Source organism: Methylocystis sp. SB2 (genome assembly GCF_049817085.1).
GTDB classification, from domain to species: domain Bacteria; phylum Pseudomonadota; class Alphaproteobacteria; order Rhizobiales; family Beijerinckiaceae; genus Methylocystis; species Methylocystis rosea.
This window is the reverse complement of record NZ_CP187401.1, coordinates 1,060,866-1,117,285: the sequence shown is the minus strand read 5'-3', so window position 1 is coordinate 1,117,285 and position 56,420 is coordinate 1,060,866. Positions and strand designations below refer to the sequence as shown.

51 protein-coding genes and 1 tRNA gene (2 of these 52 cut by a window edge) are annotated in these 56,420 nt (G+C 62.9%); 24 read left to right on the top strand and 28 right to left on the bottom strand.

The genetic code is table 11. The features are described from left to right. Positions 1-1,707, bottom strand: partial view of a circularly permuted type 2 ATP-grasp protein gene (locus tag ACPS74_RS05600; RefSeq protein ID WP_029651398.1) — the 5' portion only. It extends 807 nt beyond the left edge of the window; only the first 1,707 of its 2,514 coding nucleotides appear in the window; the start codon lies at positions 1,705-1,707; its stop codon lies off the left edge, out of view. Beyond that, complete coding sequence (locus ACPS74_RS05595; RefSeq protein ID WP_029651397.1) at positions 1,697-5,005, bottom strand: DUF2126 domain-containing protein; 3,309 nt, start codon at positions 5,003-5,005, stop codon at positions 1,697-1,699. The genes ACPS74_RS05600 and ACPS74_RS05595 overlap by 11 nt, the downstream gene beginning before the upstream one ends. Positions 5,006-5,301: 296 nt before the next feature. On the opposite strand from ACPS74_RS05595, the gene ACPS74_RS05590 reads away from it, so the two are divergent. Further along, on the top strand, positions 5,302-6,384 hold the full coding sequence (locus ACPS74_RS05590; RefSeq protein WP_029651396.1) for a zinc-binding metallopeptidase family protein: 1,083 nt from the start codon (positions 5,302-5,304) through the stop codon (positions 6,382-6,384). A gap of 202 nt (positions 6,385-6,586) precedes the next feature. Then, on the top strand, positions 6,587-7,720 hold the full coding sequence (lldD, locus tag ACPS74_RS05585; protein ID WP_029651395.1) for an FMN-dependent L-lactate dehydrogenase LldD: 1,134 nt from the start codon (positions 6,587-6,589) through the stop codon (positions 7,718-7,720). Between the two features lie 6 nt (positions 7,721-7,726). Here the strand turns inward: lldD and ACPS74_RS05580 are convergent, their stop codons facing one another. After that, positions 7,727-8,494: a carbonic anhydrase gene (locus ACPS74_RS05580; protein ID WP_029651394.1), complete on the bottom strand. Its 768-nt coding sequence runs from the start codon at positions 8,492-8,494 to the stop codon at positions 7,727-7,729. Positions 8,495-8,824: 330 nt separating this feature from the next. Between ACPS74_RS05580 and ACPS74_RS05575 the strand changes: the two genes are divergently transcribed. Beyond that, entirely contained in the window at positions 8,825-9,031 is a 207-nt protein-coding gene (locus ACPS74_RS05575; protein ID WP_029651393.1) for a NepR family anti-sigma factor, read from the top strand. Between the two features lie 25 nt (positions 9,032-9,056). Further along, positions 9,057-9,434 carry a PsiF family protein gene (locus ACPS74_RS05570; RefSeq protein ID WP_425622389.1) on the top strand — a complete coding sequence of 126 codons (378 nt, stop codon included), beginning with the start codon at positions 9,057-9,059 and terminating at the stop codon, positions 9,432-9,434. Positions 9,435-9,467: 33 nt separating this feature from the next. Here ACPS74_RS05570 and aqpZ read toward each other — a convergent pair whose 3' ends face one another. The 5 genes from aqpZ to ACPS74_RS05545 all read right to left on the bottom strand — a co-directional run bounded on the left by aqpZ (position 9,468) and on the right by ACPS74_RS05545 (position 14,425). Further along, a complete protein-coding gene (gene aqpZ, locus ACPS74_RS05565; RefSeq protein ID WP_029651391.1) occupies positions 9,468-10,169 on the bottom strand; it encodes an aquaporin Z in 702 nt (233 codons plus the stop codon). A 175-nt stretch (positions 10,170-10,344) separates the two neighbouring features. Continuing rightward, positions 10,345-11,313, bottom strand: coding sequence for a DUF5996 family protein (locus ACPS74_RS05560; protein WP_083481390.1), 969 nt, complete (start codon positions 11,311-11,313; stop codon positions 10,345-10,347). A gap of 30 nt (positions 11,314-11,343) precedes the next feature. Next, positions 11,344-12,306 carry an L-histidine N(alpha)-methyltransferase gene (gene egtD / locus ACPS74_RS05555; protein WP_029651388.1) on the bottom strand — a complete coding sequence of 321 codons (963 nt, stop codon included), beginning with the start codon at positions 12,304-12,306 and terminating at the stop codon, positions 11,344-11,346. Continuing rightward, positions 12,306-13,607, bottom strand: a complete 1,302-nt coding sequence (gene egtB / locus ACPS74_RS05550) for an ergothioneine biosynthesis protein EgtB (protein WP_029651387.1) — start codon at positions 13,605-13,607, stop codon at positions 12,306-12,308. The genes egtD and egtB overlap by 1 nt, the downstream gene beginning before the upstream one ends. Before the next feature lie 101 nt (positions 13,608-13,708). After that, positions 13,709-14,425: a glutathione S-transferase gene (locus tag ACPS74_RS05545; protein ID WP_029651386.1), complete on the bottom strand. Its 717-nt coding sequence runs from the start codon at positions 14,423-14,425 to the stop codon at positions 13,709-13,711. Positions 14,426-14,610: 185 nt separating this feature from the next. Here ACPS74_RS05545 and ACPS74_RS05540 point away from each other — a divergent pair, with 185 nt between their 5' ends. Further along, entirely contained in the window at positions 14,611-15,039 is a 429-nt protein-coding gene (locus ACPS74_RS05540) for a cupin domain-containing protein (protein ID WP_029651385.1), read from the top strand. A 42-nt stretch (positions 15,040-15,081) separates the two neighbouring features. Here ACPS74_RS05540 and ACPS74_RS05535 read toward each other — a convergent pair whose 3' ends face one another. The 8 genes from ACPS74_RS05535 to ACPS74_RS05500 all read right to left on the bottom strand — a co-directional run bounded on the left by ACPS74_RS05535 (position 15,082) and on the right by ACPS74_RS05500 (position 22,008). Continuing rightward, on the bottom strand, positions 15,082-15,690 hold the full coding sequence (locus tag ACPS74_RS05535; RefSeq protein ID WP_029651384.1) for a nucleotidyltransferase family protein: 609 nt from the start codon (positions 15,688-15,690) through the stop codon (positions 15,082-15,084). Beyond that, entirely contained in the window at positions 15,687-16,703 is a 1,017-nt protein-coding gene (locus ACPS74_RS05530) for an XdhC family protein (protein WP_029651383.1), read from the bottom strand. The genes ACPS74_RS05535 and ACPS74_RS05530 overlap by 4 nt, the downstream gene beginning before the upstream one ends. Continuing rightward, complete coding sequence (locus ACPS74_RS05525; protein WP_029651382.1) at positions 16,704-18,965, bottom strand: xanthine dehydrogenase family protein molybdopterin-binding subunit; 2,262 nt, start codon at positions 18,963-18,965, stop codon at positions 16,704-16,706. Between the two features lie 8 nt (positions 18,966-18,973). Then, a complete protein-coding gene (locus ACPS74_RS05520) occupies positions 18,974-19,990 on the bottom strand; it encodes an FAD binding domain-containing protein (RefSeq protein ID WP_029651381.1) in 1,017 nt (338 codons plus the stop codon). Further along, positions 19,987-20,508, bottom strand: a complete 522-nt coding sequence (locus ACPS74_RS05515) for a (2Fe-2S)-binding protein (protein WP_029651380.1) — start codon at positions 20,506-20,508, stop codon at positions 19,987-19,989. The genes ACPS74_RS05520 and ACPS74_RS05515 overlap by 4 nt, the downstream gene beginning before the upstream one ends. A 119-nt stretch (positions 20,509-20,627) precedes the next feature. Then, positions 20,628-20,984, bottom strand: coding sequence for a hypothetical protein (locus ACPS74_RS05510; RefSeq protein ID WP_029651379.1), 357 nt, complete (start codon positions 20,982-20,984; stop codon positions 20,628-20,630). Between the two features lie 342 nt (positions 20,985-21,326). Next, positions 21,327-21,402, bottom strand: a tRNA-Ala gene (locus ACPS74_RS05505). Between the two features lie 231 nt (positions 21,403-21,633). Further along, positions 21,634-22,008: a response regulator gene (locus ACPS74_RS05500; protein ID WP_029651378.1), complete on the bottom strand. Its 375-nt coding sequence runs from the start codon at positions 22,006-22,008 to the stop codon at positions 21,634-21,636. 240 nt (positions 22,009-22,248) lie between these two features. Here ACPS74_RS05500 and ACPS74_RS05495 point away from each other — a divergent pair, with 240 nt between their 5' ends. Genes ACPS74_RS05495 through glcF form a run of 3 tightly spaced genes read left to right on the top strand, consistent with a single transcriptional unit; the run spans position 22,249 to position 26,280 of the window. Further along, the gene (locus ACPS74_RS05495; RefSeq protein WP_029651377.1) at positions 22,249-23,742 is read left to right on the top strand and encodes an FAD-linked oxidase C-terminal domain-containing protein; all 1,494 of its coding nucleotides are present in this window, start codon (positions 22,249-22,251) and stop codon (positions 23,740-23,742) included. Between the two features lie 2 nt (positions 23,743-23,744). Beyond that, positions 23,745-24,962, top strand: coding sequence for a glycolate oxidase subunit GlcE (gene glcE, locus ACPS74_RS05490; RefSeq protein ID WP_029651376.1), 1,218 nt, complete (start codon positions 23,745-23,747; stop codon positions 24,960-24,962). A gap of 4 nt (positions 24,963-24,966) precedes the next feature. Beyond that, the gene (gene glcF / locus ACPS74_RS05485; RefSeq protein ID WP_029651375.1) at positions 24,967-26,280 is read left to right on the top strand and encodes a glycolate oxidase subunit GlcF; all 1,314 of its coding nucleotides are present in this window, start codon (positions 24,967-24,969) and stop codon (positions 26,278-26,280) included. Positions 26,281-26,442: 162 nt separating this feature from the next. On the opposite strand, the gene trpS is transcribed toward glcF, so the two are convergent. The 4 genes from trpS to ACPS74_RS05465 all read right to left on the bottom strand — a co-directional run bounded on the left by trpS (position 26,443) and on the right by ACPS74_RS05465 (position 30,472). Further along, entirely contained in the window at positions 26,443-27,477 is a 1,035-nt protein-coding gene (gene trpS / locus ACPS74_RS05480; protein ID WP_029651374.1) for a tryptophan--tRNA ligase, read from the bottom strand. Between the two features lie 227 nt (positions 27,478-27,704). Then, on the bottom strand, positions 27,705-29,009 hold the full coding sequence (gene hslU / locus ACPS74_RS05475) for an ATP-dependent protease ATPase subunit HslU (RefSeq protein WP_029651373.1): 1,305 nt from the start codon (positions 29,007-29,009) through the stop codon (positions 27,705-27,707). A 92-nt stretch (positions 29,010-29,101) separates the two neighbouring features. Further along, a complete protein-coding gene (gene hslV / locus ACPS74_RS05470) occupies positions 29,102-29,665 on the bottom strand; it encodes an ATP-dependent protease subunit HslV (protein ID WP_026223084.1) in 564 nt (187 codons plus the stop codon). A gap of 120 nt (positions 29,666-29,785) precedes the next feature. After that, positions 29,786-30,472, bottom strand: a complete 687-nt coding sequence (locus ACPS74_RS05465; RefSeq protein WP_029651372.1) for a hypothetical protein — start codon at positions 30,470-30,472, stop codon at positions 29,786-29,788. A 369-nt stretch (positions 30,473-30,841) separates the two neighbouring features. Here ACPS74_RS05465 and hisB point away from each other — a divergent pair, with 369 nt between their 5' ends. The 8 genes from hisB to ACPS74_RS05425 all read left to right on the top strand — a co-directional run bounded on the left by hisB (position 30,842) and on the right by ACPS74_RS05425 (position 37,245). Next, positions 30,842-31,438 carry an imidazoleglycerol-phosphate dehydratase HisB gene (gene hisB, locus ACPS74_RS05460; RefSeq protein ID WP_029651371.1) on the top strand — a complete coding sequence of 199 codons (597 nt, stop codon included), beginning with the start codon at positions 30,842-30,844 and terminating at the stop codon, positions 31,436-31,438. Between the two features lie 34 nt (positions 31,439-31,472). Continuing rightward, the gene (locus tag ACPS74_RS05455) at positions 31,473-31,898 is read left to right on the top strand and encodes a DUF2628 domain-containing protein (protein WP_029651370.1); all 426 of its coding nucleotides are present in this window, start codon (positions 31,473-31,475) and stop codon (positions 31,896-31,898) included. After that, entirely contained in the window at positions 31,895-32,545 is a 651-nt protein-coding gene (gene hisH / locus ACPS74_RS05450) for an imidazole glycerol phosphate synthase subunit HisH (protein WP_029651369.1), read from the top strand. Before ACPS74_RS05455 ends, hisH begins: the two co-directional genes overlap by 4 nt. Next, a complete protein-coding gene (hisA, locus tag ACPS74_RS05445; protein WP_193392191.1) occupies positions 32,542-33,288 on the top strand; it encodes a 1-(5-phosphoribosyl)-5-[(5-phosphoribosylamino)methylideneamino]imidazole-4-carboxamide isomerase in 747 nt (248 codons plus the stop codon). Before hisH ends, hisA begins: the two co-directional genes overlap by 4 nt. Continuing rightward, positions 33,288-34,064 (top strand): imidazole glycerol phosphate synthase subunit HisF, encoded by a 777-nt coding sequence (gene hisF, locus ACPS74_RS05440; protein WP_029651366.1) that lies wholly within the window; start codon positions 33,288-33,290, stop codon positions 34,062-34,064. The genes hisA and hisF overlap by 1 nt, the downstream gene beginning before the upstream one ends. Before the next feature lie 226 nt (positions 34,065-34,290). After that, positions 34,291-34,614, top strand: a complete 324-nt coding sequence (locus ACPS74_RS05435) for a phosphoribosyl-ATP diphosphatase (RefSeq protein ID WP_029648157.1) — start codon at positions 34,291-34,293, stop codon at positions 34,612-34,614. Further along, positions 34,611-35,573, top strand: coding sequence for a type I pantothenate kinase (coaA, locus tag ACPS74_RS05430; RefSeq protein ID WP_029648158.1), 963 nt, complete (start codon positions 34,611-34,613; stop codon positions 35,571-35,573). Before ACPS74_RS05435 ends, coaA begins: the two co-directional genes overlap by 4 nt. A 61-nt stretch (positions 35,574-35,634) precedes the next feature. After that, positions 35,635-37,245: a Na+/H+ antiporter gene (locus tag ACPS74_RS05425; protein ID WP_029648159.1), complete on the top strand. Its 1,611-nt coding sequence runs from the start codon at positions 35,635-35,637 to the stop codon at positions 37,243-37,245. Positions 37,246-37,474: 229 nt separating this feature from the next. Here ACPS74_RS05425 and clpB read toward each other — a convergent pair whose 3' ends face one another. Together clpB and ACPS74_RS05415 are read right to left on the bottom strand one after the other, a co-directional pair. Further along, entirely contained in the window at positions 37,475-40,099 is a 2,625-nt protein-coding gene (clpB, locus tag ACPS74_RS05420; RefSeq protein ID WP_029651561.1) for an ATP-dependent chaperone ClpB, read from the bottom strand. 177 nt (positions 40,100-40,276) lie between these two features. Continuing rightward, complete coding sequence (locus tag ACPS74_RS05415) at positions 40,277-40,687, bottom strand: hypothetical protein (RefSeq protein ID WP_193392194.1); 411 nt, start codon at positions 40,685-40,687, stop codon at positions 40,277-40,279. Positions 40,688-40,781: 94 nt separating this feature from the next. Between ACPS74_RS05415 and ACPS74_RS05410 the strand changes: the two genes are divergently transcribed. After that, positions 40,782-41,540 (top strand): MOSC domain-containing protein, encoded by a 759-nt coding sequence (locus tag ACPS74_RS05410; RefSeq protein ID WP_029651559.1) that lies wholly within the window; start codon positions 40,782-40,784, stop codon positions 41,538-41,540. A gap of 4 nt (positions 41,541-41,544) precedes the next feature. On the opposite strand, the gene ACPS74_RS05405 is transcribed toward ACPS74_RS05410, so the two are convergent. From ACPS74_RS05405 to htpG, 3 genes are all read right to left on the bottom strand, one after another. Then, complete coding sequence (locus ACPS74_RS05405) at positions 41,545-42,423, bottom strand: DUF4167 domain-containing protein (protein WP_083481402.1); 879 nt, start codon at positions 42,421-42,423, stop codon at positions 41,545-41,547. 519 nt (positions 42,424-42,942) lie between these two features. Then, complete coding sequence (prmC, locus tag ACPS74_RS05400) at positions 42,943-43,842, bottom strand: peptide chain release factor N(5)-glutamine methyltransferase (RefSeq protein WP_029651556.1); 900 nt, start codon at positions 43,840-43,842, stop codon at positions 42,943-42,945. Positions 43,843-43,844: 2 nt separating this feature from the next. Beyond that, a complete protein-coding gene (gene htpG, locus ACPS74_RS05395; RefSeq protein ID WP_051381832.1) occupies positions 43,845-45,755 on the bottom strand; it encodes a molecular chaperone HtpG in 1,911 nt (636 codons plus the stop codon). Positions 45,756-46,229: 474 nt separating this feature from the next. Between htpG and ACPS74_RS05390 the strand changes: the two genes are divergently transcribed. Continuing rightward, complete coding sequence (locus ACPS74_RS05390) at positions 46,230-46,640, top strand: DUF2794 domain-containing protein (protein ID WP_029651554.1); 411 nt, start codon at positions 46,230-46,232, stop codon at positions 46,638-46,640. Positions 46,641-46,661: 21 nt separating this feature from the next. Here the strand turns inward: ACPS74_RS05390 and ACPS74_RS05385 are convergent, their stop codons facing one another. After that, on the bottom strand, positions 46,662-47,906 hold the full coding sequence (locus tag ACPS74_RS05385; protein WP_029651553.1) for an NAD(P)/FAD-dependent oxidoreductase: 1,245 nt from the start codon (positions 47,904-47,906) through the stop codon (positions 46,662-46,664). Positions 47,907-47,998: 92 nt separating this feature from the next. Here ACPS74_RS05385 and purB point away from each other — a divergent pair, with 92 nt between their 5' ends. Further along, on the top strand, positions 47,999-49,342 hold the full coding sequence (purB, locus tag ACPS74_RS05380; RefSeq protein ID WP_029651552.1) for an adenylosuccinate lyase: 1,344 nt from the start codon (positions 47,999-48,001) through the stop codon (positions 49,340-49,342). Here the strand turns inward: purB and ACPS74_RS05375 are convergent. Both ACPS74_RS05375 and ACPS74_RS05370 read right to left on the bottom strand, forming a co-directional pair. Further along, on the bottom strand, positions 49,296-49,769 hold the full coding sequence (locus ACPS74_RS05375) for a DUF2721 domain-containing protein (protein ID WP_029651551.1): 474 nt from the start codon (positions 49,767-49,769) through the stop codon (positions 49,296-49,298). The genes purB and ACPS74_RS05375 overlap by 47 nt on opposite strands. Positions 49,770-49,842: 73 nt before the next feature. Next, the gene (locus tag ACPS74_RS05370; protein WP_029651550.1) at positions 49,843-50,997 is read right to left on the bottom strand and encodes an AAA family ATPase; all 1,155 of its coding nucleotides are present in this window, start codon (positions 50,995-50,997) and stop codon (positions 49,843-49,845) included. Positions 50,998-51,089: 92 nt separating this feature from the next. Here ACPS74_RS05370 and ccmI point away from each other — a divergent pair, with 92 nt between their 5' ends. The 5 genes from ccmI to ACPS74_RS05345 form a co-directional block, all read left to right on the top strand. Next, positions 51,090-52,205, top strand: a complete 1,116-nt coding sequence (gene ccmI / locus ACPS74_RS05365; protein ID WP_029651549.1) for a c-type cytochrome biogenesis protein CcmI — start codon at positions 51,090-51,092, stop codon at positions 52,203-52,205. A 57-nt stretch (positions 52,206-52,262) separates the two neighbouring features. Continuing rightward, a complete protein-coding gene (gene ccmE / locus ACPS74_RS05360; protein ID WP_018408982.1) occupies positions 52,263-52,700 on the top strand; it encodes a cytochrome c maturation protein CcmE in 438 nt (145 codons plus the stop codon). Between the two features lie 220 nt (positions 52,701-52,920). Beyond that, the gene (locus ACPS74_RS05355) at positions 52,921-54,888 is read left to right on the top strand and encodes a heme lyase CcmF/NrfE family subunit (protein WP_029651548.1); all 1,968 of its coding nucleotides are present in this window, start codon (positions 52,921-52,923) and stop codon (positions 54,886-54,888) included. A gap of 128 nt (positions 54,889-55,016) precedes the next feature. Continuing rightward, entirely contained in the window at positions 55,017-55,484 is a 468-nt protein-coding gene (locus ACPS74_RS05350) for a cytochrome c-type biogenesis protein (protein WP_029651547.1), read from the top strand. A gap of 201 nt (positions 55,485-55,685) precedes the next feature. Beyond that, a protein-coding gene (locus ACPS74_RS05345) for a lipase family protein (RefSeq protein WP_157055287.1) crosses the window boundary here: on the top strand, positions 55,686-56,420 show its 5' portion. 357 nt of this gene lie beyond the right edge of the window; only the first 735 of its 1,092 coding nucleotides appear in the window; the start codon lies at positions 55,686-55,688; the stop codon falls past the right edge of the window.

Sequence of the window (56,420 nt, the reverse complement as noted above, 5' to 3'; positions counted from 1 at the left end):
CCGCTCGATCGACTGGCGCCCTTGCAGATCGATGTGCTGGAGTTCGCCCAGCCGCGCCCCGAGCGACCGCACGACGCGCAATGTCGCTTCGGCGCGCTCGAGATAGCGTCCCATCCAGAAAAGATTATCGGCGGCGCGGCTCGGCAGATTGCCGAGCGCGCGCACGATCGGCGGATCCTCGTCGGACGGAAGCAGCGTCGACCATTCGATCGGATGGCTCGTCAATACCCAGACGTCGCTCGATTGCGCGCCGGCGTCCATCGACACAGCGCGCGCATTAAGCCGGTTGGAGACTCGGCAGAATCCGCCGGGCATCACCGTCCAACCGTCAGCCGTCGCGGCGGCGAAAACGCGCAAGGCGAAAGGTCTCGGCGTCAGCCTGCCCTCGGCCCAGGCTGGCGTCGTGGAGAGATTGACAGGTTCCTGAGCGACATAGTCGACGCCGCGCTGATTTATGGCGTCGATCAGACGCGCGCGCTCCTCGCTGGAGAGCGCATGACCGAGCGCCTCACGAAGGTCGCCAAACCCCGGGAGCCTGTCGCTGAACGCCCCGCTGATCGCGTAGTCGCTCAAGGTCTCGACAATTTGATTGCGGGCGCTTTCGCGTCCGCACCACCACGTCGCGACATTGGGAAGTTTGAGGCTCTCGCCGAACAGGCGTTGCGACAGCTCCGGCAGGAAACTCATCAGCGCGCGCGATTCGATGAGACCGGCGCCGGGCATGTTCGCGACGACAACGGCGCCGCGACGGATGGCTTCGAACATCCCGGCGACGCCCAGACGCGACGCGGCGTTCTGCTCCAGCGGGTCGCACCAGTCAGCGTCGACGCGACGCCAAATCGCATCGGCGCGCTTCAAGCCGGCGATGGTGCGCACATGCAGCTTGCCATCGCTCATCACGAGATCTTCGCCTTCGATCAGCGTAAGGCCGAGATAGCGGGCAAGGTTCACCTGTTCGGAATAGGTCTCGCTCCAAGGGCCAGGCGTCAGCAGGCAGATGCGCGGATCAACGCGTTGCGCCGCGCCGGAGATGCTCGCACGAAATTCTCGGAAAAACGGCGCGAGGCGCTCGACGTTCATGTCTCGATAGAGACTTGGCAGAGCGCGCGACAGGATCATCCGATTTTCTAAGGCGTAACCAGCTCCCGAAGGCGCCTGCGCGCGATCGCCGAGCACACGCCAGGCGCCATCGGGCCCGCGTCCGATATCGGCGGCGTAAAAGCGAAGCCAGCGTCCGCCGGGCGGCGCGACTCCGCACATCGGTCGAATGAAGTCAGGCGATCCCGTGATGGCTGCGGCCGGCAGGGCGCCCTCAGCGACAAGCCGCGCCTCGCCGTAAACGTCATGCAGGATCTGATCGAGAAGTTCGGCGCGCTGTGCGACGCCAGTCGCAATATCGCGCCACTCTGATTCCGGGATCAGAAGCGGCAAACGCCCTAACGGCCAACTGCGCTCCTTGGTTTCTCCGTGAACCCGGTAGGAAATTCCCATGTCGTCGATGCGGCGGCCGGCTGCGGCGAAGCGTTGCTCAAGGCCGATATCGCCGAATGCGGCGAGCGATTCGAGGAACTGGAGCCAGTGCGCACGCGGACATCCATCTGGGTCGAGAAGCTCATCCGGCGCGTCGTGCATCGGCGCATATTGAGCGATCCAGGCGGCAACGCGCTGCGACGCCTTGTCTGCTTCAATCGGTCGCTCAGCGGACAATGCTCCTCCGAAGATCCAGCGTCAGCGGAAACTCTTGGCCTGGCTCCTCGCGCGGCGGATCGACAGGTCCGGGCGTGTGCCCATGATCCTCAAATCGCGCCAAGCGCCGCGCTTCGGCTTCGTTACTGTTAACGGGGAAGGCGTCGTAATTACGGCCTCCAGGGTGCGTCGCGTGATACACGCAGCCGCCCAGCGAACGCCTGCTCCAGCAGTCGATGACGTCGAAGGTCAATGGCGCGTGGACCGGCAGCGTCGGATGCAGGCCGGAGGGCGGCTGCCAGGCCTTGAAGCGAACGCCCGCCACCGCCTCGCCGGGGACGCCGGTGCTGGTCATCGGGACACGGCGTCCGTTGCAGGCGATCATGTGCCGGCCGGGAACGAGGCCCTTCGCTTTGACCTGCAGGCGCTCAAGCGACGAATCGACGTAGCGCACCGTGGCGCCATTCGCGCCTTCTTCACCCATCACATGCCAGGGTTCGAGCGCGCCGCGGATCTCCAGATGAACGCCGCCGTGCTCGACGTTTCCAGCGAGCGGAAAGCGGAATTCCCGCTGCGCCTCAAACCATTCCTCTTCGAAGGCGTAGCCGGCGCGGCGCAGATCATCGATAACGCCAAGAAAGTCGTGCCATACGAAATGCGGCAGCATGAATTTGTCGTGCAGCGCCGTTCCCCAGCGCACCAGATCGCCGTGCTGCGGCTCCCGCCAGAACCGGGCGACGAGCGCGCGCAGCAACAGCTGCTGCGCCAGACTCATGCGGGCGTCGGGAGGCATTTCGAAGGCGCGGAATTCGACGAGCCCGAGACGCCCGGTCGGTCCGTCGGGCGAATAGAGCTTGTCGATGCAGATTTCGGCGCGATGGGTGTTGCCGCCGACATCGACCAGCAGATTGCGGAACAACCGATCGACGAGCCACGGCGGCACATAGCCTTCGCCGGGAGACGGCACCTGCGCCAACGCGATCTCCAGCTCATACAGCGAGTCGTGCCGCGCCTCGTCAACCCGGGGCGACTGGCTGGTGGGGCCGATGAAGAGTCCGGAGAACAGATAGGATAATGAGGGATGCCGCTGCCAATAAAGCACAAGGCTCTTCAAAAGGTCGGGGCGGCGCAGGAAGGGCGAGTCGGCGGGCGTTTTGCCCCCAAGCACGACATGATTGCCGCCGCCCGAGCCGATCTGCCGGCCGTCGATCATGAATTTGGCCGTCGTCAACCGCGCCTGTCGCGCGTCCTCATAGAGCGCGGTCGTCGTTTCGACGGCCTCCCGCCATGTGGCGGCCGGGTGAATATTGACTTCGATGACGCCAGGATCAGGCGTCACCTTGATCACTTCGAGGCGCGGGTCGTCGGGCGGCGGATAGCCTTCGATATAGAGCGGCAGCCCGGTCGCTTTGGCGCTCTCTTCCACCGCCTCGAGCAGTTCGAGATAATCCTCGAGCGTTTCGACGGGCGGCATGAACACGCAGAGATTGCCGTCTCGTGGTTCGATGGTGAAGGCGGTGCGCACGGCGCCTTCGACAATGGACTGTTCGTGCACGTCCTGGCGCGCTGGACCCCCGGACGTCGCCCCGCCGCCTAGAATGCGGCGAAAATGTCCGGGCTCGGGCAGCGGCTCGCGGGGCGCGAAGGGATCCTGCGGATAGATGAACGGATATTCGCCTTCGGGAAGCTTGGGCAAGGATGCGACGGGAAGCCGCAGTCCGATAGGCGAATCGCCCGGCGCCAAGAACAGCTTTCCGCGTCGCAGCGTCCACTTCTCCGAGGTCCAGCGCGACTGGGAGTCGGCGCGCGCATTCCAGCGCTGAATCGGCAGGACGAAACCCGTCGGCTTGCTCAGGCCGCGCTCGAACACCCGCATCATGCGCGAGCGTTCCTCCGCATCGTCGATCTTGGGATCGCAGGGATCGACATTGATCGGGAGGACGCTCTCCTTGACCATCCAATGCGCGGGATCTTCGTAGGCCGGCAAAGCGTGTTCGGCGCCCACCCCGAGACGCTCCGCAAGATCCTGCACAAAGACTTCCGCTGCTGCCGTGGTCGCGCCTTTCGGCTCGGCGATATCGGCGATCAGTTGCGGCTGCGACCAAATCGGCTTGCCGTCCCGGCGCCAGTAGAGCCCGAAGGCCCAGCGCGGCAGGCTTTCGCCCGGATACCATTTGCCCTGGCCGTAATGCAGAAACCCGTTTGGCGCAAAGCGCTCGCGCAGCTTGCGGATAAGGTCGTCGGCCCGCTCTCGCTTAGTGGGGCCGGTCGCCGCCGTGTTCCACTCGGAGGACTCGAAGTCGTCGATCGAAACGAATGTCGGCTCTCCGCCCATGGTGAGGCGAACGTCGAGCGCCTTAAGGTCCGCGTCGACCCTTTCGCCCAAGGCGTCAAGTCGGCCCCAGGCGTCGTGGGAAAAGGGCGCGGTGATGCGCGGCGCCTCATTGATGCGATCGACGCGCATCTCGAAACCGAATTCGACCTGGGCGGGCTCTACGAGGCCCGACAGAGGCGCGGCGGAGCGATAGTGCGGCGCGCTGCATAGCGGCAGATGACCTTCGCCGCAAAACAGTCCCGAAGTCGCGTCGAGACCGATCCAACCAGCGCCAGGCAGAAAAACTTCCGCCCAAGCGTGCAGATCGGTGAAGTCGTGATCGGTTCCCTTCGGGCCTTCAATCGGATCGACATCGGCCTTTAGCTGGATGAGGTAGCCGGAGACGAAACGTGCCGCGAGACCGAGCTTGCGCAAGATCTGAACGAGAAGCCAAGCGGAATCGCGGCACGAACCCGATCCCAGCGCGAGAGTCTCTTCCGGCGCCTGCACGCCAGGCTCCATCCGGATGACGTAGCGAATGTCGCGGTGCAGCCGCGCGTTGAGTTCGACGAGAAAATCAATTGTCCGCGTTTTTTGCCGCGGAAGGCTTCGGACGAAGTCTTCCGTCAGGGCGCCCACATCCTCGGGGTCAAGATAGGCGGCAAGCTCAATTTTCTGTTCATCGGGATAAGCGAAAGGGAACTCTTCGGCATAAGGCTCGATGAAGAAATCGAATGGATTATAGACGGCGAGATCCGCCAGCAGATCGACCTCTATCTTGAATTCCCTCGCGCTATCGGGGAACACCAGTCGCGCCAGCCAATTTCCGTGCGGGTCCTGCTGCCAGTTTATGAAATTTTCCGAAGGCGCGATCTTGAGCGAGTAGCTCAAGATTTTCGTGCGGCAATGCGGAGCCGGGCGCAGACGGACGATCTGCGGACCGAGCACGACCGGGCGGTCATATTTGTAGTGGGTGATGTGGTGAAGGGCGATCTGGATCGACACGTTAATCAGCGTCTCGTTTCAGCGTCATTCTCTCAAGAACTGACGCAGGGCCACTGCCGGGACTTTAGCGGGGCCGCGCCGCGCAGTGTCAATCTGAAGAGCCGCCAAAATGGCGGCTTTGTCCGAAATTGCGGCAATAAGCCTATCAGGTGAATACAGGCTGCGCATTCAATTGGCGCCGGTATAGGATGCTCCGGAAGACCGAGGGTCCCGAGCGACCACCCCGCTCTGTCTGACCAGGAACATTCCGCCAGAAGCGCAGTTAAGGCCGCAAGCGCGGTTCGGAAAGATCCTCCATGAAAGCCTTTCGATGCCAGGTTTGCCGCCAGAGCATACTTTTTGAGAACACCAAATGCGAGAGTTGCGGGCACACGCTCGGCTATTTGCCGACGCATGGCGAGATGACCGCCGTCGAACCCGTCGGTAACGGATGGCGCGCGCTCGCTGACGGAACCCGCGAATATCGTTTCTGCAAGAACTGGGAGCTGCACGGATGTAATTGGATGGTCGAGAAGGGCGGTCCCTCTGAGTATTGCCTCGCCTGCCAGCATAATCGAATCGTGCCTGACTTGTCGGACGACAAGCGCCACGCGGCGTGGCGGAAAATCGAAGCCGCCAAACGACGGCTCTTTTACAGCCTGATCAGACTGAATCTTCCTGCGCCAACGGCTTCAGAAAACGACGGCGAACCGCTGGTCTTCGATTTCTTGGCGGAGGAGCCATCGCAACGACCGGTGATGACGGGCCATGACTCCGGCCTGATCACGATCGCTTTGAAGGAAGCCGATGATCCGGTGCGAGAGAAATTGCGCGACAAGATGGGAGAGCCCTATCGTACATTGCTTGGGCATTTCAGGCATGAGATCGGTCATTATTATTGGGATCGCATCGTGCCGCACGCCGAACATCTTTGGCCATTTCGAGAACTCTTTGGAGACGAGCGGGAAGATTATTCCGCCGCCCTCAAGAGACATTATGAAGAAGGGCCGCCAGCCGACTGGCGACAAAAGCACATAAGCGCATACGCCTCTTGTCATGCGTGGGAGGATTTTGCGGAAACCTTCGCGCATTATCTCCATATCGTCGACACGCTCGAAACCGGTCGCAGCGCAGGGCTCGTGGTGCGGCGGGATGACGGTTCTCCGGCGCGGGTCGATTTTGATCCCTACGGCTATCCCGACATCAATGAGATGGTCGATAGTTGGCTGGATATTTCGTTCGCGTTGAACAACATCAACCGATCGATGGGGCAGCCAGATATCTATCCCTTCGTGATCTCGCCGGTCGTGAAAGAGAAACTGGGCTTTGTCCAAAGCCTTCTCATGGATCACGCCCAGCGCCACGCCGCTGTGGCCGCGCCGCGCGCCGCGTGTTGCTAATCCATCCCATTGCGATACAGGCCAATTCGCAGGCGAAGCGCTCTTGAGCTGTGACGAAGCGGCAAGCGTCCAAGGCGATAGATCGGTTTGACGATGCGCCGCGCTCCTGCGATCAAAGCGGAAGGCGTGAGCCCTCGACGCGTGCCTGTGCGTTCAGGGGTAGGCTCGCGCTCCAGCGCCCGACCAGTCTTTGGGGAATCGAATGATTGTTTCGTCGGCTTCGGATTATCGAAAGGTCGCACAGCGCAAGCTGCCGCGCTTCCTCTTTGATTATATCGATGGCGGGGCGAACGCCGAAGACACCTTGCAGGCCAATGTCGCTGATTTGAGAGCCGTGAACCTCAGACAGCGCGTGTTGAAGAACGTCACCGGCCTCAGTCTCGCGACGGAATGGTTCGGTCAGCCTTCCGAGCTTCCCGTGATCCTGGCGCCTGTCGGGCTGAGCGGGATGTTTGCTCGTCGGGGTGAAGTCCAGGCGGCCAATGCTGCGGCGAAGAAGGGCATTCCGTACGTGCTGTCGACGCTGTCGGTCTGTTCGCTCGAAGAAGTCGCGTCGCAATGCAGCGCGGGAACCCTCTGGTTCCAGCTCTACGTGCTCAAAGACCGCGGATTCATGCAGTCGATGCTGGAGCGGGCCCAGCGCGCAGGCATAAACAAACTTGTCTTCACTGTAGACCTTCCTGTGCATGGATCGCGCTACCGCGACGCCCATTCCGGTCTGTCAGGGCCTATCGCCAAACCGCGGCGCCTGCTTCAGGCGATCGCGAAACCGGGCTGGTCCTTTGATGTGGGGATCAGGGGCCGACCGCACGATCTCGGCAACATCTCAAAATATCTCGGCAAGGCGACCGGACTGCAGGATTACATCGGCTGGCTCGGCAAAAACATTGATCCATCGATCAGCTGGTCAGACCTCGAATGGATCCGCGAGTTCTGGAAAGGGCCTTTGATCCTCAAGGGCATATTGGATCCTGAGGACGCACGGGACGCCGTGCGGTTCGGAGCGAATGGGATCATCGTTTCCAATCACGGCGGACGGCAGCTCGACGGCGCGCTCTCGACGGTCAAAGCCTTGCCGCCGATCGTCGACGCCGTCGGAAGCGATCTTGAAGTATTTGTCGATTCAGGCGTGCGGTCCGGACTGGACGTGGTGCGCATGCTGGCGCTCGGCGCCAAGGGCGTCCTGCTCGGGCGGGCCGCGGCCTATGCGCTGGCTGCGGCCGGACAGGGTGGCGTCGAGAATATGCTCGAGATCTTCGCCAAAGAAATGCGCGTGGCGATGACCCTGACGGGCGTCACCTCGATCGCGCAGATCGACAGGCGCATTCTTGCGTGATCAGCCTCACGCAAACAGGTCGACCCGACCGTCTGCAAGGCGATAAATTCCGCTCACGACTTTGACGCGCTTCTCATTGACAGCGGCGCTCAGCAACGGCGTTGCGGTCTCGAGCGTCGTCGCGCACATCCGGGCGTTCTCCACGGTCGCATTCTCCTGAAGATCGCCCTGCCGGCCCCTTACTGCTTCAACCGCGGGAGTTAGAGCGGCGACCAGCGACGGAAGGTGGCCAGGCAAAGTCGTATGATCCTGGATCGACGAAATTGCGGATTTAACAGCGCCGCAGGCTTCGTGACAGAGCACTAAGATGAGAGGTGTCTTCAACACCTCAACAGCATATTCCAAGCTTGCGATATTGTACGGATTGGCGACATTGCCCGCAACACGAACAACGAACAGATCGCCGCGCGAACTGTCAAAGGCGTATTCCGGCGCGATCCGCGAATCCGCGCAGCTGAGAATCGCGGCGTAAGGATTTTGTCCGCCGACGAGGGCCTCGCGCTCGGCGAAGAAGTCGTGGCGTCTTGCTAGGCCCTGCTGATAGCGCTTATTGCCCTCCATCAGGCGCGCCAACGCTTCGTCAGGAGTCAGGACATTTTCAGGCTTTGGCGGCGCGCTCGGCTTCTTAGTCTGTTTAGACTGGGACTTTTGAGCCTTGGCGTTCGCGCTGGGGACCGCTGTCAGCACTCCCGCTGCGGCGGCGCCAAAGACAAAGGCTCTCCGGCGCATTTTGCTTCCATGAATGATATCGGCAAAGCCACACGCCTGACACATACGCGATCCTCCGAGAGAGAAAACAACGCTCTGCGCTGGTGGCGCATACATAACGCCATATCGATCGCTATTGAAAGCGCCTACTCGAGCTCGGCTTTTTCAGCAGAGGTCAGAAATCGCTTTGCCTTCAACGCTCACAAGATGGCATGCGCACGGCCGCCGCTGCCGAAGACGGTAATGGCGGGCTGATTGAGCAGGATGCGTTGTATCTAATTTACCATGAATTTTACAAATCGCCTGTTGCAGGCCCACCGGCGCCGCGTCGCTCACATTCTGGCCGCAACCTAAGTCGACGCTCTCACGTCCGCTGTGGACGAGTGGAGGCGTAACATGCGTCGGTCCCCTATGCATGACCGAAAGGTCGGCGATGACATCGGCGAATTGCTACGGCAAACCTACGACGACGTTCTTCGAGAGCCGCTCCCCGACCGGTTCCGCGATCTGTTGGAGGGGCTGGAAACGGACGGGCCGCTCTTTTTAGCGGAAGCGCGAGCGCGCGAAGACAGCGACGCCGCTGATGCGCTCATAGAGCGCTGACGTTGGTGGCGCCTGGGCGCCTGTCATGGGTTCAGGTCATGTCAGGAGACAGCGTCGCCATCGTGCAAACTTGCTTCGGTCTCTTCGCGGACGCAGCGCGAAATTTCAGGAGGAGAACATGTCGGGAAGAATTTTGACCGCCAGTATATGTGTCGTTGGCGCTTTGATTTCGGTTGCCGCGTTCGCACAAACAACGCCAGCTGGCCCGGACTGCGCCGCCCAAGCGACGGAAAAGAAGCTGCATGGCGCAGCGTTGAAAAGTTTTATGAGAAAATGCGACAGAGACGCCGCTGCGAGCGCCTGCGATGTGGCTGCGACTGAAAAGAAACTATCAGGCGCAGCTCGGACGAGCTTCACGAAGAAGTGTGTCAGGGACGCTGCGGCGAAGCCGAGCGTCCACTGATCGCGTATAAATCAGAAGGTCGCTTCGTGCCGCTCAGTCATCAGCAAGGGCAAAGCGATGAATGAGCCCCCCGATGACGGCGCCGACGAGCGGCGCGACCCAGAACAGCCAAAGTTGTTCGAGGGCCCAGCCGCCGACGAAGAGCGCCTGGCTTGTCGAGCGCGCAGGGTTCACCGAAGCGTTGGTGATTGGGATGTCGACCAGATGGATCAGCGTCAGCGCCAATCCGATCGCGATTGGCGCGAAGGCGACCGGCGCGCGACCTTCCGTCGTTCCCAGAATGACAAGCAGGAAAAACGCCGTCAGCACGATTTCCGCAAGCAGGCCAGACTGCCATGTGTATCCAGCGGGGGAATGTTCGTCATAGCCGTTGGCGGCAAAGCCATTGGCGAGTGAAAAATCGATGTTGCCCTGAGCGATCTTGAGCAGCACGAAAGCCGCAAATGTCGCGCCGAGAAGCTGCACTATCCAGAAGGGTCCGACGTCCTTCCAGGAGAAGCGGCCGGCCGTCGCGACGCCGAGCGTCACCGCTGGGTTGAAATGGCCGCCAGATACGGGGCCGAAGGCGTAAGCGCCCGTCAGCACCGTGAGACCGAAGGCCAGCGCCACGCCGAGAAAGCCAATTCCGAGCTGGGGAAAGCCGGCGGAAATCACCGCGCTGCCGCAGCCGCCGAACACGAGCCAAAAAGTCCCAAGAAATTCAGCGAGAAGCCTGCGTGGAAGAGAATGCCGCATTAAAGATCTCCATCGGTCGGTGGACGAATGAATTCGTGAATCGAAGGAAGCTTAGCGTAAAGCCATGGCTTGATCGAGTGCCGACATGCCGCGGCACGGTCGGGCGAGGACCAGCTCGGGCTCCTAGATCCGAGTGTGAAAGAACAGAAACTCGCACGCGGATCGGTAGAGCGCCTTATCCGCGAATGGGACGCGGGACGCCGACATGTCCTAATGGACATTCGAGCGCCACGCGGTCCCATCCGCCGGCGTCGGCGGCAGCCTCATAAGTGCTCTGCAGAAAGCGCAGCAGTGTCGCATCTGGATGCTCGGCTTTGCGCACGATGTCATAGGGCAGGATGAATTCCTTGAGATCCTGGCTAAAAAATGCGCCCTCAGGTTCAACCTTAGCGCGATCGAATCCAGGCGGCGCGGGATAGGCGTAGGAATAGAAAGCGGGAAAATCGATTGAGCCGCCCCCAGGCCAAAAGCCCGCGCTGCTCACCTCATGCGAGTAAGCTTCGCGCACAACGGCGTCCGCAAGATTTGGAACACCCCCGGGATGGCGCGGCGCACGGCGACCAGAAAACCTCGTCACCGCCAAATCAAAACTGCCCCAGAAAAAGTGCACAGGGCTGACCTTGCCAACGAAGCCCGTGCGAAAGGTTTTGAATACGCGATCGGCCTGCACAAGCAATCTCCAAAAGCAGTTTGCATAAACAGGATTGTAGTCGGCATGAATCCGGTCCGTGGTGAAGGGAAGCGCATCAGGTATCTCGTTGGGATGTTCATTGATGCGCACAAAAATGCTCAACTCCTCGAGCCTGCTGAAAAGATGCGCGTAAAAGTCGGCGACAGTCTGAGATCGGAGCGGCATTTGGCGTTCGTCGCCATCGCTCGTCGTTATGCGAAGCACGTGGTCTATAAAATCGAAATCAATCTGAAAGACGCTTGCGCCATATGGGATCGGCGACGTGGTGAGGCCACGCGTCGTCACATAAAGCGCAACGTGCCAGGAGTGGTTTTGCCAGGGAGTCAGCGACAACCGGATCTTGCCGAGGATCTGAGTCCAGAGATGCAGAGTCGTATAGGTCTCTCGCCATGCGAAGTAAGGGAACGCTGGCCAAGCGTTTCGCTCCGCTTCGCTCACCTTGGTCGCAGTCATTTAGCGCGTCCCGGCTGTGTCGCCCTCCGCTCAAGGCGCGACCAATTCATGTACGCTGAACAGATTTAGGTCATCTTTCCACACGCGCAGAGGGTTCCACCCCGCCGCCTGCGCGATTAGATTGAACTCCTCGATCGTGTATTTGTAAGCGCTTTCGGTGTGGATCGTCTCCGCTTCCCGGAAGCGAATTTTTCTTCCCGCCACCCAGACGTCCTGATCCTTCAAACTGACGAGATGCATTTCAATGCGTCCTTCGAAGGGCTCGTAGGTCGCCGCATGACGAAAAGCTTGAAGATCGAACGTCGCGTCGAGTTCACGATTAATGCGCACAAGGAGATTGAGATTGAATGCGGCGGTGACGCCATTTGCATCATCGTAAGCTGCAACAAGTTGGCGGACGTCCTTTTTCAGATCGACGCCGATGATCAGCTTTCCGCGCGGCGAAAGGGTCTCTCGCATCGCGTGTAGCAACTGCGTCGCCTCCGCAGGGACGAAATTGCCGATCGTCGATCCAGGGAAAAATCCCAGCTTAGGCCGTTCCGCCAGGTCGGGAGGAAGCTCGATCGGGCGCGAAAAATCAGCCAAGAGCACCTGAATGTTGAGCCCGAAAAATCGCGCCGTCAGCCGCTCTCGAGCATCTGTAAGAGCGCTCTCAGAGATATCGATCGGCACATAGGCGTGTAGACGCCGCATATGCCCGAGCAGGATTTCCGTCTTGATGCTCGAACCAGAGCCGAACTCGACGAGAACCGTCTCTGCGACCGCTCCCTCGAGTATCTGCATCGCATTGGCTGTGAGAATCCCAACCTCGACTCTTGTTGGATAGTACTCGGGCTGGCGGGTAATGTCTTCGAAAAGCGCGCTGCCTTTCGCGTCATAAAAGAAGCGACAGGGAAGACTCTTCTTCGGACGGGACAATCCCTCCAGCACGCTAACGGCGAAGTCGTCCGCTTGCCGCACGAGCGGCGCTGAGCGTTCCGTCGCCTTTGACATCAGGCGACCTCCGAAGCGAGGCGTAGGCCCAGAAATTGCCAGCGCTGATGCGGATAAAAAAAGTTGCGATAGCTCGGGCGGATGTGATCTTGCGGCGTTACGCAGGAGCCGCCGCGCAGCACATGCTGACCAACCATGAACTTGCCGTTGTATTCTCCGAGCGCTCCCTCAGGGGCGCGATAGCCCGGATAGGGCAGATAGGCGCTCTGGGTCCATTCCCAGACATCGCCGAACATCTGACGAGGCGATCCGTTGGGTTCGACGTCGACCGGTCGCGGACGCAATGCCGCCGTGCCGAGAAAATTTCCCTGCTTTGGGGCCGTGGCCCCCGCGACCTCCCATTCGAATTCCGTCGGCAATCGCTTGCCAGACCAGCGCGCAAAAGCGTCGGCTTCGTAGTAGCTCACATGCGCAACCGGCGCATCGAGGTTCAGCGGCTGTAGTCCTTCGAGCGACATCTCAAACCACTCTCCGTCGCGAGACTCCCAGTAGAGTGGCGCATGCCAGTCGCGCATGATCGCGGCCCAACCGTCGGACAGCCATAGGGTCGCCGTTTCGTAGCCGCCGTCGGCGACGAACGCTAACCACTCACGGTTCGTGACCAGGCGGTCAGCAAGCCGGAACGGGCGGAGGAGCACATCATGGCGGGGCCCCTCATTGTCCCAAGCGAAACCCTTTCCCCCGTGACCGATCGAATAGACGCCGCCGGCAAAATCGATCCAGCGGAGCGGTTCACATGGCGCGGGAATGGAGCGCGGCTGGGGCGGGCGGTAGGCTGGCTTTAGGGGATTTGCAGCGAAAAGGGCGAGGAGGTCTGTGAGCATCAGCTCCTGATGTTGCTGCTCGTGATTAGTCCCGACCTCCAGCGTATGGATCAACGCCGGCGACGCCTCGGTTTGCTCAGCAAGAAGCTGCGCCAATGCTAGGTCAACATGCTGCCGATAGGCAAGAACGCGATCGAGCGACGGCCTGGTGAGAAGTCCGCGCTTCGGCCTTGGCTGCCGAGCGCCAAGGTGCTCGTAATACGAGTTGAAGCAATAATTGAACGCCTCATCGAATAGCTGATAGCCGTTCAGATAGGGCGTCAAGACGAAGGTTTCGAAAAACCAAGTTGTGTGAGCGAGATGCCATTTGGTGGGGCTGGCGTCCTCCATCGCTTGGACGACCATGTCTTCGGCGCTGAGTGGAGCTGCAAGTTCGATGGAAAGTCTGCGGGTTTCGAAAAGACGCTCGCTCATGGCGCTGTGGGCGCTCGCCGAAAGCTGCGTATCGAGGATCAAGGCTAATCCACCCATCAACATCTCTCCAAGAAGCAAGCCGAATCCGAGCTGCGACACCCGACAAGGTGAGCATATAGGGCGATCCGCCAGTCTAAGGTCCGTGCAGGGATTGGTCCCGCTGATCAGTCATCGAGTTCAGGATAGTGACGAAATATACCTTGCTCGTTGAATTTCACCCTGCGGTCGCTCTTGAGATATGCGCGAATGCGTGGGCGCTGCGCGACCATCAGTGAAAGGGCGGACACGCGCGGCGACTTGGCCAGGATGGCTTTTGTTGTGTTGGGAAACGCATAGAGCAAGCCTTCGACGATTTGGAACAGGGAGAGGTCGGCGTAGCTTAAGGTATCGCCGACGAGGTGCGCGTCACCGTCGGGATTGCGGGCGAGGATCGTTTCGAACCAATCGAGATATTTTTGTATCCGTTCCTTGCGGAACCACTTCGCTCTGCGTGAGGCCTCGGGTTTCTGCTCCTCGTAGTACAACTCCCCGCCCAAAGGATGATGGGTGTCGTGAGCCTCGCCGACCAGGTCAGCGATCGTCAATTGAATTTGATGAACCCAAAGTCTGCGCGCCGCGTCGCTCGGCGCGAGATGGTGACGATCGCCGAGATAAAGCAGTATCGCGGCGGTCTGTCCGACGATCACCTGTCCGTCTTTCAAGAACGGCGGTGCGAATGACGGATGGGCGAGGTCGGTTCGTTCGAGAAAAGCCACAAGCGACGCCTCGGCGTTTGGCTCACGCGCCATGTCAATATAGCTGGCGCCGGCTTCTTCCAGCACCAGCCTCACGAACTCTCCACGTCCCTGGATGCCGGGCCAATAATAGAACTCATAGGGCATGACTGAGCCTGCAGTTTCGGCTGCGCCGGAAGTATCCAGCGCGGAAGGTCGTCGCGAACGTCAATCGCTTGATGGCTGCTTATGCTGCAACATATTCCCTGAGCCGCACACATCAAGGTCGCGCAGCTCTTGAGGTGCATGGAGCCCGGACGCAGTCGCGTTGCTCCTCGCGGCCGGAGGGTGCGATGTTTCGAAGCCACCAGCCAGGTCAAGCCGATTTCAGAACGATTCTGCCGGAAGATATCGACTGGAAACCTTTTCCCGCTTTTCCTCCAGAGGCGCGGCTGGCCGTTCTCGTCGGAGATCCCACACGAGCAGGACCGTACTTGATAAGGGTAAGGGTGCCTTCGGGCGTGAAACTCATGCCGCATAGACATCCTGAAGACCGAGTCTACACGGTCATATCAGGCGTTTTTTATATCGGCCTCGGCGATCAATTTGACGGCGAAAAGGTCAACGCCTATCCACCAGGCAGCGTCATCATTCTGCCCGGCGATACGGCGCATTTTCATTGGGCAAAGTCTGGCGAGTATGTCACGCAGGTGACGGCCATGGGTCCATTGGGACTCGAGTATATGGATGCGAACGACGATCCAAGAAGCAAACTTCGCTAAACGCCTTCGGGACCCAGTAGCGCCAGCGGGCCCAAAAGCCCTTTAAGGACTCGCGATTTTCCATCGCAAACGCGCAGCTTCCAAATCAGTGGGCACATCAATGTCGATATGGGCGCCTTCATCAAGGACGAGCGCCTGCTTTTGAGAATTCTCGCAGTTCTGCAGCAAATGCTTGGCGCCCAGCGACCCAGAGAGCGCCGCCAACGAGGGGAAGAATCGTCGGGGCCACAAAACTGGGTTTCGCTGCTCACCCTTTGACGTCGTTGGATAGGTGATCAAAGCGCCCCGGCTTTCCATAAAGGCGGCCGTCAGGTCTTTGATCAGATCCGATGTCAAAAAGGGTAGATCGCCCGGGACGACAAACGCCCCTTCAACTTGCTGGCCGAGCGCCATTACGCCAACGGCGATCGACGATCCCATGCCGCTTTCCCAGTTCAAATTGTGTGCAAATCGCAGCGGCAAGCCTTCGAGAGCTTTTTCGATCTGCGGGCGATCGCAGCCGGTAACGACGACAACTTCAGCGCCGCTGCAGACGATTGCTTGGGCCACCCTGCGGATGAGCGGCTTCCCGCCAAGGTCAGAAAGAAGTTTGTTGTTCTCTCCGAAACGCTTTGAGGCGCCAGCAGCCAAGAGCACAGCCGCAATATTCACGCTTGCCTCGTTTCGCGCGCGACTTTGACGATTTCCGCAAGAATGGAGACGGCGATCTCGGCGGGTCCCTTCGCGCCAATCGGCAGTCCGACCGGAGCGCTGATGCGCGCGAGTTCCGTATCGTTGAAGCCTGCGGCGGCGAGACGATGCAAACGCTTGGCGTGTGTTCGCGTCGAGCCCAAGGCGCCAATATACAGGCAGTTCGAGCGCAGCGCCTCGGTGAGCGCTTCATCGTCAATCGCGGCGGCGTGGGTTAGAGCGACCACCGCGGTCCTAGGGTCCAGTCCCAGGAACTTCAGCGAGATTTCAGGCCAATCGGTGAGGCTTTTGAAATCGCCGAGGCGCTCGGCGCTTGCAAATGCGGCGCGCGGGTCGATGACGACGACGTCGTAACCAATGCGGTTCGTGAGATCAGCGAGGACTTGGCCAACATGCGTCGCGCCGACAATGACCACGCGAACTGGCGGGGTGAGCGCGTGCAAGAAGACCGGCGCATCGCCGAGCGAGAGAAGCCGGCTTTCACCCGAAACCAGGCATTGGGCGATCTCACATGGCGTCGGCTCCCCAGCGTCGAACAGGCGCCGCTCGCCGGTCGTAAGCGTCGTGAGCACGGCAAGCGACATTCGTGCACGGCGCGCTAGAAACACCCTCTCCAGAAAAGCTGAATCTCTCTCGCGCCGCAGAGGCTCGACATAGATGCTGATAGCGCCGCCGCAGGGTAGGCCCGCCTTCCACGCCAGTTCCTCTCCGACTCCGAACTCCAGCAACTTCGGTCTGTCGCGCGCCAGAACGTCCGCCGCTTCGGCAATCACATCCACTTCGACGCAACCGCCGGAGACAGAGCCCTCGAATTGTCCGTCTGGACCGATGGCCATTTGGCCGCCGACCGGTACGGGCGACGAGCCCCAGGTGGAGACGACGGTCGCCAACGCCGCCTGTCCGAATTCCTCCAGCCACCTGCGGGCGCTCGTGAGAGCGTCTCTCGGCCGACCGGGGTCTGGGACGTAATTCATTTACGCCGCGTGGTTGCTCGTGGGCTGCCTCAGCTCGAGCAGCTTATCGATGGTGATCGGAAGGTCGCGGACGCGCACGCCCGTGGCATGAAAGACGGCATTGGCGATCGCGGCGGCCGCGCCGACGATGCCGATTTCGCCGACGCCCTTCACGCCGAGCGGGTTTAAACGATGCTCCTGCTCGTCGACAAAAATAACGTCGATGGCGTGGACGTCGGCATGCACCGGCACGTGGTATTCGGCGAGACTATGATTCATGAACCGACCGTAGCGATGATCGATCACCGTCTCCTCGTGTAGCGCCATGCCGATGCCGCCGACGACGGCGCCAAGAATCTGACTTCGTGCCGTTTTAGGATTCAAAATGCGGCCCGCGGCGATCGCGCTGACCACGCGCGCGACGCGCAACATGCCAAGCTCCTCATCAAGCCGCACCTCGGCGAACACCGCCGAATGCGCGTAATGCGAATACTCCTGCAAGACCTGCTCGTCTGGCGTCGACGACACTTCCGACGTGATGGGTTCGTTGAGGCCGAGTAGCGCTTCCGACAGCGGCATGGCGCGAGAGGGGTCGCTCGTCATCCGGATTTGACCGTCGACCATCGTCACATCCGCAACGTCGACGCCCTGGAGGGGTGAGTTATCGATCGCGCCTACGCGCTTGAGGAGTTCTTTGCGTATGCCGTCACAGGCCTCCATTACCGCGGAGCCCGCAGAGGCGGCCGTCCAGGATCCGCCCTCGACAGGAGCGCTCGGCAAATCGGAGTCGCCAATTTTGACAATGACTTTGTCGAGCGGAAGGCCAAGCATCTCCGCGCCAATCTGAGCCAAAATCGTATACGTCCCAGTGCCAATGTCGGCCGTCGCACAGGCGATCTCCAGGGTCCCGTCAGGCGCGAGAATCGCTCTCGCGCTCGTCGGCACGCGAAACGCTTCCCAAATCCCCGTCGCCATGCCGTAGCCAATCAGTTCGCGCCCCTCGCGCATCGAACGCGGTGCGGGCTTTCGCTTGGACCAACCGAAGCGCTCGGCGCCCTGAAGGTAGCAGTCCTTCAACGCCTTGCTCGAAATAGGCCTGTCTTTGTTCTGATCCCTCTCAGAATAATTCTTGAGGCGAAGTTCCAGGGGATCGACGCCAACCGCATAGCTGAGTTCGTCCATGGCGCTTTCAAGCGCATACATGCCGACCGCGCCGCCGGGCGCGCGCATGTCACAAGGCGTGACGAGATCGAGCCGCGCAAGCCTCGACGTGACCGTCGAGTGATCGCACGGATACAGCGCGCCAGACCAAACGACGGTGGGCTCCTGGTAGTCTTCAAAGCGGGACGTATTGGCGATCGCATCATGCTTCACGGCCACCAATCGTCCGTCGTTGTCGGCTCCCAGCGTTAGCGTCTGGAGTGTTTGCGGACGATAGCCAAGCGTGAACATCTGCTGGCGCGTCAGCGTGACTCGAACAGATCGCCTCAAGGAAATGGCGGCGAGCGCGGCCATGAACAGCTGATAGTTGGGCCTAAGACCGACGCCGAAGGCGCCGCCCACATAGGGCGACAAAACTCGGACTTTTTCCTTGGCGAGGCCGAACACGTTACATAAATACTCGTGGCAATTCGGCGCGCCCTGGGTTTTATCGTAGACCGTGAGCCGACCGCCGTCCTCCCAAACCGCCGTGCTCGCAAAGGTTTCCATCGGGTTATGGTGCTCGACCGGTGTCCGGTATTCTTTCCGGATAAGGTTTGGCGCTCGCGACAAGGCGCTGTCGACATCTCCCCGAGATGATGGATCCCATCCGGGCATTCGCTTCTCGGGCGGCTCGAAAGCATTGGCGATTTCCGCGTCGAGATCGGTGATCGTCGCTTCGGTTTCATAGTTTATGTCGATGAGACTCGCGGCAAAGCGCGCAATCTCCAACTCCTCCGCGACGACGAGCGCCACGGGCTGTCCCGCAAACAGAATCTCGCCGTCGTAAAGCGGGCGGAAGGGCGAGCCCGGCGCGGCGACTTGGTCTGTGTATTTTTCATGCGCAGAGGGGAGGGAGGGCCTATTGTCGTGGGCGAACACTTCGATCACACCGGGCACAGCGAGCGCCGCGCTTCGGTCTATGCTTTTAATTCGGCCTTTGGCGACCGCGCTTGAGACCACAAAGCCGTATGCGAGGTCGGGCGCGTTGAATTCAGCGGCGTATTTCGCCCGCCCCGTGACCTTTGCCGGACCGTCAATTCGCGAGACCGGCTTTCCGATGCTGTTTGTTCCGACAGACATAGCGCGACCTAAACGATCACTTTCACGGACTGGGACTGCGGCGTTCCGGCGGCCGCCTGCTCAAGGGCGCGGACGATCGCCCGCCGCGCAAGTTCGATTTTGAAGCGATTATGGGCAAAGCCCACAGCCCCCTGCAAGATGATATCGGCTGCTTCGACGAACGCCTTCTGGCCAGGCTGCCCGCCCACGAGTCTCTGCTCGGCGTCAGGAACGCGCCAGGGCTTGTGGGCGACCCCGCCCACTGCGACGCGAGCGCATGTCATCATGCCTGCTTCAATCTTCAGAGCAGCAGCGACGGAAACAAGCGCGAAAGCGTAAGACAACCGATCGCGGATCTTCAGATAACTGTAATGTCGAGGAAATTCCTCGGATGGCAGCTCGATCGCCGTTATGATTTCGTCACGAGCAAGATTTGTGTCGATTTCGGGCGCGTCGCCCGGCAGACGGTGAAAATCGGTGGATTTGATGGCGCGATCGCCTTTCGGGCCGGCGACATGGACAACGGCGTCAAGCGCAGAGAGCGCGACGCACATATCCGATGGGTGAACGGCGATACAGGATTCGCTCCAACCCAATATCGCATTCATGCGGTTAAAGCCTTGCGCTGCCCCGCAGCCCGACCCTGGACTTCGCTTATTGCAGGGAGTCGCGGTGTCGTAAAAATAGAGACAGCGCGTTCGCTGCAATAAATTACCGCCGGTCGACGCCATGTTGCGCAGTTGAGGCGAGGCTCCTGCAAGAATGGCGCTCGAGAGAAGGGGATAGCGCTTTGTGATGCGATCGTCGTAAGCAAGATCGCTGTTGGGCACAAGGGCGCCGATCTTCAGCCCCCCTGTTTGCGCCTCATGAATTTCGTTGAGCGGCAGCCCTGTGATGTCGATTAAGCGCGTCGGTTGTTCGACGTCCTCCTTCATCAGATCGATGAGATTGGTGCCGCCCGCAATGAACTTCGCAGCCTGGTGTTTCGTGATCTGGCTAAGAGCGTCGCCGACGTCGTTCGCCCGGACATAATCAAAATCGATCATGTCTGCGCTCCGTGCATGACCGCCTCGATCGCCGCGAGAATGTTGGGATAGCAGCCGCAGCGACAAATATTGCCGCTCATCAATTCTCTGATTTCATCGCTCGTCTTGGCGCGGCCCTCGGCGATCAGTCCCGCCGCCGAGCAGATCTGTCCGGGCGTGCAGTAGCCGCATTGAAAGCCGTCATGCGCAATGAAGGCGGTCTGAAGCGGATGCAGCTCGCCATTTTGCTCCAATCCTTCAATGGTGGTGATCTCGGCGCCGTCCTTCATGACGGCGAGCGTGAGACATGAAAGCACGCGCCGTCCGTTGATCAGCACCGTGCACGCGCCGCATTGGCCGTGGTCGCAACCCTTCTTGGTTCCGGTGAGGTCTAGATGTTCACGAAGGGCGTCGAGGAGGGTGGTCCAGGGCCGCAGGACTAGGCGGCGTTCCACGCCATTGACGCTAAAGCCCACCTCGAACTCCGCCGGCAAGCTGCGCTGAGGGAGGTGCGATGTCGCCTGCGGTCTTCCTTGCATGGCCCGATCCGAGAACGCGGAACTAGAACCGCCAGCATTAGGATTGGTTCCCTTGCAGCTTCAGGAGAGCATCGCAAATCAGATCGAGCGGAGAGGAGCACGATGGCTCGAAACCTAGGTCACTTCTGTTCGACGCACGCGCCGTTGATGGAGACCGTCATCTCATGGGAAGCGGCGTTTACGGCATATAATTCCACAGCGCCATTGGAACGGTTGATGTTGCCTCCCTGATTCTTATTATTTTTAAAGACGTAATAGGCGTCATTCTTTCGAATGAGAGAAAAATGGCCATCGAGGGCGCTGACGTTGCTCAGCTTCACCGCGGCGCCACTTATCTCGATGGAAAAGGGCCCCGACTGGCTTGAGTCGCTCTGTTGAGCCGAGACCTCGCATTGATATGTCACCGGCCCATCCTCAGCGAAGGCCCAACCCGAGCAGAACAATATGATCGTCGCAATGGATAGTCGTGATTTCATTTCGCATGTCCTTTTCTATGGAAGTGTCGCCCTGCGCGCTGGGCGTCTCCCGTCCTCGTTGGCAGGCAGCGCCGCTGTCGCGAGATCGGCGCCATCCCATGCCAGAGATCGCATTTGGTTTCAGTTCGTGCTGAGCGTCCTTGAACGGGTCTCTCGAGCCAGGGTTTCGTCGGCGGATCGCCCGTTTCGACGCCAAAATAATTTTCGCACGCCGAGACCAACCGCGACGTTCAGAGGCTGCGCGGCTCTCCTGCGATTCGGCTAGGGCCAAATCCGGGATTGGTCGAGAACCATTTCGTTGGTTTATTCGAAAAACCGCTTTAAAACAGCGAGTTAGCGTAGTGGTGGAGCCAGACGGAATCGAACCGACGACCTCTTCAATGCCATTGAAGCGCTCTCCCAACTGAGCTATGGCCCCGTTCTATTCGGACGCCTCTTGGGGGAGGCCGGACGGCTTGACGTCGTCGCGCGCTGTATAGTTCAGCCGCGCGTCGCCTGCAAGCCCGCTCAACGAGGGCCGCCGCTCCGGCGGTCCGGACCATCGACGGGTGATCAAGAGCCGTCACGGTAACGGCTGCACGATGCGCGGGCCCTTCGCGGGCAGATCGTCAATGACGCGAGCGCGCGCGTTTTTGGGAACACAGAACTCTCAGCGCTTCTCTGCGAGAAAGGAATTCACGGTTTCCAAGAATTTCGCCACGGAAATGGGTTTCGACAAATAGGCTTCGCAGCCGCCCTGCAGGATCTTTTCCTCGTCGCCCTTCATCGCGAAGGCGGTGATCGCGATGACGGGAATGGCGCGCAGATCATCATCCTCCTTGAGCATGCGGGTGACTTCCAGACCGCTGATCTCGGGCAGCTGGATGTCCATCAGGATCAGATCCGGCCGATGGCTGCGCGCGAGGGATATCGCCTCGAAGCCGCTCTTTGTTTGCAGCGTCGCATGCCCGTTGGCTTCCAAGAGATCATTAAAGAGCTTCATATTTAGCTCATTATCCTCGACGATGAGGATGGTCTTGGTCATTTCCCTTCGGCCCGTGTTTCCGCCTGCGATCGATCTCACCTAGCATAGGCGGATTAATGAAAAGCGCCAGAAATCCGCGCATTTCTAATGGTTGCGCGACCGGGCCATGCTTGCGGGCAATTCGAGGCTCCTCTAAACGGTTTGGACCATAGGGCGCAGCCCGGAGCAGCGTTCATGCTCCGCTTATGCGAATAGCTGCAGGTTCAGCAGCGCTCTCGCTCGCGTTGGAGGCGCGAGTCCATGACGCTTCTCATGCCGAAGCCCGAGCCGGCGATCATGTCGCGGCGCAATGAACTCATTGCGCGCCTCGCGGCCATACTGCCGCGCGAAAGCCTGATCGTCGACGAGGTCGCGCGTCGCGCTTACGAATGCGACGCCTTCACCATGTATCGGGCGCTGCCGCTCGTTGTCACGCTGCCGGAGTGCGTGGAGCAGGTGCGCGCGATCATGGCGCTCGCCGCCGAAATGAACGTCAAGGTCGTGCCTCGCGGCGCCGGCACGTCGCTGTCCGGCGGTTCGATGCCGCTCGAGGACGGCATTCTTCTCGGCATGTCCAAGTTCAACCGAATCCTCGAAATCGACTACGAAAACCGCTGCGCGCGCGTCCAGCCCGGCGTTCAAAATCTCGCGATCTCCAAAGCCGTTGAAGCGCAGGGCTTCTATTATGCGCCGGATCCGTCGTCGCAGATCGCCTGTTCGATCGGCGGCAATGTCGCCGAGAACGCCGGCGGCGTTCACTGCCTGAAATACGGCCTGACGACCAACAACATCCTCGGGCTCGATGTCGTGCTGATGGGCGGGGACCTCATCCGACTCGGGGGCAAGCATCTCGACAGCGAGGGATATGACCTCATCGGCCTGATGACCGGCTCCGAAGGCTTGCTCGGCGTCGTCACGGAGGTGACGGTGCGTCTGCTCCAAAAGCCGCCCCTGGCGCGGGGACTGCTGCTCGGCTTTGCGAGCGTGGCGGCGGGGGCGCGCTGCGTCGGCGCGATCATCGCGCGCGGCGTCATCCCCGCTGGCCTCGAAATGATGGACAAAGCGACAATCCATGCGGTCGAGCGCTTCCAGCCCTGCGGCTATCCGCTCGACGCCGAGGCGCTCGTCATCGTCGAACTCGATGGGCCGCAGGCCGAAGTCGATCATCTTGTCGGCGTCGTGCAGGATATCGCGCGCGAGGAAGGGGCGACCACGATACGGGCGTCGACAAGCGAGGCCGAGCGGCTGCAGTTCTGGGCCGGACGCAAGAACGCCTTTCCGGCGGTGAGCTGCATTGCGCCCGACTATCTTTGCATGGACGGCACGATCCCGCGGGCGCGGCTGCCGGAAGCGCTTGCCGGCATGGATCGGCTCGCCAAGGCGCAGGGCCTCGGCGTCGCCAATGTGTTTCACGCCGGCGACGGCAATCTCCACCCGCTCATTCTCTATGACGCGTCAAAAGAGGGCGACGTCGAACGTGCGGAAAAGCTCGGCTTCGATATCTTGCGCCTGTGCGTCTCGCTGGGCGGCGTTCTCACTGGCGAGCATGGCGTCGGCGTCGAGAAGCGCGACCTCATGGGCGAGATGTTCACCGAGGTGGATCTCGCGCAGCAGATGCGGCTGAAATGCGCCTTTGACCCGGAGGGCCGGCTCAATCCGGGCAAGGTGTTTCCGACGCTGCATCGCTGCGCGGAACTCGGGATGATGCATGTCTCGGGCGGCAAAATGCCCTTTCCCAACCTGCCGAGATTTTAGCGATGCAGTCCGCTTGCGCGACGCTGGAAATCCGCGACGAGGCGGACGCCGTTGACGCGATTTGCGCGGCGAAGGCGGAAGGCGACTGCTGCGCGATCGTCGGCGGCGGCTCCAAGTCGGGGCTCGGCCGCTACGCGCCGCAAGCGCAGGCGCTCTCCACCGCCGCGCTGACAGGCGTGACGCTCTATGAGCCCAATGAACTCGTGATCTCGGCGCGCGCCGGCGTTCCTCTAAGCGAAATTGAAGCGCTGCTGGACCGGCATGATCAGCAGCTCGCCTTCGAGCCAATGGATTACGGAGTGCTATTTGGTGCAGAAACGGGCGGCGCCACGATCGGGGGCGCCATCGCCGTGAACGCCTCGGGGCCGCGGCGGATCAAGGCGGGCGCGGCGCGCGATCATTTGCTTGGGTTCCGCTGTGTCACCGGTCGCGGCGAACTGGTGAAATCCGGCGGCCGCGTGATGAAGAACGTCACCGGCTACGATCTCTCCAAGCTTGTCTGCGGCTCCTACGGCACGCTGGCGCTTCTGACGGAGCTGACGCTCAAGGTGCTTCCAAAGCCGCAGACCGAATGCACGCTGCTGGCGATCGGCGCGGACGAGACGGAGAGCCTCGCGCTGCTACGCCGCGCCACCGCGACGCCCTGTGAGCCTTCGGCGCTCGCCATGCTGCCGGCTGGCGCCGCGCCCTTGGCGCTGGACGCGGATGCGGCCGCGATACGGCTGGAAGGTCCGGCGATTTCGGTAACGGCGCGCCGCGACGATCTCGTCGGGCGACTGGCGAGCGATGGCGTCCGGTTCGAGACGCTCGATGAACACGACTCCGCGGCGTTGTGGCGAGGTTTGCGCGACGCTGCGCCCGTCGCCGCCAAGGTTGGCCAAATCTGGCGCATTTCCGTTGCGCCGAGCGAAGGTTTCGCGGTCGTCGAGCGCATCCGCCGCGCCGGCGCGCCGGTCCTCGCGCATTTCTACGACTGGGCGGGCGGGCTGATCTGGCTGCGCCTCGAGACTGCGCCGGACGCCTATGCCGGCGTCGTGCGCAGCGCGGTGGACGCCAGCGGCGGCCATGCGACTCTCATCCGGGCGAGCGCGGAGACGCGCGCGACAGTCGACGTCTTTCATCCGCAACCGGCGGCGCTCGCGGCGCTGACGCGCCGCGTCAAGGCAAGCTTCGATCCCGCGCATATTTTGGAGCGCGGACGCATGCGCGCGGAGTTCTAAAGCGATGCAGACGTTTTTCTCGCTGCAGGCGCTCGCCGATCCCGAAATGGCGGAAACGGAGAAGATTCTGCGCGCCTGCGTGCACTGCGGATTCTGCTCGGCGACATGTCCGACCTATCTTCTCACCGGCGACGAACTCGACGGGCCGCGAGGCCGCATCTATCTCATAAAGGAGATGTTCGAGAAGGAGCGGCCGGCCGACGCGCGCACTGCCCTTCATATCGATCGTTGTCTGTCATGCCTCTCCTGCATGACGACCTGTCCTTCGGGCGTGCATTTCATGCATCTCGTCGATCACGCCCGGGCGCATATCGAAAAGACATATGCGCGACCTGTCACGGAGCGCGCCATGCGCGGAGCGCTCGCTTTCGTCTTGCCGCGTCCTTCTCTCGCGCGCCCGCTGTTTCGCGTTGCAGCCGCGATCCGCCCCTTGGCGCGCTGGCTGCCGCGCCGAATCGCGGCGGCGCTCGCGCTGGCGCCGTCGAGCCTTCCGCCAGCTTCCGGCGTTGATGCGCCTCAGGTCTTTGCCGCGCAAGGCGCGCGCAAGATGCGCGTTGCTCTACTCAATGGCTGCGTTCAGACGGTCGTCGACGCGTCAATCAACGAGGCGACGATACGGCTCCTAACGCGCCACGGCGTCGAGGTCGTCGTCGCGAAAGGCGCCGGCTGCTGTGGGGCGCTGCCGCATCACCTCGGAAAGGTCGACGAGTCGCTACGCTATGCGCGCGCGAACATCGACGCTTGGACGCGCGAAATCGACTCTGGCGGACTGGATCATATCATCGTCAACGCCTCAGGCTGCGGCACGAGCGTGAAGGACTATGGCCATATGTTCCGCAACGATCCGACTCTCGCGGACAAAGCCGCGCACATCTCCGCGATGACGAAAGATGTGACGGAGCTGATGACTGAGATTGGCTTTGCGCCGTCGGGCGACGCGCCGAAACTTCGGGTCGCCTACCATTCCGCCTGCTCTTTGCAACACGGTCAGAAGATATCGCAAGAGCCGATCGCGCTGCTGGCCGCAGCCGGCTTTGACGTCGTCCCGGTTCCGGAGGGTCACATCTGCTGCGGTTCGGCAGGAACCTATAATGTGCTGCAGCCGAAACTGGCCGGTGCGTTGCGGTCGCGAAAGGTCGCGAATATCGAGAGCGTCGCGCCGGATATCGTGGCTGCCGGCAACATCGGCTGCATCATTCAGATAAGGTCGGGGATGGGCATCCCGGTGCTGCACACCGTCGAATTGCTCGACTGGGCGAGCGGCGGGCCGGAGCCTGACGCGCTCGCTCGGCGAGAAATTGCAAGCGCTGTCTTCTGACGGGACCGCCCGTGTCATTCCCGACGCGCGCGAAGCGAGCGATCGGGAATCCAGAGCGAGGCCAAAACTCATGGATTTATTCTGGATTCCCGATCGGACCTTCGGTCCGCCGGGAATGACACGTCATGTGAACTGATCTAACGGATTCCGTGTAGCTGGGGACTAACGCAAAAATCCCACGATATCCTTCACTGCGTTCATATTCTCGCGGGCGATGGCGCGGGCGCGTTCGGCGCCGTCGCGCAGCACGCCGTCGACATAGCTCTCATCCTCGCGAATGCGGCGCATTTTGTCGGTGATCGGCGCGAGCTTGGCGACGGCGAGATCGACAAGCGCGCTTTTGAAGCTCGAGAAATTGGCGCCGCCGAATTCGCCGAGCACATCCGCCTTGCTACGCCCCGAAAGCGCCGCGAAGATGCCGACGAGATTGTAGGCCTCCGGGCGCCCATCGAGGCCCTTTTCCTCGGAAGGCAGCGCATCGGGATCGGTCTTGGCCTTCCTCACCTTCTGCGCGATCTGATCGGCGTCATCCGAGAGATTGATGCGCGAATAATCGGAAGCGTCTGACTTCGACATTTTCTTCGTGCCGTCGCGCAGGCTCATCACCCGCGTCGCCGGGCCGGAGATCAGCGGTTCGGGCAGGGGAAAGAAGGCCTCGCCAAAACCGTTGCGCGCGATCGACTCCGAGAAATCATTATTGAACTTCTGGGCGATGTCGCGCGCGAGTTCGAGATGCTGCTTCTGGTCGTCGCCGACCGGCACATGCGTCGCGCGGTAGATCAAAATGTCGGCGGCCATCAGCACTGGATAATCGAGCAGGCCCATCGAGGCGTTCTCGCGATCCTTGCCGGCCTTGTCCTTGAACTGGGTCATGCGATTGAGCCAGCCGATGCGCGCGACGCAATTCAACACCCAGGCGAGTTCGGCGTGCTCCGGCACCTGGCTCTGATTGAAGACGATGTTCTCTTTCGGGTCGATGCCGCAGGCGATAAAGGCGGCGGCGATTTCGCGCGTGTTCGCCTTCAGCGCGATCGGATCCTGCGGCACCGTGATCGCGTGCAGGTCGACGACGCAATACATGCAGTCGAAGCTCTTCTGCAGCTCGACGAATTTGACGATCGCGCCGAGATAGTTGCCGAGATGCAGATTGCCGGTGGACTGCACGCCCGAGAAGACGCGCTGAGGAAATGGGGACATGTGATCGGCCAAGGTTTTTGGGTTTGGCCGGTCTTATGGCGAGAAGCGGGCGATGAGGCAAGCTTGCTGTTGGCGAGACAGAATTTGTTAAATGGCCCAGCCCCTCATCTCACTTCTCCCGGCAAGCGGGGAGAAGAGGCGTTAGGCGTTGCGCTGAAGACCCCTCTCCCCGCTTGCGGGGAGAGGTAAGGTGGGGGGCTTGGGCGATGTGCGCTGGCTAAATCGCGTCACAAAATAAACCGGCTCAAATCTCGGTTCTTCGCCAGATCGCCGATATGCTCCTCGACATAGGCGCCGTCGATCACGACACTGTCGCCCGCGCGGTCCGACGCCGAGAAGCTGATGTCGTCGAGCACGCGCTCCATCACCGTCTGCAGGCGCCGCGCGCCGATGTTCTCGACGGAAGTGTTCACTTGAACGGCGACCTTAGCGATGGCGTCGACGGCGGAAGGCGCAAATTCGAGCGTCATGCCCTCGGTGCCCAGCAGCGCGGAATATTGCTTCGTCAGGCAGGCCTCGGTTTCGGTCAATATGCGGCGGAAGTCGTCTTCGTTGAGCGAAGCGAGTTCGACGCGAATCGGCAGGCGTCCCTGAAGTTCCGGCAGCAGGTCGGAGGGCTTCGCCACATGGAAGGCGCCGGAGGCGATGAACAGCACATGGTCGGTCTTCACCGTTCCATGCTTCGTCGCGACCGTCGTGCCTTCGATCAGCGGCAGCAGGTCGCGCTGCACGCCTTCGCGCGAGACGTCGGCGCCGCCGCGTCCTTCGCGCGCGCAGATCTTGTCCATCTCGTCGATGAAAACGATGCCGTTGTTCTCGACCTCGTGGATCGCCTCGCGGACGCTCGCTTCCTGATCGATCAGCTTGTCGCTCTCTTCGGCGATCAGAGGTCCCTGCGCCTCTTTCACCGAGAGCTTGCGCGGCTTGCCGCGCTGCATCGCCTTGCCGAAAATATCGCCGAGCGAAAAGGCGGAGACGCTGGCGCCGGGCATGTTCGGCAGTTCGAACATCGGCATCGAGGAGCCCGACTGCGTCAGCTCGACTTCGATTTCCTTGTCGTCGAGTTCGCCCGCGCGCAGGCGGCGGCGAAACGTTTCACGCGTGCCGGGCGACGCGGCGGGCCCCACCAGCGCATCGAGCGTGCGCTCTTCGGCGGCTTGCTGCGCGCGCGCCTGCACGTCCTTACGGCGGCGCTCCTTGACCATCAGGATGGCGACCTCGACCAGATCGCGCACAATTTGTTCGACGTCGCGGCCGACATAGCCGACCTCGGTGAATTTCGTCGCTTCGACTTTGATGAAGGGCGCGTTGGCGAGCCGCGCCAGACGCCGCGCGATTTCGGTCTTGCCGCAGCCCGTCGGGCCGATCATCAGGATGTTCTTGGGCAGCACTTCTTCGCGCATCTGGCCTTCGAGCTGCAGCCGCCGCCAGCGGTTGCGCAGCGCGATCGCCACCGCGCGCTTGGCGTCGCTTTGTCCAACGATATAGCGATCAAGTTCGGAAACGATCTCGCGCGGCGAGAAATCGGCCATGGTGAGTTCCTTCGGAACGGCAGTAGGCAGGGCGTTAGCAGTAGACTCGGCTGTGGGATCTTCGTCATTGCCGCCAACGACTGCCGACCGCCTTAGATCTTTTCCACCACCACATTCTGGTTGGTATAGACGCAAATCTCGGAGGCGATCACCATTGCGCGGCGGGCGATGGTTTCGGCGTCGAGGGACGAATCGAGGAGGGCGCGCCCGGCGGCGAGCGCGAAGTTTCCGCCCGAGCCAATCGCAGCCACCGCGCCTTCGCCCGTGCCTTCCGGCTCAAGCACGTCGCCCGAGCCGGTCAGCACGAGGCCGACGCTCTTGTCGGCGACGAGCATCATCGCCTCCAGGCGCCTCAGATAGCGGTCCATGCGCCAGTCCTTGGCGAGTTCCACGCAGGCGCGCATCAATTGTCCGGGATATTGCTCGAGCTTCGATTCAAGCCGTTCGAAGAGCGTGAAGGCGTCGGCGGTCGCGCCGGCGAAACCGGCGATCACGTCGCCCTTGCCAAGACGGCGCACTTTCTTGGCGTTGCCCTTCATGATCGTCTGGCCGAGGCTGACCTGGCCGTCGCCGGCGATCACCGTTTCTCCGGCTTTCTTGACGAGGATGATTGTCGTCGCGTGCATGGCCGCAAAGCGGTGTTGTTCGCTATCCATTCGCCATATCCAGCCTGAGATGTCCAGCCGATGTAAGGTTTGGCGGCGATTTGAGCAAGGGCGGAGCGGCGACGGGGCAGCGGCGCAATTCGCCAGTCGGGCTGGGATTCACTGCAAGACTCACTCGCGCGGCGCGCCGGCGAGCGGCGCGGGAAAATCCAGGACCTCGCGCGTATAGGTCTCATGCACCTCGGAAAGCGGCCGTTGATCGCGCGCATAGACGACGGCCGTGTGCTCGAAGAGGTCGTGCGGAATGGAGAGCGCGCCGCTGGTCTTTTCAGGCGAGGCCGTGGGGACAGCCGAAAGCTCCCAGCCTTCGGGCAGGGGCGACCAGCGCATCTTCATGTCGATGGTGCGACGGAACGGCTGCAGCGGCGCGATGGCCTTGCCGAAGGGCGTTTCCGTCGTCTCCAGCGCGCGGTTCATTTCGTCGGAAAGCCGCCCAGGCACGTACCAATTGTCGGCCTCCGAGAGCACGTGATCGCCGCAGGCGAGCTGCACGCGCCGGTATTTCACCGGCTCCGCGTCGCTGACGTCGAGCCGCCGGCGCGTCTCCGCGCTCGGCTGCTGTTCGATTCCGGCAACGCGGTGGGCGACGATCTTGGGCTCCGCGGACATCTTGTGATCGGCGCACCATTTTTCGAGCGTCGCCGTGGCGCTGCGGCTTGCGAGCAGGGAGGCGTTGAGCGTTTGCATGAGCGCCAGCGCCTCGATGCGCGGCACGAAGCCGTCGCGCCATGGCTCGCCGGCGGCCGGAATCGACATCAAAGACGCTGCGAGAAGCGCGAGAACGAGCCTAAGTCGCATGTTTAAGTCTCCCTGCCGCGCGGCGGATTTTCGCCACGACTTCGCGATCTATCCGCCGGGAATGGCCGAAGTCGCCGCCGGTGCGGCATTTAGCGTCTTCTTGATGCGTTGTCGCGAAGCTACAAGCGCCTATCGGCAAGGGACTAATTGCCGTGGTTGCGCTTGGGTGAGGAATCAGCGCGAACACACAGACCATTCTCTTTTTTGTTTAGGCCGATTTGCCGCCAAGAAGAGTGAGTTGGCGCGCATCTCGCTTCTCCTTGACGCCCAAGCAGTTCGGGTGGCGAATCCAGGGCGGAGTTGCTACAAGCTGGCCACTTGCGGCCAAAGTCGCCGGAAACGCCGGCAGGGCCCAAGAAAAGGCAGGAAATGCGCAGCGCGACGATCGAGCGCAACACCAAGGAAACCAAAATCTCGGTCACCGTCGACCTCGACGGGGACGGCCGCTCGGACATTTCGACCGGCGTGGGGTTTTTCGATCATATGCTTGACCAGATCGCCCGTCATGCGCCGCTGGATCTTGCCGTGCGCGCTGAGGGCGATCTGCACATCGACGGTCATCACACGGTCGAGGACGTCGGCATCGCCGTGGGCCAGGCGGTGGATCGCGCGCTTGGAGACCGTAAGGGCATTTCCCGCTATGGCGACGCGCATGTGCCGCTCGACGAGGCCCTGACCCGCGTCGTCGTGGACGTCTCGGGCCGGCCCTTCCTCGTTTACGACGTCGCGTTTCCGGCGCAGCGGATCGGCGGCTTTGATACCGAGCTGATGCGCGAATTCTTCCAGGCCTTTGCGGTTCACGCCCGTGTCGGGTTGCACATCGAATGCCTGCGCGGCGTCAACAGCCACCATATCGCCGAAAGCGCATTCAAGGGCTTCGCCCGCGCCTTTGGCAAGGCGGTGGCGATCGATCCGCGCCGCACGCAGGGGGAAGCGCCTTCCACCAAGGGAACGCTCACCGCCTGAAAAGAGGCGGGTGACGCCGACGAGGGGACGGCCGATGGCGATATTCACTGTTCATTTTCCGCGCATGGCGCCGGGCCAGCTTCCCGCGCCGGACAAGATCGTCTTCTTGCGCGACGGCTTTTCCTGGCCGGCCTTTATTTTTGGTCCGTTCTGGCTGGCCTGGCGGCGCGCCTGGCTGGTCGCCGTCCTCTGGACGCTTCTTCTCGTCGCCTTGGCGCTTATCGCCTGGCAGCTGCGGGTGTCGCGCGACGCGATGTCCTGGCTGACGCTCGGGCTCGCTGTCTGGATCGGTTTCGAGGGGGAGCGGCTCGTCGGCTGGAATTTGGCGCGTCGCGGCTATGTCGAGCAGGATCTCGTCATTGGCGATGACCTCGACGAGGCGGAGGCGGCGTACTTCCACCGCCATCGCCTTTCTGAGCCGACCGCGAAAGACAATGTCGCCGGGGGGCTTGCTCCTTGACGACCGCGATCATCGACTATGGGTCAGGCAATCTGCATTCCGCCTTGAAAGCCTTTGAGCGCGCCGCCCGCGAGTCGCAGGCGCGAGGCGACATTTGCGTCACCAGCGACCCCGACGTCGTGCGCGCCGCTGAGCGTGTCGTTCTGCCGGGCGTCGGCGCTTTCGCCGATTGCCGCCGCGGCCTGATGGCGATCGACGGTCTTTACGCCGCCCTGCAAGAGGCGGTCATCGACCGCGGCCGGCCGTTTTTGGGGATTTGCGTCGGCATGCAGCTCATGGGCGCGCGCGGCCTTGAACATGGCGAAACGCCGGGCCTCGGCTGGATTTCGGGAGACGTCGCGGCGATCGAGCCTGCGGAGCCTTCGCTGAAAATCCCGCATATGGGCTGGAATACGCTGACGCTGAGCCGGGAGCATCCGCTCTTTGCCGGCGTGCCGACGGGAGAGCGTGGATTGCACGCCTATTTCGTCCACTCGTTTCAGCTGACGCCGGCGTCGCCGGCGCACGTCCTGGCGACGACCGATTATGGCGCGCCGCTCACGGCGGCCGTGGCGCGCGACAATCTCGTCGGCGTGCAGTTTCATCCCGAAAAAAGCCAGAGGCTGGGCCTAGCGTTGATCGGCAATTTCCTGAGGTGGCGTCCGTGATTCTGTTTCCCGCAATCGATTTGAAGGAAGGGCAGTGCGTGCGCCTCGCGCAGGGCGATATGGACCGCGCGACCGTGTTCAATGACGATCCCGCCGAGCAGGCGCGCGCTTTCCAGCGAGTCGGTTTCGAATATCTGCATGTCGTCGATCTCGACGGCGCCTTCGCCGGCGCGCCGCGCAACGCCCGGGCTGTCGAATCCATTCTCGCCGCGCTGACGATTCCCGTGCAGCTCGGCGGCGGCATTCGCGACATGCGCACGTTGTCCAGCTGGTTGGACAAGGGTGTCGCGCGCGTCATCATCGGTACGGCGGCCGTCAAAGACCCGTCTTTCGTGCGGGAGGCGGCGCGCCTTCACCCGGGCCGCGTCGCCGTAGGGGTCGACGCCAAGAATGGTTTTGTCGCCGTCGACGGCTGGGCCCGCGCCACGCGCATGTCGGCGCTCGATCTCGGCAAGAGCTTCGAAGACGCGGGGGTGAGCGCCATCATCTACACCGACATCTCGCGCGACGGCGTTTTGACCGGGCTTAACATCGAGGCGACCCTGGCGCTCGCCGACGCCTTGACGATACCCGTCATCGCCTCCGGCGGCCTCGCGTCGCTCGCCGACGTGGAGCGGCTGCTGCAGCCGGACTGCCGCAAGCTCGCCGGCGCCATTACCGGACGGGCGCTTTACGACGGGCGTCTCGATCCGGGGCAGGCGCTGGCGATGATCCGCGCGCGCGCGGCGACCGAGAACGCGTGATGCTGAAAGCGCGCGTCATTCCCTGCCTGGACGTGAAAGGAGGACGCGTCGTTAAAGGCGTCAATTTCGTCGATTTGCGTGACGCCGGCGATCCGGTCGAATGCGCCATCGCCTATGACGCCGCCGGCGCCGACGAACTCTGCTTTCTCGACATCACCGCAAGCCATGAAGACCGCGGCATACTGCTCGACGTCGTGCAGCGCACGGCGGAAGCCTGCTTCATGCCGCTGACCGTCGGCGGCGGCGTGCGCACGCTTGACGACATCCGCAATCTGCTGCTCGCGGGCGCTGACAAGGTCTCGATCAATTCCGCCGCCGTGGCCAATCCGGGCTTCGTTCGCGAAGCTTCGGAAAAATTTGGCGCGCAATGCATCGTCGTCGCCATTGACGCCAAGCGCGCAGCCGAGGGACGCTGGGAAATCTTCACCCACGGCGGGCGCCGCGCAACGGGGATCGACGCAGTGCAATTTGCGCGCGACGTCAGCGACCTCGGCGCAGGCGAAATCCTGCTGACCTCGATGGATCGCGACGGCACGAAGAGCGGCTTCGACATCGCGCTGACGCGGGCCGTCGCCGACGCGGTGCAGGTGCCGGTCATCGCTTCGGGCGGGGTCGGAAGGCTCGACCATCTCGTCGCCGGCGTCAAGGAAGGCCATGCCAGCGCCGTGCTCGCCGCTTCGATTTTCCATTTCGGCGAATATTCGATCCCGCAGGCGAAGCTTCACATGGCGGCGGCCGGGCTGCCGATGCGCCTCGATGGCCTGGAGGCGATGTGATGATGGCTGTTGAACGGATCGGATGTCATTCCCGACGCGCGCAACGCGCGCGATCGGGAATCCAGAGCAAGACCAGTGGTCTTGCATTGGCCCTGGATTCCCGGTCAGGCCTTCGGCCTGCCGGGAATGACACGGCCCAAGCGATCGGCGTTTGCGGTTTTTCTGTCGTGCGCCGAGACTGCTCCCTCTCCCGCGTAGCGGGGGAGGGTTGGGGAGGGCGGCTGTCATGAGTTTCACGCTCGACGACCTCGCCGCGCTCATCAAAGCACGGCGCAACGACAGCGCCTCGACCTCCTATACGAAAACCCTGCTCGACTCCGGAATGCCGCGCATCGCCAAGAAATTCGGCGAAGAGGCGGTCGAAACGGTGATCGCGGGAATCGAGGGCGACCGAAGCGCGCTCGTCAATGAAGCCGCCGATACGCTCTATCATCTTCTCGTCATGCTCGAAGCGCGGGATATTTCGCTGGACGACGTGTTGCACGAACTGGAGCGGCGCACGAAACAGTCCGGGCTCGCAGAGAAAGCCGCGCGCGGAGCAAAGGAATGACGGTGGCGGAGCTCGTCCCCAACAACGAGGCTCTTTCTCCCTACCGGCATTTTACGCGCGCCGAATGGGCGTCGCTGCGCGCTGACACGCCGCTGACGCTGACGCTCGACGATCTCGTCCGACTGAAATCCCTCAACGATCCGATCTCGCTCGAAGAGGTGATTGAGATCTATCTGCCGCTCTCGCGCCTGCTCGCGCTTTACGTCGCGGCGACGCAGGGCCTCTTCAAGGCGACGCAGCGCTTTCTCGGCGCCGAAGACGGCAAGGTTCCTTACATTATCGGCGTCGCGGGCTCCGTCGCCGTGGGGAAATCCACGACGGCGCGCGTATTGCGCGCGCTCCTGTCGCGATGGCCGAATACGCCAAAAGTGGAGCTCATCACCACCGACGGATTTCTTTTGCCCAACAGAATCCTTGAAGCCGAAAAGCTGATGGACAAGAAGGGCTTTCCGGAGAGCTACGACAACAAGTCGCTGCTGCGATTCCTTTCCGACGTGAAGGCGGGACGGCGCAACGTCTGCGCGCCGGTCTATTCGCATATGACCTATGACGTCGTCGAGGGCGAAGCGAGCTGCGTCGATCGGCCCGACATTCTCATCGTCGAGGGCGTCAATGTTCTGCTTGCGCCGCGCATGCGCGACGGCCGCGAAATTCCCTTCGTCTCCGACTTCTTCGATTTCTCGGTCTATCTCGATGCGCCCGAAGGCGTGCTGGAGCGATGGTATGTGGAGCGCTTTCGGCGCCTTCAGCAGACCGCGTTCCGCGATCCGAAATCCTACTTCCGCGTCTATGCCGATCTCGATGAAGCGGAGACGACGCGCGTCGCGAAAGACATATGGACGCGCATCAACCTCGAGAATCTGCGCCAGAACATCGCCCCGACCCGCCCGCGCGCGAGTTTGATCCTCACCAAGGACGCCGATCACAGGATCGAGGAAGTGTCGCTGCGCAAATTATAAGCTTCGCTTCGACCACGATGCGGAGTTCGCTTGCGCGAGACGCGGCTTATAGGGTGGGCGCATGATCGCGGGTCTGCAAACGCTTGTCTTTCTTCTCGCGGCGGTGGCGTTCGTCGCCTTCATCGCGTCGCGCTCCGGCGCCGCCGCGCCAATCCTGCTCGTCGCGGCCGGCGTGCTGATCGCCGTTGCCCCAGGCGTGCCCGCCCTTGTGCTCGAGCCACAGTTCGTGCTGCTGCTCGTGCTGCCGCCGGTGATCTACATCTCCGCGGTCAATATGAGCTGGCGGGAGTTCAAATTTAATCTGCGGCCGATCCTTCTGCTCGCCGTTGGCTGCGTCGTCTTCACCACCATTTCCGTTTCACTCGCGACGAAATGGCTGCTCGGCTGGCCACTGGCCGTCGGTTTCGTGCTCGGCGCGATCGTGTCGCCGCCCGACGCCGTCGCGCCGCTCGCCATTGCAAGGCGCATGCAGTTGCCGCGGCGCATCTCGGTCATCTTGGAGGGAGAGGGTCTCGCCAACGACGCCACCGCGCTTGTCCTTTATCGCTTCGCGGTGGCGGCGGTCAGCGTCGGCTCCTTTTCGCTGGCGCAAGCAGGCGAGACCTTCACGGCGATTATCGCCGGCGAAATCGTGTGGGGCATCGGCGTCGGCTGGACGATGCTGCGGCTGCGTCGCTTCATGCGCGATCCGCGCATTGAAATCACTCTCTCGCTGATCACCCCGTTCTTGGCCTATTGGCCGCCTGAACATCTCGGCGGCTCGGGCGTCATCGCGACGGTCGCCACCGGCCTCTATATCAGCTGGAACGGCCCCAGACTGATCAGCGCCGCGACGCGTCTGCAAGGCGTGTTCTTCTGGGATTTCTTCCTTTTTCTGATCGAAGGCCTGGTTTTTCTCTTCACCGGTCTACAGGCGCAGGCGCTTTTTGAGCGAATCCAAGACCATTCGCTGTACGAACTGACGACGTCCGCCGCGATCGTTTCGCTTGTCGTGATCGCCGCGCGATTCGTGTGGACGTTTCCGATCACCTACCTGCCGCGCTGGCTCATTCCGCCGCTGGCGCGACGCGATCCTCCGCCGCCGTGGCAGTGGCCGTTCGTCATTTCCTTCACTGGCGTGCGCGGGATCGTCTCGCTCGCCGCGGCGCTGGCGATCCCGCTCGCCACCGCGGACGGCGCGCCGTTTCCCTATCGCGACGCGATCTTTTTTCTCACCTTCTGCGTCGTGATGGTGACGCTCGTCTTCCAGGGGTCGGCGTTGCCCTGGATCATTCGTAAACTTGGCCTCGTCAAAACCGGCATGAGGGAACGCGTCCTCGACCGCGCTGAAGAGCTGCGCGCCCGCCACGCCGCGATCGAGGCGTCGAGCGCGAAACTCGCGCGTTTTGGCGCGGAGAATGAGGTCCCGGAAGAAGCGATGACGTCGCTTCTCGCGCAACAGGACTATTTTCTGTCGCGCGTCCGCATGAAATGCGAGGCGAGTGAAGAACGCCGTGCGCTGACGGCGCTGCACGAGGAGATCGACCTGCAGCTCATCGCCGAGGAGCGTAATCTGATCAACGGCATGCTGCGCGAAGGCGAACTTACCGACGAAGCGCGCCGCCGCATCGAGCGGGAGCTCGATCTGCGTGAAGCGGATGTGCTGAACCGGAGGAAAGAGCGGCTGGGGTAGAGCGACGCGGCGCGTCAAGAACGCGGCGCTCGGGAAACGTCAAGAGCCCCCTCCCTGTCCCTCCCCCGCTTCGCGGGAGAGGGGACGCTAACGATCGGCGTTAGCGAAATCCCGACGAAGCGCGGAATCTGCTCCCTCTCCCATCCGAAGTCGGCTATTGCCGACTTCGGCGTCGATGCGCAAACCGGGAACACCCGGTTTGCGCAGCGGGGGAGGGTTGGGGAGGGGGTTACGCGTTCCCCACCGTTCTCAGCAGCGGCGGCGCGACATTTCGATGCGCCGACTTGCCGTCGATGATGAGGCCCGTCGCGTCCGCCGAAACTTCGACGCTCGCGCCGTCGACGATCTCGCCCGCGAGCAGCCGCTCGGCGAACGTGTCCTGCAACTCTTTCTGCATGACGCGCTTCAAGGGCCGCGCGCCATAGGTCGGATCGTAGCCCTTGGCGGCCAGCCAGTCGCGCGCCTTGGCGTCGAGGCGCAGCGTGATCTTGCGATCTTCGAGCAGCTTCTGCAGCCGCTTGACCTGGATGTCGACGATCGCGCCCATGTCCTCGCGCCGCAGGCGGTTGAACAGGATGATTTCGTCGACGCGGTTCAGGAACTCCGGCCTGAAATGCGCCCGCACGACCTGCATGACTTCGCTGTGCACGGCGGAGGAATCTTCGCCCTCTTTCTGCATGACGAGGAATTCCGAGCCGAGATTCGACGTCATGATGATCAGCGTGTTTTTGAAGTCGACCGTGCGGCCCTGGCCGTCGGTCAGGCGGCCGTCGTCGAGCACCTGCAGGAGCACGTTGAAGACGTCCGGATGCGCCTTCTCGATCTCGTCGAAGAGCACGACCTGATACGGCCTGCGGCGGACGGCTTCGGTCAACGCGCCGCCTTCCTCATAGCCGACATAGCCGGGCGGCGCGCCGATGAGCCGCGCGACCGAGTGCTTTTCCATATATTCCGACATGTCGAGCCGCACCATCGCCGTCTCGTCGTCGAACAGAAAGGCCGCGAGCGCCTTCGTCAGCTCGGTCTTGCCGACGCCCGTGGGGCCAAGGAAGATGAAGCTGCCGATCGGACGGTTCGGGTCCTGCAGTCCGGCGCGCGCGCGGCGCACCGCGGTCGACACGGCGACAACCGCGTCATGCTGGCCGACGACCCGCTTTGCGAGTTCGTCCTCCATGTGCAGCAGCTTCTCGCGTTCGCCTTCGAGCATTTTGTCGACAGGCACGCCGGTCCAGCGCGAGACGACCTGCGCCACGTCATTGGCGGTCACCTCCTCGTCGACGAGCGTGTCGGCTTCGCCTTCCGTCTCGCCCAGTTTCTTTTCGAGATCGGGAATGACGCCATAGGTGAGTTCGCCCGCACGCTGATATTCGCCGCGCCGCTGCGCCTGCGCGAGTTCGTTACGCGCCGCTTCAAGCTGCTCCTTGAGCTTCTGCGCCGCGCCGAGCTTGTCCTTCTCGGCGCGCCAGCGCGCGGTCAGTGCCCCTGATTTCTCTTCGAGGTCGGCAAGCTCGCCTTCGAGCTTCGCCAGGCGATCCTTTGACGCCGTGTCCGTTTCCTTCTTGAGCGCTTCCTGTTCGATCTTCAGCTGGATGATGCGCCGATCGAGTTCGTCGAGCTCCTCGGGCTTCGAATCGATCTGCATGCGCAGGCGCGACGACGCCTCGTCGATGAGGTCGATCGCCTTGTCCGGCAGGAAGCGGTCGGAGATGTAGCGGTTCGACAAAGTCGCCGCGGCGACGATCGCGCTATCGGTGATGCGCACGCCATGATGAAGTTCGTATTTCTCCTTCAGGCCGCGCAGGATCGAGATCGTATCCTCGACGGTCGGCTCGTCGACGAAGACCGGCTGGAAGCGCCGGGCGAGCGCCGCGTCCTTTTCGACATGTTTGCGGTATTCATTGAGGGTCGTCGCGCCGACGCAATGCAGTTCGCCGCGCGCCAGCGCGGGTTTCAGCAGATTGGAGGCGTCCATCGCCCCATCCGCCTTGCCGGCGCCGACGAGCGTGTGCATCTCGTCGATGAACAGGATGATATTGCCTTCGGCGGCGGTGACTTCGTTCAGCACCGCCTTCAGCCGCTCTTCGAATTCGCCGCGATATTTCGCGCCGGCGATCAACGCGCCCATGTCGAGCGCGAGGAGCTTCTTGTCCTCGAGCGACTCCGGCACGTCGCCGTTGACGATGCGCAGCGCCAGACCCTCGACGATCGCGGTCTTGCCGACGCCCGGTTCGCCGATGAGCACCGGATTGTTCTTAGTGCGGCGCGACAGCACCTGAATCGCGCGGCGGATCTCCTCGTCGCGGCCGATCACCGGATCGAGCTTGCCCTCGCGCGCCGCCTCGGTGAGGTCGCGGGCGTATTTCTTCAGCGCGTCATAGGCGTTTTCGGCGGAGGCTGAATCCGCCGTGCGGCCCTTGCGCAGATCCTCGATCGCGGCGTTGAGCGTCTGCGGCGTCACGCCGGCGGCGGCAAGAATTTTCGCGGCCTCGGAGTCCTTCTCCATCGCCAGCGCCAACAGCAGCCGCTCGACGGTGACGTAAGAATCGCCCGCCTTCTGGGCGATCTTCTCGGCGTTGTCGAAGAGGCGCGCGGTCGCCGGCGCGAGATAGAGCTGGCCGGCGCCGGCGCCCATCACTTTGGGCAATTTCGCGAGCGCGGCTTCGGTTTTCGCCAGCGCCTCGCGCGAGCGGCCCCCCGCGCGGTCGATCAGCCCGGCGGAAAGGCCCTGGTCGTCATCGAGCAGGACTTTCAATATGTGCTCGGGCGTAAACTGCTGGTGGCCTTCGCGCGTCGCCATCGACTGCGCCGACTGAACGAATCCGCGCGCGCGTTCGGTGTATTTCTCAAAATTCATTTTTAGCCCCTCTGACCATGAGGCGGCCCTTTGTTTTAAGCGGCGCGCCTCGCGTCCAATATTTCTCGTTCAAGGCCCCTTGCGGCTGCCCTCGTGGTCGATATGGGAAGGGCTGCACGGGGTTAAAGGGGGTGCGGCGCGAAAGCGCGGCCTCGACCGCAAGCGAAGATGTATCGATTAACCGCGCCTGCCCGTTCCGACGGCGCGCCATCCCCCATAGAGCGCGAGGGCAGCGAGCGACAGCATCAGCGCATAGACCAGTGCGGAGGCGATGAGACCGGCGATGGGACTGCCGTACATCGCAAAAATGTCAGGCGGCCGCTGCTCGGCGGCGGGGCTCAGATGCGCGAACCACAGGGCCACGGCGCCAAGAACGCCGATGACCGCCCAGAACCCCGCGCCGATCTTGCCGCGAAAATAGAAATACAGCGCGGCGCCCGTGAGCGCGTATTTCACCGAAAGAAAAGCGGCGACGATCACCCATGCCCCTGATTGCGAGAAATCGTCGCGCAGCAGATGGTCGAGATCATGCGCGGCGGAAAACGCCACTACGGCCAGAACGAGGACGGTGAGCGTCTTGTCCGACATGGATGGCCCTCCTGAAGAAACGGCGGCGCTGTTTTCGTAACGGCTGGGGAGGTGTAGGCAATTCGCCTCGACTTGTCACCGAACAGGGACGTCCATGCGACTCGCCTCTCTCTACCGCTATCCCGTCAAGGGCCTCTCGCCGGAGCCGCTGGACGGCGCCGATCTGAAGACTGGGGATTATTTTCCGGGAGATCGGCTGTTCGCTCTGGAAAACGGCCCTTCAGGCTTCGATCCAGCGGCGCCGGAGCATCAGCCCAAGATCAAATTTCTGATGCTGATGAGGAACGGCGCGCTCGCGGGTCTTGCGACGCGCTACGATGACGCGACAGGCGTATTGTCGATCGCCAGGGCAGGGCGCGTGGTCGCGCGAGGAGAGTTGCGGTCCGCCGAAGGGCGACAACTCATCGAGACCTTCCTGACCGGCTTTCTTGGGCCCGAAATCCGGGGCCCCGTGAGGCTTCTGGCCGCGCCCGACGGCTTTCGCTTCACGGATTCGAAGTCGGGATTTGTCTCACTCGTCAATTCGGCGAGCGTTGCGGCCATTGCGCAGGCGCAAGGCGCCGCGCTGGATCCGCTGCGGTTTCGCGCCAATCTCTATGTCGAAGACATGGGCGCGTGGGCCGAGGCGGCGCTCTTGGGGCGAACCCTGGCGATCGGCGGCGCACGGCTCGAGGTGCTCAAAATGACCGATCGCTGCGCGGCGACTGGCGTCGAGCCGGGCACGGGGCGACGCGACATGGATCTCGTTCAGACGCTGCGCCAGAACTTCGGCCACATTGATTGCGGCGTTTACGCGCGGGTGATCGAGGGCGGCCGGATCAAGGCCGGCGACGCGATCAGCATCCTCGCCTGAAGCCCTAGAACCGATCGGGCTCCAGCGGAAGTTCGCCCACCTGCGGCGATTCCTCGTCCCGTGCGCCGCCGGCGACGTCATCCATCGGCGGGCGCGGGCGCCGGCGCCGGCGTGAACTCAAATGATAATTGACTCCGCCCTCGTTTTCACGCGGCGCATTCTCGCGCTCGAGAACGGGTTCCGCGCCCGCGCCCTCGCTGGGAATAGCGGCGCGCGCCACTGGCGCGGTGATGAATGAGGGAAGCGCCGTCCCTGGTTCGCTCTCGGCCGCGCTGGCCTCGGCGCGCGGCTGGAAGCGGCGGTCGCGGCCGCGCTCATATCCTTGGTGACGAGGACGGTCGCCGCCTTCGGCGTTGCGATCTCGGTTAAACGGCGGTCGTTCGGGCCGCTGCTGCCGTTCCGGACGCTCCACGCGCTCGCCGGCGCGCATCTCGCCGATCGGGCGCTCTTCAAAAGGCTGGGGCTGCGGCTGCGGCTGCGAGAAATGCGGCTGCGGCTGTGGTTGCGGCGCGAAGGGCGGCGGCGGCGGCTGGAAGGCCGGCGGCGGCAGCCGTTCGGCAAGCGGCGCGAAACGGTCCGGAAGCGGCGCGAAATCGTCGTCGTCCTCGGAGGTGTCGACTTCCGCTTCCAGCTGCGGGCGCCCATAGCCGTTGACTTGCTGTTGCTGCTGCGCGGCGGCGATCAGCCGGAAATAGTGCTCCGCATGCTGCAGCAGGCTCTCCGCCATGATCGTGTCGCCGGAGGACTGCGCGTCGCGCGCGAGCTGAAGATATTTTTCGGCGACATGCTGAGCCGTGCCGCGGATCTTCACGTCGGGGCCATTCGACTCATAGGACCGTGTTAGCGGATTTGGCCCTTTGCGGTTGTTGGGCCGTCCGCGCATTCTCTTGTTTTGCCCTGGTCTCATCAAACTCCCCGAAATCTTGCTGCGCTCGGCCCCGCCTGCGCGGCGTTCCCAATAACGTCGCCGCTAAATTCCTTCGCCCGGCGCATGCGCGAACGGACAGGCGACAGCAATCCGTTTTCGGACCTCAAGCTTCGATAACGCTGTGCGCGAGTCGATTTTCCTCAAGTCGGCGCCAATCGGCGGCCCCACGTAGCTTTGCGCTAATTCCCCTCAGCGCAACGGCTTGACGTCCAACGCGATTGCATGCCTGCCTGCCGGATCGCAACGCCCCCGACAATCGAAGTGGTCTTCACTCCGGCGCTTTCATGTCGATTTCGACGTTGCTCCTGGCCGGTCGTTTCGGGCTTCCGTTCGCGAAGCGGAGCCAAAGCGTTCGAGTTCTTCTCGAAGTCGGCGATCGGCTGGACCTGGGGATGACTATAGTGGAGGGGGTGGCCGGCAACAAGGCCGAGCGCGGCGAGACGGGCCAAAAAAGCGGGTACTGTCGCCAATATGTCACGGCCTTGGCGGGCCAAGCCGCGCCGCCACGACCCTCTCGTGGCCCCCAACATCGCGCGCCACACGCTCGATGTTGAAGCCGTGGGCCTCCAACAGCGCCGCGACGCCGCCAGCTTGATCGAAGCCGACCTCGAACACGACGACCGTGTCCTCGTCAATAAGCCGCGGCAAGTCGCCGATGATCTCTCGATATCGCTCGAGCCCGTCGGCGCCGCCGTCGAGCGCCAGCGCCGGATCATGGAGCCGCACCTCGGGATCGAGCCCCGCGATGTCCTCGGTGCGCACATAGGGAGGATTGGACACGATAAGGTCGAAACGCGCCTGGAGCGCCTCCGCCCAGCGGCCGCGCACAACCGCCGCGCGGTCTGACAGGCCGCAACGGGCGAGATTTGCGGCGGTCGCCGCGCAGGCGTCCTGCGAGAGATCGACGGCGACGGCGCGCGCCGCCGGAAGCTCGCTGAGAAGCGCGCAGGCGATGGCGCCCGAGCCGGCGCCGAGATCGAGAATCGAGAGCGGCGCGTCGCGCCTGTCCGCAACGAAGCGCAGCGCGGTTTCGACCAGCGTTTCCGTGTCGGGCCGCGGATCGAGCACTGACGGCGCGACGGCGAGGTCGAGCGTCCAGAATCCGCGCTCTCCAAGAATGCGTGACACCGGCTCACGGGCGGCGCGTCGCGCCGCATAGCGGGACAGGGCGCGCGCCTCCTCGTCCGAAAGCGGCGCGCGCGGCGTCATGGCGAGTTCGAGCCGCGTCAGCCCGGTGGCGGCGCGCAGCAGAGCGCGTGCGTCCTCCTGCGCGTCCTCAACTCCCCGGGCGCCGAGATAGTCCGCAACTGTCGCGATCGCCTGGGCGCGCGTCAGCGGATCGCTCGTTGCGGCTTTCGTCGCGCCCAGATTCATCTCTACCCCCGGCTGGCGAGAAGCGCCGTCAGCCTTTTTGCGAAAGCCGCTGCGTCGATGGGATGCTCGCCGTCGGCGACGCGGGCGAGATCGAGCAGGAGGAACTGGTCGTCACGCGCCGCTTCACGCCCCTTGGCGCGCAAGGCCGTCGCCAGCGCGACGATCGCTTCATGCCTCGGGTTGATCTCCAAAACCGGCTTTCCGAAGGCCGCCTGTTGTCCATGTTCGGCCAAAAGGCGGGACAATTGGCGATCGAGCCCGCTGTCCGGCGCGACAAGGCAGACGGCGCTGTCGGTCAGTCGCGTCGAGGCGCGCACGTCGTCGACATGATCCGCGAGCGTCTCCTTGAGGGCCGCCAGCAGGTCGGCCACGTCCGCCGGCGGCGTCGCCTCCGTCTTGGCTTCGTCGACGAGCGCGATTGAATCGATGTCGGCCTGACCCTGCGTGACGGATTTGAACGGCTTGCCCTCGTAGCCGAGCGCGCTCGTCACCCAGAAGGCGTCGACGGCGTCGTCGAGAAGCAGCACCTCGACGCCTCTCGCGCGGAATCCTTCAAGCTGCGGGCTGGCGCGCAGCCGCTTCATGTCGTCGCCGACAAGATAATAGATCGCCGTCTGATTTTCCCTCAGATCGGCGACGTAATCCTTGAGCGAGCGGGTCTGTTCCTCGGATTTCGTCGAGGCGAAACGCGCGATTTCGAACAGATCGTCGCGGCGGCCTGGGTCTTCATGCAGCCCTTCCTTGAGCACGGAGCCGAAGTTCTTCCACACTTCCGCGAATTTTTCGGGCTCGGCGTCGGCGAGCTTCTTGAGTTCCTGTAAAATGCGCGTCGCGATGGCCTTGCCGATCGCGCCGGCGACCGGGCTTTTCTGCACCATCTCGCGCGAAACATTGAGCGGAATGTCGGCGCTGTCGACGACGATGCGCATGAACCGCAGCCACGCTGGCAGCAGCTCCATGTCGCGCGAGATCAGCACGCGGCGCACATAAAGCTTGGATTTGCTCTTTCGCGCCGGATCGAAGAGATCGAACGGCCGCGCCCCGGGGACAAAGGCGAGCACCGTATATTCCGTGCGCCCTTCGGCGCGCCAATGGGCGATCAGCGCGGGCTCATCCAGCTGCCCGGACAATTGCCGGTAAAAGTCGACATATTGCTCATGTGTGATGTCCGACTTAGGCTTCGTCCACAGGGCGACGCCTTCGGCGATCCGCCGGGGCTCTTCGCCCGGCGCCGCGATGAGATCAATCGGCGCGGCGATCGCGCCCGAGTGCTCGCGCACGACGCTTTCAACTCGCCAGCCGTCGAGAAATTCATCGCTGTCGGCGTTGAGATGCAGCGTGACGCGGGCGCCGACGGCGGGAGCCTCTTCCAGCGGCAGAGCCGCGATCTGATATGAGCCCTTGCCGTCTGAACTCCACAGCCATGCCTGATCCTGGCCGGCGCGCCGCGTCGCGACCTCGACGTGGTCGGCGACCATGAAGGCGGAGTAGAAGCCGACGCCGAACTGGCCGATGAAGCCCGCGTCCTTTTCCTTCCCGAGTTTGTCGAGAAAGGCGCGCGTGCCGGAATTTGCGATGGTGCCAAGGGCGCTGATCAGCTCCTCGCGCGACATGCCGACCCCATTGTCGGCGACGGTCAGCGTGCGCTTGTCCTTGTCGAGTGAGATCGTGACGAGCGGCGCGGCGGCTTGCGCGGCGAGTTTTTCGTCGGAAAGCGCCTCGTAACGCAGCTTTTCGCAGGCGTCGGCGGCGTTCGAGACGAGTTCGCGCAGAAAGACGTCGCGCTCCGAATAGACGGAGTGCGTCATCAGCTCGAGCAGCCGCGCGACGTCGGCCTCAAAACCGAAATCGGCGGCGGTTTGCGGATCGGCGGCGGGAGCCGCGGCGTCGACGGATGCGGCGTCGTCGGTCATGTTCTCTCCGATGAAAAGAAAAAGAGAATGCACGTCGCGGTCGAGGCGACGGCGGCTCTTGAGTTCGTCATTGTTGCGGAATTTGCAAGAGCCTCGGCGGCGGGGCGCCGCCGCGGGGTCGCTCAAGGCGGGTAGGCCGACCGCTAAAGCTAGACGAGCCGGCGCGGGAGCGAAACTCCCGGCCGGCTCGACCATCGCCACGACCTCTAAATCTCTGAACCGCACGCTTCGGGGGGCTGGGGGGCTGACGAAACCGAAAACGCGTGGCCCCGAGCTGTCGAGGCAATGAACTTCATTTTGGGCGGCGCGTTTGGCTGGCAAGGGGCGCCAAGTCGGCGAAAGTATGATTCTTCCCAGCCAAATCTTATCAGAGCGCAGGGACGCGAAGATTCTCGTCGTAAACCAGTCATTAAGTCTTGCCGGGCGCATCCTTGCGGGCCAACATGGTTAAGAGAGATCGAGGAGAGCGGACGCATGGCGGAGTCGGAGACGACGGAGCCCAGCCGGGTTCGCCCCGCGCTCGTCGTCGTGAACGGCGCTTCGCCGGACGCGGCGTCGGGAGTTCGGGGAGACAAGCGCGGCGTGGCGGTCTCATTCAGCCGCCCGGAACTCAACGTCATCTTCAATCTTTATGGCGCGAAAGTCGCACAGGGGGAATGGCGCGACTACGCCATCGACTTCACCCCGGCGAAGGCCGTGTTCTCGATTTTCCGGCGCGCGAGCGAAGCGCCGCTGTATCGAATCGAGAAGGACCCGGCGCTGGCGCGTCGGCAAGGCGCCTATTCCGTGATCGCGGCGACGGGGCTCGTGCTTCGTCGCGGACATGATCTTGCGCGCGTCGTGCGCGTCTTGGACCGCGCGCTCAAACTCGTCGGCGCCGAATAGAACAAAGACATCGTCGCAAGATCAGAATCGATCGGCCCGATAGGGCGCGGGATCGATGAAGGGCTGTTCGCCCGTCATCATATCGGCGAGGAGCCGGCCGGAAACCGGCCCAAGCGTCAGCCCATGATGCGCATGGCCGAAATCGAACCATAGGCCGCGATGACGCGGCGCCGGACCAATGATCGGCAGCATGTCCGGCAGGCAGGGCCGCGCGCCGCGCCAGGGTTCAGGGTCCAGCCGTTCGGCGAGCGGAAACAATCGGCGCGCCGTCGGTTCGCAAACCTCGATCTGAACCGGGGTCGGCGGCGCGTCGCGGCGGGCGAATTCGGCGCCGCTCGTCAGCCTGACGCCGCGGCGCATCGGCGCCAAAAGATAACCGACGTCGGCGTCGAGGATGGGATGATTGAGTTTTGCGCCGTCCTTTGCGGCGTAATGCATATGGTAGCCGCGCTTCCAGCCGAGCGGAATGCGATAGCCGAGCGGCCCGTAGATGGCGTCGGACCAGGGGCCGAGCGCCACAACCGCGGCGCCGGCGACGAGCGGCCCGTTCGCCGTCTCGACGCGCCAACGCCCGTCCGGCTCTTGCGAAAGGCTGCGCGCGTCTCCTGAGAGCAGATGGCCGCCACGCGAGACGAAGAGATCGGCATAGGCTTTCGACAGAGCCGCGGGATCGATAATCGCGGCGGTGTCACGGTAATGGATACCGCCCATGATCGGCGCGAGATCGGGCTCCAGCGCCGCGACCCCGGCCGAGTCGAGCGTATCGATATGCAGATCATAGGCGCGCAGCCGCTCGGCGTCGGCAAGGCCGGCCGCGAGAGTCCGCTCGCTGCGATGCAGCTTGATCCACCCGGTCCGGCGCAACAGCTCGCCGGCGCCCGCCTGCTGGATCAGCGCCTCATGCTCGCTCAGGCTGTGTTCGATCAGCGGGCGTCGCGCCTCGATATTTCGCTGCACCCTCTCTGGCGCGCTCTCGCGCCAATAGCGCAAGAGCCAAGGCCCCACCGCCGGCATTGCCGAGACGTGATAGCGCGCCTCCGGCAGAAGGTTCAGCGCATATTTGACAAGTTTCGCCGGATCGCGCGGGAACAGATAGGGGATGAGGGAAGAACGTTCGATCAGGCCGGCGTTGCCAAAGCTCGTCTCCTGTCCCACGGCGCCGACGCGATCGATGAGCGCGACGTCGCGGCCGCGCGCCTGCAGATGCAGCGCGGCGCTGACGCCGACAATTCCGGCGCCAAGAACGACGACATCCGTCGACTGCATGAATCCTCCAAGCTGGTCGCCCCATATATGGACTTTGATGCAACGTGCATGCTAGCGCCTCTCTTCTTCCACAAATTATCAGGGCGCGCCGGATGATCCCCCGCTATTCCAGACCCGAGATGACCGTGATTTGGGAGCCGCAGACGCGGTTTCGCATCTGGTTCGAGATCGAGGCCTATGCCTGCGACGCGCTCGCCGAGATCGGCGTCATCCCGCGGGAGAGCGCCAAGGCGATCTGGGACAAAGCGGATTTCGTCACCTTCGACGTCGCGCGGATCGACGAGATCGAACGGGTGACGAAGCATGACGTGATCGCCTTTTTGACCCATCTCGGCGAATTCATCGGCGCCGAGTCGCGCTTCGTGCATCAGGGCATGACGTCTTCCGACGTGCTCGACACCTGTCTTGCCGTGCAATTGTCGCGCGCCGCGGATCTGCTGATCGCCGACGTCGACGCGCTGCTCTCCGCGCTCAAGACGCGCGCTTTTGAGCACAAATACACGCCGACGATCGGCCGCTCGCACGGCATTCACGCCGAGCCGACGACGTTCGGGCTGAAACTGGCGCAGGCTTATGCAGAGTTCACGCGGGCGCGCGCGCGGCTCGTCGAGGCGCGAAGGGAAATTTCGACCTGCGCGATTTCGGGCGCCGTCGGCACTTTCGCCAATATTGATCCGCGCGTCGAAGACTATGTGGCGCATAAGATGGGTTTGACCGTCGAGCCGATTTCGACGCAGGTCATTCCGCGCGATCGCCATGCGGCGTTTTTTGCGACGCTCGCCGTCGTTGCGTCTTCCGTCGAACGGCTCTCCATCGAAATCCGTCATCTTCAGCGCACGGAGGTTCTCGAGGCGGAAGAGTATTTTTCCGCGGGGCAGAAGGGCTCGTCCGCCATGCCGCATAAGCGCAATCCGGTGCTGACCGAGAATTTGACCGGACTTGCGCGGCTCGTGCGCGGCATGGCGATCCCCGCGATGGAGAACGTCGCGCTCTGGCACGAGCGCGATATTTCGCATTCGTCCGTCGAGCGCATGATCGGGCCCGATGCGACGGTCACTCTCGACTTCGCGCTGGCGCGCCTGACGAACGTCATCGACAATCTCGTCGTCTATCCCGAAAATATGCGCAAGAATTTGGAGAAGCTCGGCGGGCTCATTCATTCACAGCGCGTGCTTCTCGCGCTGACGCAAAAAGGCGTCTCGCGCGAAGACGCCTATGCGATGGTGCAGCGTAACGCCATGCCGGTTTGGCATAGGGCGTTCGAGGGACGCCCGTCGCAAGAAAATAATTTGGAAGGGGATTTCCGCACGCTGCTCGGGAACGACAAGGATGTGAGCGCGAAGCTGTCGCCGGCGGAATTGGACGCGCTGTTCGACCTCTCGTACCACTTCAAGCATGTGGATAAGATTTTTGCGCGCGTCTTTGGAGAGGCTTAGCGCCGCTAATCTCAATATATCCGAGCTGCAATTCTCTCGCGAAGGCGACCAGCGCGGCGGTGAAGAGGGCCATCGCCAGGGCGAACAGCAGCCCTGCGCCATACTCGTGGCGCACATGAAGGTAAGCCGCCCCGAAGCTGACGATGACGAGAATGCTCGTCACGATGCAGCTCGCCACGCCCCAGTAGATCGCGTAATGCATCAGCAAGCCGCGCTTTCTGAGGATCGGCAGTTCGGCTTTCAGATCGACTTGCGCCGCGCTGTCGCCGTCCGTCTGGACGATGGTTCTCGCGCGATCGATGATGCGGTCCAATCGTGAGACGAGGACGGCCAAGAGCTGCGCCTCGGCTGCGAGCAAAAAGGCTGGACCGGTGACCTGTGAGATCACAGTGGAAAGCTGTTCGATCGAGGGCGTGTTGATGAGCATGAGGGTCTCGGAGCATGAGGGTTCGCACGAGGATCCGGCGCAATTCCGATTAGGCGCGCCCGCCAGTCAAGCGTTACCGTGACGGCCAGCGCCATTTTGGCGACTCATGTTCGGGCGCGAGCGTCTCGCCCAGACGCTTCTCTAGCGCGATTTCGACGCAACCATCGTCCTTTCTCAGTTCCGAGACCAGTTGGGCCGAGTGCGACACGACGAACAGCTGCGTCTCGTTGGAAACCTTGCGCATCAGCCGCGCCAGCGCGCCGATGAGATTGGGATGGAGGCTCGCTTCAGGTTCGTTGAACACCATCAGCGGCGGCGGGCGCGGCGTCAGCAGCGCCGCGACGAGCAGCAGATAGCGCAGCGTGCCTTCCGAGAGTTCCGCGGCGCGTAGCGGCCGAAGCAAACCGTGCTGGCGCATCAGCGTCTCCACGTAACCGTCCGATGTCGAAATATCGATCGTGCTGGATGGAAAGGCGTCATCGATCGTCTCTCCCAGGCCGTCCGCGTCGCCAACTTCCAAAATGGTTGCGAGCGCCGCCGCGACGTCTGCGCCGTCATTCGAGAGCGCGGGGGTGAAGGTGCCGATCTGCGGGCGTCGCGCCGGCGCCTCGCGGTCGGCGCGCAAATTGTCATAGAAGCGCCAGCGCCGCACCGTCTCCCGCAAGATTGAGAGGTCATAGGCTTCGCGCAGGTCGGCGCAGTGCGTCATCATGCTGTCGACGCCGGCGAGTGAAGCCGCGGCCTGCCGCCATTCGCCATTTTCCCCGCGAATGCGTGCGCTCGGTCCCCGGCGCTCGGCGAAAAGATTAGCATGGCCGAGATGTTCTCCGGTCCATTGCGCCTCGAGCTTGATCTGCGGATCGAGCGGGAATGCCTCCGTCGCATTGGAAGTTGGACCGAGGTCGATCGCATAACCATAGGTCTTAGAAGCGAAGCCGAGCTTCAGCGCCTTTCGCGACTGGCGCGCCAACGGCTCTATCGGAATTTCGCCCGCTTTCATGGCCCGGGAGAATTTCTCTGGCCCGGCCCATAGCGTCGAATTCAGTCCGCCCTCCCGGGCAAGGGACTGGACGATGCGCCCCTGCGCAACATCGGCGAGAAGATGCAGCGCGCGATAAAGGCTGGATTTGCCGGCGCCGTTGGCGCCAGTCACGATGGTGAGACGCCCCGGCGCAAGGACCAGGTCGCGGATGGATCGATAGCCAGAAATTGCAAGCCGCGTGATCACGGAGCCTCCCTTGGCGCGAATATCCGATGGACGGGCGTGCAGGGGCAATGGCCGCCCTTCCAATAAGCCGCGCAAAGCCTTAAAGAGCGGGCATGATCTGGCTTATCTTCGCCTTGCTGACCGGCGCCGCGGTGATGGCGGTGCTGGCGCCGCTCGCCATGCGGAATGGGGCGCGGAATGAAAGCGCCGCCGACGTCGCCTTTTTCGAGGAGCAGATCGCCGAAATCGAGCGCGAACGCGCCGAAGGGCGTCTCGACGCGCCGGACGCTGACGCCGCGAAGACCGAGGCGGCGCGCCGACTGTTGCGCGCCGAAGCCGCGCCAAAGGCGAGGGTCGTCTCCTCGCGCAAACTCGCGCTCGCCGCGGCGCTCGCGGCCATCGTGGTCATCCCCGCCGTCGCGCTGACGCTTTATGCGCGGCTCGGCCATTCTGACATGCCGGATATGCCGCTGACGGCGCGGCTCGACTCCGCGCCAGACCGCAATGACCTCTCCGGCGCCGTCGCGCGCATCGAACAGCATTTGCGCGAGCATCCCGAAGACGGCCGCGGCTTCGAAGTCATCGCGCCATATCTGTTGCGCACGGGGCGCGGCGAAGACGCCGTCCACGCCTATTCCGAAGCGCTGCGACTTTTGGGCGCAACCGCGGCGCGACATGCGGCGCTTGGAGAAGCGCGCGTCGTCGTCGCTCAAGGCGTGGTGACGCCCCAAGCCAAAAACGATTTCGAGGCGGCGCTCGCGCTCGACGCGGCGGCGCCCGAGGCGCAGTATTACCTCGGCGTGGCGGCCGCGCAGGCCGGCGAGAAGGACAAGGCCATCGCTATTTTTGCCAAGATGGCTGCTGACGCGCCGGCCGACGCCGCTTATCTGAAGGCGGTCAACGCCCAGCTCGCCATTCTGCGCGGCGAAGCAAGCGCGCCGGTCGTTGCGCGCGGGCCGTCGAGCGAACAAGGCAAAGCGATTGCGGCGATGCCGGCCGATCAGCGCCAGGAGATGATCCGCGGCATGGTGGATCGTCTTGCCTCGCGGCTCGAATCCAAGGGCGACGACGTCGAAGGATGGCTGAAGCTCATTCGCGCCTATAGCGTTCTCGCCGAGACGGAAAAGGCCAAGAAGGCCGTGACCGAGGCGCGCAAGGCGCTCGCCAGCAAGCAAGATGATGTCGCCCGCATCGAGGCGCTGGCGAAGGAGCTGAATATCGGAGGCTAGACGTTTCGCCTCTTAGCGAGAGCGGCCATAGGTGGCCGCATGGGAGAATTTTAAATAATGACGCGTAAGGGAAAGCGGCTGACGTTGATTGCCGGCGCAATGGCCGTTCTCGGCGTCGCCGCCGGGCTTATGCTGTTCGCGCTGCGCGACAATATCGTGTTCTTCTACACGCCCTCGGAGCTTGCGAAGAAGCAAACGGCCTCCGGCGCGCGGCTGCGCATCGGCGGTCTCGTGAAGGAAGGCACGGTGGTCAAGAATGGCCAAGATGTGCGCTTCACCGTCACCGACAAGACGAGCGATCTCACGGTGTCCTACACGGGCCTGCTGCCGGATCTCTTCCGCGAAGGGCAGGGCGTCGTCGTCGATGGCGTGCTGCAGCCCTCCGGCGGCTTTCGCGCCGACAGCGTGCTGGCCAAGCACGACGAACGCTACATGCCGCGCGACGTCGCCGACGCTTTAAAGAAGCAGGGCGTCTGGCAGGGAGAGACGAAGTGAGGTGCGGCTGCCGTGTTCATACCTCCCCCTTGCGGGGAGGTCGGTCGCCATCGCAGGCAAGTTTACGCAGCCTGCGTAAACTTGCCTGCGAAGCGATCGGGTGGGGGGCGATCTCACAGTCCCACTACGAGATCACCCCACCCCGAACCGCGTCGCGGTTCGACCCTCCCCGTCAAGGGGAGGGATATGCGCCCTTTCTTGCGATCCTCGGAAGGTCTGCATGATCGTTGAAACCGGACATTACGCGCTTGTTCTGGCGCTCGCCCTTGCGTTGGCGCAATTCGCCATCCCCTTCATCGGCGCGCGCTTGAATGACGCCGCGCTGATGCGCGTCGCGCGTCCCGCGGCGATCACGCAATTCCTGTTCGTCGCGCTGTCATACGGCGCGCTGACCTACGCCCATGTCGTTTCCGACTTCTCGCTCGTCAACGTCATCGAGAATTCCCATTCGCTGAAGCCCTTCATCTATAAAATCTCCGGCGTCTGGGGGAACCACGAAGGCTCGATGCTCTTGTGGGTGCTCGTTCTCTCGCTGTGCGGCGCGCTGATCGCAGTTTTCTCGGCGTCGATGCCCGACCGGCTGCGCGCCGACGCGCTCGCCGTGCAGGGGCTGCTCGGCGCGGCGTTTCTTCTTTTCATTCTGCTCACCTCAAATCCGTTCGCCCGCGTCGCGCCGGCGCCGTGGGAAGGGCGCGATCTCAACCCGATCCTGCAGGACCCGGGCCTCGCGATCCATCCGCCGCTGCTCTATCTCGGCTATGTCGGCTTTTCGATCGTGTTCTCTTTCGCCGCCGCCGCGCTCATTGGCGGACGCATCGACGCCGGCTGGGCGCGCGTCATCCGCCCCTGGACTCTCTTCGCCTGGATCGCGCTGACGCTCGGCATCGCGATGGGGTCGTACTGGGCCTATTACACGCTCGGCTGGGGCGGCTTCTGGTTCTGGGACCCGGTCGAGAACGCCTCGCTGATGCCCTGGATCGCCGGCACGGCGCTCGTGCACAGCGCCGCTGTTATGGAAAAGCGCGAGGCGCTCAAGGTCTGGACGATCTTTCTCGCGATCCTCGCCTTCTCGCTGTCGCTGCTTGGCACCTTCCTGGTGCGCTCCGGCGTGCTGACGTCAGTGCATGCCTTCGCGAGCGATCCTGACCGCGGCGTGTTCATTCTGGCCATTCTCGTCTTCTTCATCGGCGGCGCGCTGGCGCTCTTCGCGTTGCGGGCCGGCGCGCTGCCCGTCGGCGGACTGTTTTCGCCGATCTCGCGGGAAGGCGCGCTCGTCCTCAACAATCTGCTGCTTTCGGCGTGCTGCGCCACCGTCGTCGTCGGGACGCTTTATCCGTTGGCGCTGGAAGCGATCACCGGCGAGAAGATTTCCGTCGGCGCGCCGTTCTTCAACACCGTGCTGATCCCCATCGCGCTGCCGCTCGCCTTGTTGATGCCGATCGGCCAGATGCTCTCCTGGAAGCGCGGCGATCTGGCCGCCGCTTTGCAGCGGCTGCGCATCGCCTTCATCGTCGGCGTCGTTGCGACCGCGGCTTTCGGCGCCTGGTACGGAACGCCCTTCCTCTCCGTCGCTGCCGCCGGCATCGCGATCTATCTCGTCGTCGGCGCTTTGAGCGATCTCGCGCTGCGCGTGCGGGGCAGCTCGGGGCGCGCGAGCCTGAAGCGGTTCGCCGGGTTGCCGCTCTCCGTCTTCGGCACGTCGATCGCTCACGCCGGCATGGGGCTGACCCTTCTCGGTCTTGCCGCGACCGGCTGGGGCGTCGAAACCATCGTGGCGATGAAGCCTTCGAGCTTCTATGACGTCGGTCCCTATCAGATCGGCATCGACTCCGTTTCCCCGCGCCAGGGGCCGAATTATTCGGAAGTCTACGCCGTCATGGCGGTGCGCAAGGACGGCGCGACGCTCGCGACGATCGAACCGGCCAAGCGTTTCTATCAGGCGCGGCGCATGGCGCGCTCGGAGGCCGGAATCGTCACGCTCGGCCTGGGGCAGGTTTATGCGGCGATCGGCGAGTCGCATGAGGATGGAACGATCGACGCGCGGCTGTACTGGAAGCCGCTGGTGACGCTGATCTGGATCGGCGCGCTGATTATGGCGTTCGGCGGCGCGTTGTCGCTCGCCGACCGGCGTCTGCGCATCGGCGTCGCCCGCCGCGCCGCCGCGCCAGCCCTGGAGCCGGCCGAATGAGCGTCGAGACCCCCTCCCTGTCCCTCCCCCGCTGTCGCGGGAGAGGGGACCCTAACGATCGGCATTTGCGGGATGGCGAGAACTCGCCGGATCTTGCTCCCTCTCCAGCGAAGCGGGGGAGGGTTGGGGTGGGGGTCTTCATCGCGCTTCTTCTCCTTCCCCTGACCGCTCACGCGGTCACGCCCGGCGAAAGGCTTGCCGATCCGGCGCTCGAAGCGCGGGCGCGGGCGATCACCACCGAGCTGCGCTGCCTCGTCTGCCAGAACCAGTCGATCGATGATTCCGACGCCTCGCTCGCCAAGGATTTGCGCGTTCTGGTGCGCGAGAAGCTGAAGGAGGGGATGAGCGACGCGCAGGTGCGCGAATTCGTTCACTCCCGCTATGGCGATTTCGTGCTGCTGCGCCCGCCGGTAAAGCCCGGCACGTTGCTGCTCTGGGCCGCGCCGCTGATCGCGCTGCTCGCGGGCGCCGCCGCAATCTGGATGGCGGCGCGGCGACGGCGCGGCGTCGTGACGGCGCGGCCGGCGGAACTGACGGCCGAGGAGCAGGCGAGGCTCGAAGCGCTCGGCGTCGGGCGGCGGTCGGACGAGAGCTGACGAGCGTCTCGTTCGGGGTCCAAGTCGCCTGCATAGGTTAATCCGTGCGGTCTTCTATCCCGCCCGCTCGTGTTGTGTTATCTTATCAAACTAATTGAAGAATTTGTCCTTGTTAAGGCGTAGCTCAAGCAATGAATCTGCGCCCACCGGCTAGCGGCCGCAAGTAGAAAGCTTTTTTACAAGTCATTTGGGGAGAAGCATTTGTCCCAGAGATTGAACGAAGCCTTGTTGCAGCCTGCTACGGGTCCGACTGATATTTTTGGCGTCGCCTATCTGCAGCTGTGCCAAATTTCCTATGCCTTGCCGTCGGCCATTCCCGGACTCGTCAACACCAAAATGCCGCCTCTTAGCGCCGGCGGCCGATGGGCTTGCGTCTGGGGACCGGTCGAAAGCGACGATCTTGCTAATCTCGTCTTCGTGGCCGCCTATTATGACGGCCCCAATCTTCCGCCGACTTTCGCCGCCGTCGTCACGCGTGGCGCCGACGCGGACGTCGATGACGTCTGGGGCGTCCTGCAGCAGGCTTTTGAGGATTTTTACGTTATTTTCCAGAGATCGCCGCCATGGTTGCCCTTTGGAAGCCCGGCGCTTGTGGCTGACGGAACGCTTTTCGCGTTGGAGAACATCCAGGGCTTTTCATCCGGCGGCGTCTCGCTTCTAGATTTCGTCGCGAGCTTCCTCCAGGTGCCGGAAAACCAAAACCCGCTTCTCGTGTGCACAGGCCACAGCCTCGGCGGATGCGTGACCTCGGTGCTGGCGCCCTGGCTACAGTCCTCGCTTGCCCTCGTCGGCGTTTCGAACCCTATCGTGCCGGCGACATTCGCGGCTCCGACGGCCGGCAACGCCGCCTTCGCGGACTATTACACGTCCACATTCAGCTATTGCCCGCGCTACTACAACACGCTGGATATCGCTCCCCTGGCCTGGGGAAATCTC

Excerpts from the sequence above, each read along its gene's own strand:
- ACPS74_RS05540 (WP_029651385.1), top strand. The coding sequence starts at position 14,611 with ATGTTTCGAAGCCACCAGCCAGGTCAAGCCGATTTCAGAACGATTCTG.
- ACPS74_RS05575 (WP_029651393.1), top strand. The coding sequence starts at position 8,825 with ATGCGTCGGTCCCCTATGCATGACCGAAAGGTCGGCGATGACATCGGC.
- ACPS74_RS05545 (WP_029651386.1), bottom strand. The coding sequence starts at position 14,425 with ATGCCCTATGAGTTCTATTATTGGCCCGGCATCCAGGGACGTGGAGAG.
- htpG (WP_051381832.1), bottom strand. The coding sequence starts at position 45,755 with ATGACCGACGACGCCGCATCCGTCGACGCCGCGGCTCCCGCCGCCGAT.
- ACPS74_RS05520 (WP_029651381.1), bottom strand. The coding sequence starts at position 19,990 with ATGATCGATTTTGATTATGTCCGGGCGAACGACGTCGGCGACGCTCTT.
- hisF (WP_029651366.1), top strand. The coding sequence starts at position 33,288 with ATGCTGAAAGCGCGCGTCATTCCCTGCCTGGACGTGAAAGGAGGACGC.
- ACPS74_RS05570 (WP_425622389.1), top strand. The coding sequence starts at position 9,057 with ATGGGTTCAGGTCATGTCAGGAGACAGCGTCGCCATCGTGCAAACTTG.
- glcE (WP_029651376.1), top strand. The coding sequence starts at position 23,745 with ATGCAGTCCGCTTGCGCGACGCTGGAAATCCGCGACGAGGCGGACGCC.
- hslU (WP_029651373.1), bottom strand. The coding sequence starts at position 29,009 with ATGGCCGATTTCTCGCCGCGCGAGATCGTTTCCGAACTTGATCGCTAT.
- ACPS74_RS05500 (WP_029651378.1), bottom strand. The coding sequence starts at position 22,008 with ATGACCAAGACCATCCTCATCGTCGAGGATAATGAGCTAAATATGAAG.
- prmC (WP_029651556.1), bottom strand. The coding sequence starts at position 43,842 with ATGAATCTGGGCGCGACGAAAGCCGCAACGAGCGATCCGCTGACGCGC.
- ACPS74_RS05580 (WP_029651394.1), bottom strand. The coding sequence starts at position 8,494 with ATGTGTCAGGCGTGTGGCTTTGCCGATATCATTCATGGAAGCAAAATG.
- ACPS74_RS05410 (WP_029651559.1), top strand. The coding sequence starts at position 40,782 with ATGCGACTCGCCTCTCTCTACCGCTATCCCGTCAAGGGCCTCTCGCCG.
- ACPS74_RS05590 (WP_029651396.1), top strand. The coding sequence starts at position 5,302 with ATGAAAGCCTTTCGATGCCAGGTTTGCCGCCAGAGCATACTTTTTGAG.
- ACPS74_RS05435 (WP_029648157.1), top strand. The coding sequence starts at position 34,291 with ATGAGTTTCACGCTCGACGACCTCGCCGCGCTCATCAAAGCACGGCGC.
- egtB (WP_029651387.1), bottom strand. The coding sequence starts at position 13,607 with ATGTTGATGGGTGGATTAGCCTTGATCCTCGATACGCAGCTTTCGGCG.
- ACPS74_RS05510 (WP_029651379.1), bottom strand. The coding sequence starts at position 20,984 with ATGAAATCACGACTATCCATTGCGACGATCATATTGTTCTGCTCGGGT.
- aqpZ (WP_029651391.1), bottom strand. The coding sequence starts at position 10,169 with ATGCGGCATTCTCTTCCACGCAGGCTTCTCGCTGAATTTCTTGGGACT.
- ACPS74_RS05495 (WP_029651377.1), top strand. The coding sequence starts at position 22,249 with ATGACGCTTCTCATGCCGAAGCCCGAGCCGGCGATCATGTCGCGGCGC.
- ccmE (WP_018408982.1), top strand. The coding sequence starts at position 52,263 with ATGACGCGTAAGGGAAAGCGGCTGACGTTGATTGCCGGCGCAATGGCC.
- ACPS74_RS05405 (WP_083481402.1), bottom strand. The coding sequence starts at position 42,423 with ATGCGCGGACGGCCCAACAACCGCAAAGGGCCAAATCCGCTAACACGG.
- hslV (WP_026223084.1), bottom strand. The coding sequence starts at position 29,665 with ATGGATAGCGAACAACACCGCTTTGCGGCCATGCACGCGACGACAATC.
- ACPS74_RS05515 (WP_029651380.1), bottom strand. The coding sequence starts at position 20,508 with ATGCAAGGAAGACCGCAGGCGACATCGCACCTCCCTCAGCGCAGCTTG.
- egtD (WP_029651388.1), bottom strand. The coding sequence starts at position 12,306 with ATGTCAAAGGCGACGGAACGCTCAGCGCCGCTCGTGCGGCAAGCGGAC.
- glcF (WP_029651375.1), top strand. The coding sequence starts at position 24,967 with ATGCAGACGTTTTTCTCGCTGCAGGCGCTCGCCGATCCCGAAATGGCG.
- purB (WP_029651552.1), top strand. The coding sequence starts at position 47,999 with ATGATCCCCCGCTATTCCAGACCCGAGATGACCGTGATTTGGGAGCCG.
- ACPS74_RS05455 (WP_029651370.1), top strand. The coding sequence starts at position 31,473 with ATGGCGATATTCACTGTTCATTTTCCGCGCATGGCGCCGGGCCAGCTT.
- ACPS74_RS05560 (WP_083481390.1), bottom strand. The coding sequence starts at position 11,313 with ATGACTGCGACCAAGGTGAGCGAAGCGGAGCGAAACGCTTGGCCAGCG.
- ACPS74_RS05525 (WP_029651382.1), bottom strand. The coding sequence starts at position 18,965 with ATGTCTGTCGGAACAAACAGCATCGGAAAGCCGGTCTCGCGAATTGAC.
- trpS (WP_029651374.1), bottom strand. The coding sequence starts at position 27,477 with ATGTCCCCATTTCCTCAGCGCGTCTTCTCGGGCGTGCAGTCCACCGGC.
- ACPS74_RS05390 (WP_029651554.1), top strand. The coding sequence starts at position 46,230 with ATGGCGGAGTCGGAGACGACGGAGCCCAGCCGGGTTCGCCCCGCGCTC.
- ACPS74_RS05465 (WP_029651372.1), bottom strand. The coding sequence starts at position 30,472 with ATGCGACTTAGGCTCGTTCTCGCGCTTCTCGCAGCGTCTTTGATGTCG.
- ACPS74_RS05355 (WP_029651548.1), top strand. The coding sequence starts at position 52,921 with ATGATCGTTGAAACCGGACATTACGCGCTTGTTCTGGCGCTCGCCCTT.
- ACPS74_RS05425 (WP_029648159.1), top strand. The coding sequence starts at position 35,635 with ATGATCGCGGGTCTGCAAACGCTTGTCTTTCTTCTCGCGGCGGTGGCG.
- ACPS74_RS05385 (WP_029651553.1), bottom strand. The coding sequence starts at position 47,906 with ATGCAGTCGACGGATGTCGTCGTTCTTGGCGCCGGAATTGTCGGCGTC.
- ACPS74_RS05415 (WP_193392194.1), bottom strand. The coding sequence starts at position 40,687 with ATGTCGGACAAGACGCTCACCGTCCTCGTTCTGGCCGTAGTGGCGTTT.
- ACPS74_RS05530 (WP_029651383.1), bottom strand. The coding sequence starts at position 16,703 with ATGAATTACGTCCCAGACCCCGGTCGGCCGAGAGACGCTCTCACGAGC.
- coaA (WP_029648158.1), top strand. The coding sequence starts at position 34,611 with ATGACGGTGGCGGAGCTCGTCCCCAACAACGAGGCTCTTTCTCCCTAC.
- hisB (WP_029651371.1), top strand. The coding sequence starts at position 30,842 with ATGCGCAGCGCGACGATCGAGCGCAACACCAAGGAAACCAAAATCTCG.
- ACPS74_RS05375 (WP_029651551.1), bottom strand. The coding sequence starts at position 49,769 with ATGCTCATCAACACGCCCTCGATCGAACAGCTTTCCACTGTGATCTCA.
- ccmI (WP_029651549.1), top strand. The coding sequence starts at position 51,090 with ATGATCTGGCTTATCTTCGCCTTGCTGACCGGCGCCGCGGTGATGGCG.
- clpB (WP_029651561.1), bottom strand. The coding sequence starts at position 40,099 with ATGAATTTTGAGAAATACACCGAACGCGCGCGCGGATTCGTTCAGTCG.
- lldD (WP_029651395.1), top strand. The coding sequence starts at position 6,587 with ATGATTGTTTCGTCGGCTTCGGATTATCGAAAGGTCGCACAGCGCAAG.